This is a genomic window from Culturomica massiliensis (genome assembly GCF_900091655.1).
Lineage (GTDB): Bacteria > Bacteroidota > Bacteroidia > Bacteroidales > Marinifilaceae > Culturomica > Culturomica massiliensis.
In genome coordinates this window covers 2,500,532-2,558,202 of record NZ_LT594621.1, presented here as the reverse complement: position 1 = coordinate 2,558,202, position 57,671 = coordinate 2,500,532, and the positions used below count along the sequence as shown (strand labels likewise).

The 57,671-nt window shown below is 47.4% G+C and carries 26 protein-coding genes (1 of these 26 cut by a window edge); 15 read left to right on the top strand and 11 right to left on the bottom strand.

The genetic code is table 11. The features are described from left to right. The 11 genes from BN8908_RS11960 to BN8908_RS11910 form a co-directional block, all read right to left on the bottom strand. Nucleotides 1-347, bottom strand: partial view of a S41 family peptidase gene (locus BN8908_RS11960; protein WP_068690783.1) — the 5' end (the start) only. Its footprint begins 2,926 nt before the window's first position; the window shows 347 of its 3,273 coding nt (coding positions 1-347); it begins with the start codon at nucleotides 345-347; its stop codon lies beyond the left edge, outside the window. A 264-nt stretch (nucleotides 348-611) separates the two neighbouring features. Continuing rightward, entirely contained in the window at nucleotides 612-2,318 is a 1,707-nt protein-coding gene (locus BN8908_RS11955; protein WP_068690781.1) for an acyl-CoA dehydrogenase family protein, read from the bottom strand. An 89-nt stretch (nucleotides 2,319-2,407) separates the two neighbouring features. Beyond that, nucleotides 2,408-3,427 carry an electron transfer flavoprotein subunit alpha/FixB family protein gene (locus BN8908_RS11950; protein ID WP_021987136.1) on the bottom strand — a complete coding sequence of 340 codons (1,020 nt, stop codon included), beginning with the start codon at nucleotides 3,425-3,427 and terminating at the stop codon, nucleotides 2,408-2,410. Between the two features lie 81 nt (nucleotides 3,428-3,508). Beyond that, the gene (locus BN8908_RS11945) at nucleotides 3,509-4,381 is read right to left on the bottom strand and encodes an electron transfer flavoprotein subunit beta/FixA family protein (RefSeq protein ID WP_068690779.1); all 873 of its coding nucleotides are present in this window, start codon (nucleotides 4,379-4,381) and stop codon (nucleotides 3,509-3,511) included. 328 nt (nucleotides 4,382-4,709) lie between these two features. Continuing rightward, nucleotides 4,710-5,294, bottom strand: a complete 585-nt coding sequence (locus BN8908_RS11940) for an indolepyruvate oxidoreductase subunit beta (RefSeq protein ID WP_021987138.1) — start codon at nucleotides 5,292-5,294, stop codon at nucleotides 4,710-4,712. A 64-nt stretch (nucleotides 5,295-5,358) separates the two neighbouring features. Next, nucleotides 5,359-6,945 (bottom strand): thiamine pyrophosphate-dependent enzyme, encoded by a 1,587-nt coding sequence (locus BN8908_RS11935; RefSeq protein WP_021987139.1) that lies wholly within the window; start codon nucleotides 6,943-6,945, stop codon nucleotides 5,359-5,361. A 422-nt stretch (nucleotides 6,946-7,367) separates the two neighbouring features. Further along, the gene (locus tag BN8908_RS11930) at nucleotides 7,368-8,597 is read right to left on the bottom strand and encodes an IS4 family transposase (RefSeq protein ID WP_068688501.1); all 1,230 of its coding nucleotides are present in this window, start codon (nucleotides 8,595-8,597) and stop codon (nucleotides 7,368-7,370) included. A gap of 566 nt (nucleotides 8,598-9,163) precedes the next feature. Continuing rightward, entirely contained in the window at nucleotides 9,164-9,907 is a 744-nt protein-coding gene (locus tag BN8908_RS11925; RefSeq protein WP_021987140.1) for a shikimate dehydrogenase family protein, read from the bottom strand. Between the two features lie 56 nt (nucleotides 9,908-9,963). After that, a complete protein-coding gene (locus BN8908_RS11920) occupies nucleotides 9,964-10,842 on the bottom strand; it encodes a DUF368 domain-containing protein (protein WP_068690777.1) in 879 nt (292 codons plus the stop codon). Nucleotides 10,843-11,061: 219 nt separating this feature from the next. Next, the gene (locus BN8908_RS11915) at nucleotides 11,062-12,642 is read right to left on the bottom strand and encodes a DUF4301 family protein (RefSeq protein WP_021987142.1); all 1,581 of its coding nucleotides are present in this window, start codon (nucleotides 12,640-12,642) and stop codon (nucleotides 11,062-11,064) included. Nucleotides 12,643-12,669: 27 nt separating this feature from the next. Next, nucleotides 12,670-12,921, bottom strand: coding sequence for a hypothetical protein (locus BN8908_RS11910; protein ID WP_021987143.1), 252 nt, complete (start codon nucleotides 12,919-12,921; stop codon nucleotides 12,670-12,672). Nucleotides 12,922-13,510: 589 nt separating this feature from the next. Here BN8908_RS11910 and BN8908_RS11905 point away from each other — a divergent pair. From BN8908_RS11905 to BN8908_RS18720, 15 genes are all read left to right on the top strand, one after another. Further along, nucleotides 13,511-14,488 (top strand): PorP/SprF family type IX secretion system membrane protein, encoded by a 978-nt coding sequence (locus BN8908_RS11905; protein ID WP_161945870.1) that lies wholly within the window; start codon nucleotides 13,511-13,513, stop codon nucleotides 14,486-14,488. Nucleotides 14,489-14,520: 32 nt separating this feature from the next. Next, entirely contained in the window at nucleotides 14,521-15,762 is a 1,242-nt protein-coding gene (locus BN8908_RS11900; RefSeq protein ID WP_148453300.1) for a DUF1565 domain-containing protein, read from the top strand. A 2-nt stretch (nucleotides 15,763-15,764) separates the two neighbouring features. Further along, nucleotides 15,765-16,643: a hypothetical protein gene (locus tag BN8908_RS11895; RefSeq protein ID WP_148453297.1), complete on the top strand. Its 879-nt coding sequence runs from the start codon at nucleotides 15,765-15,767 to the stop codon at nucleotides 16,641-16,643. Between the two features lie 68 nt (nucleotides 16,644-16,711). Further along, a complete protein-coding gene (locus tag BN8908_RS11890; protein ID WP_068690771.1) occupies nucleotides 16,712-17,803 on the top strand; it encodes a hypothetical protein in 1,092 nt (363 codons plus the stop codon). A 28-nt stretch (nucleotides 17,804-17,831) separates the two neighbouring features. Beyond that, a complete protein-coding gene (locus BN8908_RS11885; RefSeq protein ID WP_068690769.1) occupies nucleotides 17,832-18,635 on the top strand; it encodes an Lcl C-terminal domain-containing protein in 804 nt (267 codons plus the stop codon). Between the two features lie 19 nt (nucleotides 18,636-18,654). Continuing rightward, entirely contained in the window at nucleotides 18,655-26,742 is an 8,088-nt protein-coding gene (locus tag BN8908_RS11880; protein WP_068690767.1) for a T9SS type B sorting domain-containing protein, read from the top strand. A gap of 2 nt (nucleotides 26,743-26,744) precedes the next feature. Further along, nucleotides 26,745-30,242: a fibrinogen-like YCDxxxxGGGW domain-containing protein gene (locus BN8908_RS18820; RefSeq protein ID WP_068690765.1), complete on the top strand. Its 3,498-nt coding sequence runs from the start codon at nucleotides 26,745-26,747 to the stop codon at nucleotides 30,240-30,242. A gap of 3 nt (nucleotides 30,243-30,245) precedes the next feature. Then, on the top strand, nucleotides 30,246-33,680 hold the full coding sequence (locus BN8908_RS18815) for a fibrinogen-like YCDxxxxGGGW domain-containing protein (RefSeq protein WP_202668894.1): 3,435 nt from the start codon (nucleotides 30,246-30,248) through the stop codon (nucleotides 33,678-33,680). Nucleotides 33,681-33,721: 41 nt separating this feature from the next. After that, a complete protein-coding gene (locus tag BN8908_RS19050) occupies nucleotides 33,722-37,303 on the top strand; it encodes a glycine-rich protein (RefSeq protein WP_068690761.1) in 3,582 nt (1,193 codons plus the stop codon). A 112-nt stretch (nucleotides 37,304-37,415) separates the two neighbouring features. Then, nucleotides 37,416-41,078 (top strand): glycine rich domain-containing protein, encoded by a 3,663-nt coding sequence (locus BN8908_RS11860; protein ID WP_068690759.1) that lies wholly within the window; start codon nucleotides 37,416-37,418, stop codon nucleotides 41,076-41,078. Between the two features lie 409 nt (nucleotides 41,079-41,487). Beyond that, nucleotides 41,488-45,081, top strand: coding sequence for a glycine rich domain-containing protein (locus BN8908_RS11855; RefSeq protein WP_068690757.1), 3,594 nt, complete (start codon nucleotides 41,488-41,490; stop codon nucleotides 45,079-45,081). A gap of 206 nt (nucleotides 45,082-45,287) precedes the next feature. Further along, nucleotides 45,288-48,794: an FISUMP domain-containing protein gene (locus tag BN8908_RS11850; RefSeq protein WP_068690755.1), complete on the top strand. Its 3,507-nt coding sequence runs from the start codon at nucleotides 45,288-45,290 to the stop codon at nucleotides 48,792-48,794. Between the two features lie 35 nt (nucleotides 48,795-48,829). After that, nucleotides 48,830-52,423, top strand: a complete 3,594-nt coding sequence (locus BN8908_RS11845; RefSeq protein WP_082989252.1) for an FISUMP domain-containing protein — start codon at nucleotides 48,830-48,832, stop codon at nucleotides 52,421-52,423. A 34-nt stretch (nucleotides 52,424-52,457) separates the two neighbouring features. Beyond that, nucleotides 52,458-56,087, top strand: a complete 3,630-nt coding sequence (locus BN8908_RS11840; RefSeq protein WP_068690751.1) for a fibrobacter succinogenes major paralogous domain-containing protein — start codon at nucleotides 52,458-52,460, stop codon at nucleotides 56,085-56,087. 34 nt (nucleotides 56,088-56,121) lie between these two features. Then, nucleotides 56,122-57,671 (top strand): hypothetical protein (locus tag BN8908_RS18720; protein WP_202668893.1); only part of this gene is annotated, 1,550 nt, incomplete at its 3' end.

Genomic DNA, 57,671 nt, shown 5'->3' with positions numbered 1-57,671 from the left:
ACCGGAGTTTCGGAAGCCGAGTTCCAGGTCAGGCGGGTTGGAGAACCTCCTGTTACGGGTACGGTATATACGTCCATACTGCCGGCCCTGTCGGAAGCGAACGCGATAGTTTTGCTGTCCGGAGACCATACGGGATAACCGTCATAAGCCGGGTTTGTTGTTAATTGAGTGGCACGTCCGCCTTCGCTGCCTACGAGGTAAACGTCTCCTTTGTAATTAAATGCGATTGTTTTTCCATCCGGAGAAATAGCCGGATAACGCATCCATAATGCATTTTCCTGAGCCATGGCAGTCCAGGATGCCAGACACACGACTGCAACTGTGATTAATGTTCGAAATAGGTTCATAATATTATATTTAAAATTATAATTGCTACACTTTGTAAAAATAATTTATTTTACACACAAATGATCTCCAAAAATTATTTTAACGTTTTTTTAAAAGCCATATTTTAATTGTAGATTTATGATTTATGATTCCTCTTTTTTGCAGGAGAAGATTGTGGGGATAATCTGAAATTTTAAACGAATGCTTTTGGGGAGGAAAAAATAAAAATTTTAGATGTTTGCTTTTGAATGTTTTATAAAAAAAACGCCCCGCAGGGCGTTTTTTTACTTTTTGTATATACCCAGTTTATCTGGATCGAAATTATGGATAAATCCTGCATGAGCAGCCACTTTAGCCTGTCCGTAATTGATAAAGATTTCGGCAGATTTCTGGAACTTCTCACAGCGTTGGGCGTCTTGTAATAACAAGTAGCCGATGATTGTATATCCGGCGATTTCGACCAATCGGCGTGCGTGGAAATCCGTATATTCCGTGTTTCCGGCTTCCGCTACCTTAGCTGTGCAGGTTTCCAATTGACCGGTCATGCATTTCAGGGTTTCACGCAAATATTCGTGTTCCGGTTTGATGGCCATTTTTTCATACACTTCATGAATGTATTTGGCATATTGTCCGGTAGTTACACCGCGAATCGCAGCTACAACCTGTAATTGCGAAGTCCCTTCGTAGATATTGGTAATACGGGCATCACGCACATACCGCTGAATGGGATAATCTTTCATAAATCCGGAACCACCGTGAATCTGTAATGCGTCATAGGTGATTTCATTGGCATATTCGCTGGCGAACAATTTCTGCAACGGGGTATAGATATCAGCCATTTTCTGATATTCTTTCATTTCGTTACGCTCGTCTTTTTCCAATGTTCTTTCTTTGGAAATGTGGTAGTAGGTTTTGTACATGTCGACAAAGCGTGCTGTTTCATAAAGTATGGAACGGATACCGTGTAGCTTGGCTTCCATATTGGACAGCATTTCATAGATGGCCGGGAATTCGATGATGGCTTTACCGAACTGCTTCCGTTCTTGCGCGTATTTCAGGCCTTCACGGTAAGCGGCTTCAGCAATACCGACAGACTGGCCGCCGATACCCAGACGTGCAGCATTCATCAATGCCATAACGTATTTGATCAATCCCATTTTCCGTTCACCGACTAATTCGGCCGGTGCATTTTTGAATACCAATTCACAGGTCGGAGAGCCTTTGATTCCCAATTTGTTTTCGATACGGCGCACGGTAACGGCATTGTTATTGCGGTCGTAGATAAACATGGACAGACCGCGTCCGTCGTTTGTGCCTTCTTCCGAGCGGGCCAGCACCAGTGAAATATGTCCGTCTCCGTTGGTAATAAAACGTTTTACTCCGTTCAAATACCACTGGCCGTCTTTTTCATTGTAGGTTGCTTTCAGTTGTACGGCTTGCAAATCGGAACCGGCATCCGGTTCTGTCAGGTCCATGGCACAGGTTTCACCTTCACAAACGCGGGGCAGGTATTTCGCTTTTTGCTCCTCGTTCGCAAATTCGTTGATTGTTTCGGCACAGTCCTGCAATCCCCATATATTTTGCAATCCGGCATCGGCGCGGGCTACAATTTCCGCTGCCATGATAAACGGAGTGATCGGGAAGTTTAATCCGTTGTATTTCCGCGGCAGTGAGATCCCGTTCAATCCGGCTTGGTTGATTACATCGATGTTTTGTTGTGTACCGGCAGCATACTGTACATGACCGTCTACCACCTGCGGACCTTCTGCGTCTACTGATTCTGCATTTACCGCTACGACATCTCCGCAAATTTCTCCGACAATTTCCAATACTTTGTCGTAGTTGTCAATAGCATCTTCGAAATCACGCGGAGCACTTTCAAATTCCTGTGCTTCCGTATAGTTACGCTCTTTTAATGCTACAATTTTTTCCATCAACGGGTGTCCGAGATGAAATTTTATATCTTCGTTATCTGTATAAAAATTAGCCATACTTACTTTATTTTAGATTTATGATTTTAGATTTTTGATTTCAACTCACTTCGTTAATCGTAAATCAAAAATCGTAAATCAAAAATTATTTACTTGCTGTTCTTCTTATAATACTGTATCATCTTCGGAATGATGACATTCAGGTCTCCGGTGATGACATAGTCGGCAAACTTATTGATCGGGGCGTTGTTATCGGTATTGATGGCGATAACCATAGCCGATTCTTCCATACCGGCAGTATGCTGGATTTGTCCGGAGATACCGCAGGCAATATACAATTTCGGACGAACGGTGGTACCCGTCTGACCGATCTGACGCTCGTGCTCACAGAAACCGGCATCGACAGCAGCCCGGGAAGCCCCTACTTCTCCGCCCAGCACACCGGCCAGTTCGTGTAATAACTGGAAGTTCTCTTTCGATCCTACACCGTATCCTCCGGCAACGATGATCGGAGCTGCTTTCAGGTTTACCTTCGATTTTTCCATGTGGCGTTCGATGACATGGATTACGAAGTCTTCCGGAGCGGTAAATTTATTGACATCGATTGTCTTTATCTCTCCTTTGTGATTGGCATCGAAAATTTCTTTTTTCATAACACCTTCCCGTACTGTCGCCATTTGCGGACGGCAATCCGGATTGACAATGGTGGCTACGATGTTACCTCCGAAAGCCGGCCGGATTTGGTACAGCAGGTTATGGTATATTTTATCATTTTTTTTGTCTTCGTAGTCTCCGATTTCCAGACTGGTACAATCGGCAGTAAGACCGCTGTGCAGTGCAGAAGAAACGCGGGGTCCGAGGTCACGTCCTATGCTTGAGGCTCCCATAAAAGCAATCTGGGGTTTTTCCTGCTTGAATAAATTAACCAGGATAGAGGTGTGGGGAAGAGTCGTGTACGGATATAAACGTTTGTCGTCTCCTACCCAAAGGGTATCTACTCCATAAGGAAATACTTGTTTTTCAACTCCTTTCAGGTCACTGCCTAATACGATGGCTTCAAGCTTTACCCCGAGCTCCGTGGCGAGGGTACGTCCTTTTGTCAGCAGCTCAAGACTTACGTCTGCTACAACACCCTCTTCTATTTCGCAATATACAAATACGCTGTTCATAATTTCATTTTTGATTTTTGATTGAAGATTTTTGATTCCGTTGCTTATAGCAATCGTAAATCGTAAATCATAAATCGTAAATTAGCCAATGGTGTGGTTTGTAATTAATTCTTTCATCATAGCATCGATGGCTTCGTCGCTGGGTTCCAATACTTTGGCTTCTTTAGCCTGGAATACGACACTCTCGATGTTTTTTACTTTTGTGGGAGAACCACTTAAGCCCAGTTCCTGGGATTCGCATTTGATGTCGTTTACACTCCATTCGGTAATTTTCAGATAAGGACGCTCGTGCAGTAAATTGATATAGTCTTCATCCGCGTCCTGCATTTCCTGTGTGGCACGGGCATATTTGTATTTCATGACGTAACGTGCATTACGGGGACGGCAAGGGGCAGCCGAGCCATTGACTGTAACGACACAGGGCATAGGACACTCAACGACTTCAATGCCTCTTTCGAGACGGCGTTTGATCGTTATTTTCTGATCATTACATTCAAGAATTTCTTCTGCATAGGTAACTTGCGGAATTCCTAATTTTTCTGCTACCTGGGGACCTACCTGTGCGGTATCGCCGTCGATAGCCTGACGGCCGCAAATCAGTAAATCGGTTTTTAAATTTTGTAAGGCGCAAGCCAGCGCATAGGAGGTTGCCAAAGTATCCGAACCGGCAAAAGCCCGGTCGGACAACAAAAAGCCTCCGTCTGCTCCGCGGAACATGGCTTCCCGGATAATTTCAGCGGCCCGGCCCGGACCCATCGTTAAAATGTGTACGGTTGTCCCTTCAATTTTATCTTTTAATCTTAATGCCTGCTCCAGAGCGTTCAGGTCTTCAGGGTTAAAAATAGCAGGTAAAGCTGCCCTGTTTACAGTTCCGTCGGCTTTCATTGCATCTTTTCCCACATTTCTCGTGTCGGGAACCTGCTTCGCAAGAACAACAATTTTCAGTCCTTTCATGTTAATTTATTTAAGTTATCATCTTCCTGGCCGGTACAACCGACCCGAAAGATTCTTTGGATTAATATTTTAACTAATTGTTCAAAATTAATTGTATATTTCAATATTTTAAGTGTCTGTACACAAAGAGTCTGCGAAAATAGTAAATAAGCCTACGGACTTATTTTACAAAAAATCAATAAAATATATTGATGTTTTTGACGGGTAAAGATAATACAATAAAGGTAAAAAATAAAAAGGAAAGGGGAAAAAGATTCTGAGAGAAGGGGATGAGGTGTATGAAAACAGCCGGCTGATATTTTTTTCAGCCGGCTGTTTTGTTTTTCTATTACCGGTAGTTTTGGGCAAATTCCCTTCCGGCCCGCAAGGCTTTTAAATTCATTTCGACGATATCTTCACCTTTACGTGCAAAAATGGCGCGAATGCCTTCTTCGAGGTATTCAAACGGAATTTCGATAAAAGGAGAGGCGGCGCCTAACATGACAAAATTGCCGGCCCGGACATTCCCGGCTGATTCTTTTGCAAGGGTATCGGCATCGATAATGACCTGATGAGGTAATGCCTTCAACGTCTCCATCAATAACCCGGTATCCGGGTAGTTCGGAATATTGATGAAGGGAGTGGAATTCGTTACCACATATCCTCCCCGGCGCAAATAGGGAAGATAGCGAAGAGCTTCCATGGGTTCTACCGATAGGATGATGTCAGCGGTTCCTTTAGCAATCAGATCGGAAAAAATGGGTTGGTCTGAAATGCGCATAAAGGATTGTACATCTCCTCCCCGCTGGCTCATGCCGTGGGTTTCGGCTTGCTTCATATATAGATTGTTTGTCAGGGCTGCCGATCCTAAGGCTGCGGCGATGGACAAGATGCCTTGCCCACCGACTCCTGCTAATATAATGTCTGTTTTCATGAGTTACGATTTATGTGTGGTTTGTTTCAATGCAGTATGATACAAACCGGTGATGAAACATTGATTATTTCTTTTTACTGTCTCTTGCAGCTTTCTGTATGCAAACCCTGCGGGGAATAATTACCGATACACCTTTGTATTCCAGTTCCTCACGGATAATTTTACACAACTCTTCGTGGTTTTTAGGAACTGGAAGAAGAACGCGGATATGCTCGGGTTCGACTCCGATGCCTTTACAGATCGACTCTATTCTGCCTAAAGCGGAAGATTCCTGTCCGCCGGTCATTGAAATCGATTCGTTATCGGAGATGATGACTGTAATCGGTGTTTTTTCATTGACGGCATCCAATAAGCCGGTCATGCCCGAATGAGTGAACGTGGAGTCGCCGATGACGGCTACCGTCGGAAACAGTCCCGCATCGCAAGCACCTTTTGCCATCGTAATGGAAGCGCCCATATCTACGCAACTGTTGATGGATTCGAAGGGAGGGAGTGCTCCCAGAGTATAGCAACCGATGTCTGAAAATACACGTCCTTCTCCGTATGTGGAGATGACTTCGTTCAATGCTTTATAGACATCCCGGTGGCTGCATCCGGTACAGAGGGCCGGAGGGCGTGGCGTTACAATTTCCGGTACCGGAGCACCTTCGGTTGTCGGGAAGCAAAGTGCTTTCGCTACTAAATCGGGATTCAGTTCTCCGTCGCGGGGAAGGGTTCCGTCCAGACGGCCCATAATATTTTCCAGGCCGGGATAGCCTTTCAGCATTTCCTCGACTATCGGATAACCTTCTTCCAACACCAATATCTGCTTGCATTCCCGGAGCAGACGTTTGATCATTTTGCGGGGTAGCGGATATTGACTGATTTTAACAACAGGGTATTTGCATTTACCGTTGAAATTTTCCATCAGGTAGTTGTATGCGATACCGCAGGCAATAATCCCCAGTGATTTATCTTCACCGTCCAGGTATTGGTTGAATGGTGATTGCTCGGAAGCTCTGACAAAATCGGCTTGTTTTTCCAATAACAGCTTGTATCTTTTTCTTGCAATGGCCGGTAATAATACAAATTGGCGTTTGTTTTCCGGGAGATGCAAATGGTTTTCCGGAAGCCCGTCAGATGGCGTAACACCGGCCCGGGAGTGTGCTAAGCGCGTTGTAATACGCAGCAATACCGGACTGCCGACGGTTTCCGAGAGAGCAAAGCCGTAGCGGGTCATTTCATAGGCTTCCTGCTGATTGGAGGGTTCCAGGGTCGGTATTAAGGCAAATTTTCCGTATGCCCGTGAATCCTGTTCGTTTTGGGAAGAGTGCATCGATGGGTCGTCTGCTGCTATTATAAGCAGACCGCCGTTTGCCCCTGTGACAGCTGCATTCATAAAACAATCGGCTGCCACATTCATCCCTACGTGTTTCATGCATACCAAGGCACGTTTTCCGGCATACGACATTCCTAATGCCGATTCCATGGCCGTTTTTTCATTTGCAGCCCAAGCTCTGTGGATGTTACGGGCAATGGCTTCTTTGGAAGTTTGAATATATTCGGTAATTTCAGTCGAAGGGGTGCCGGGGTAAGCATAAACGCCCGATATCCCGCTGTCTATTGCACCTTGGGCAATAGCTTCAACACCTAATAGTAGCTGTCTTTGCATAATTGTTTGGGTTTTATAATCGTCAATAATTGAATTCTGTTATGGAAAGCCGGATATACGAAAGAACATGACGGTTGATGCCGGCTTTGTATCCGGTAAAATTGTAGCAAAAAAAATTATAGCCCCCAGTGGAATTTCAGGGTGCCCATGATGTAAGCTAAAACAAAATAATATTCAGACGGTCGGTACATAGATTTTTTTATCCGATAACGTTTGCGAAGATAAAAAGAAAAGATGAGATTTAAAAATCTGGAAATTTAGAAATTCGAAGTTTCAGATAAATTTCAGTCTGACCGGAACTGTTCAAGCTAAAATTTACACACTGGGACGGACTCAGTCATGTTCGGAAGAAAAAATATTGTCCATGGTTGTCTTTTTCCATATATTCTTTTTTTCTGGTCTTCTCAAGTGCTCCTAAATTTTCAGACAGGAGGTCTGAGTTGCGTTTTATTCAGATCTCCCCCGCTTTCAATAACGATAATGGCCATAATCAGATTTTCGAGTTCAATGCCCATTCTTCTGACAGCCGTGGTATATCCGATATTATTTTCCCGTTTATAAATCATCACCAGCATAGCCGTAATCAGGGTCATATACATCACAATCTGTATTCCGTTTTCATTCATGGAGAGAAAATGGCTGAAATTCAGTTCCTGTTTGATAAAACGAAAAAAGACTTCAATATCCCACCGTCGACGGTATATCTGAGTAATAGTCTGAGCTGTAAGTTCCAGACAGTTAGTTATGAGTAAAATTTCGCCTTTACCCTGAGGTTTAAAACGCACTACCCGGAAAGTTTCATCAACGAGTCTGGTTGTTACTACTTTTCTTCCTTCTTTATTGAGTTTTTCTTCCCGTTTATAAAGTTTAACCAATTTGTCTTCAAGAAGGTCTCCGTCTGTGAAAACATCATTTCCCTTTTTCAGGTCCTCCACCACCAGCATTTTCCGTTTATCGGTCAGTCTGCCTACAAAAAGGAGTCCATCCTGACTTTTCATTGTCCTGAATGCTTCGGCAGAATTCTGACCGCGGTCAAGGATATAAACAGAAGAGTGATCCTTTATCTTTTGAAAATGGCTGAGCACATTCTCAGGAAGTACATGGGATTCGCTGGCTTCACTATCACCCGAATGAGTCGTTGCAAAAGAAGCAAACATTCCGTCAAAATTGATGGTATATTTCATCATTTTCTTTTTCCCGTAAAGATTGCCGCACGGCATTCCCTGTTTGAGGTGATTGCAGGCTTCACTTACAAGAGTACTGTCCACACGCTGAAGACATAAGTTTTCGATCTCTTTCGTACTGTATAAAGAACTGAAAATATGATAGATCGTTTCGTAGCACTCCCGGAAGAAATCAGTATTCATGGTGGACAGACGATCGGATATGGAACTATGGGATATCGTTGGTTTACCTTTAAAATTAAATAAAGTACGAAAAAGAGGAGAGGAAAAGGAATCAGCCAGACCACGCTGGCTCAATTTATCTGTACGAAGGATTCCTGATAAAAGCAAATAAAACATCAAACGGCCATTCAATACTTTGGCATAATGATCAACTTTACTTTTAGTGGCTATTTTTAGGATATGTTCATCAGGAATCTGACGCAATAGCTGAATCAAATCAATTTTCTGATTAAAGATGGTTGACATATATCTATTGTTTATGAAAACAAATATAGATATTTAAATACAAGTCAATACATTATAAAACAATTAGTTACTAACAAAATAATACATGATTGTTAATAACTGGTATGTTTTTTTTGATTTCCAAAATTGGAGGGACTGTTCTTCCGAACATGACTGGGACGGACTTGTTGTGTAATTTTAGATTTTGGATTTTAGATTTTAAATTGAAAAACAGAGGTTGAGAGGAGGGAGAGCGTATTTATGATTTTTGATTTACGATTTACGATTTACGATTTTTCTCACGGGTTTTGCGGATAAGTTTTGGGTTTATGGTTGGAGGATAAAGTGATGTATAGGGATTATGGGAAAAGAGTGAAAAGGGATTTTAGATTTTAAATTGAAAAATGAGGTTTGAAAGGAGGGAGAGCGTATTTATGATTTTTGATTTATGATTTACGATTTACGATTTATGATTTACGATTTTTGATTTGTCTCATGGATTTTGCGGATAAGTTTTGGATTTATTGCGGTTATACCGGTCTGTGGATTTGGCGAAAATGGTGTATGGAATCCGGTGGATAATGTATTTATCGATTGTTCCAAATTTTCCAGGCGGCTTCGGCTTGTCCGATCAACATGCCGAGTCCGTTGCGGACATGAGCTCCAGCCTGGAGTCCCTGTTGCATGAAAAGGGTAATATCCGGATTATAAACCAGGTCGAACAGATAATGGGCAGGTGTCAATTGCTCATAGGGGATGGAAGGACAGGTCGCTGTGTCGGGCCAGGTGCCGAGCGGAGTTGTATTTACAATCAGAAAATGTGTCGGTAAATACCGGTGTACGTCTGCATATCCGATCTCATTTTCTCCCTGTGGGTTGCGGGATACGGTTAAAGAAGATATGCCCAGCTTTTTTAATGTGTAGCGGACGGCTTGGGCAGCTCCGCCATTGCCGAGTATTAAAGCCCGGGTAACTGTTGGCGGGATAAAATCAGACAGAGATAAGCGGAATCCTTCCGTATCAGTATTGTAACCGGTTAAGCGGATACAGTTGTCCTCCCGTACGATTTTCACGCAATTGACGGCTCCGATTTCCCGGGCAGCCCCATTCAGTTCGTCTATGTATGGGAGGATGGTTTGTTTGTGGGGGATGGTGACATTGAAGCCTTGCAATTCCGGGTTTTGAAGAATGATGTCGTTCAGCGCAGCGATATTTTCCAGTTCGAAATTCCGATAAAAAGCTTTTATTTTTTCTTTTTCGAATTTCTCTGTGAAATATTTTTGAGAGAAAGAATGTCCCAGAGGGAAACCGACCAGACCGTAAAGATACATGAATGTATGTGTTTTGTTTGTTCGTTTTCAGATTTCGCTATTCTGTAAATTCCATTTTAGTTTTTCCGGCTCATTTTTTTCCCGATTTTCTCAACGCCCCAGATTAAAAAGAATCCGGCCAGACACATTATTATCGCTTGTGCTACCAACGGATCACCTTCTATGCTTCGGGGCAGTACATTTTGTTCTGTCAGAGCTTGTCTTACGCCGTGTTGGTCGACATAGGTCTCCAAGGTGATTTTCCAGGGCCACACTTTGTTCAGCGAGCCGACCATAAATCCGGTAAGCATCGCAACAGTCAAGCTGTGGTAGTTTTTCAGTAACCAGGATAAAATATGAGAGAACGAAATAATACCGATAATGGCTCCAATGGCAAATACAGATATAATGCCGAGATTCAGGCTACTGACGGCTGCCATGATGTAGGCATATTGCCCCATCAGCAACAGTATAAAAGCACCTGAAATTCCGGGTAAAATCATAGCACATATGGCAATTGCGCCGGAGAGCATGATAAACCACCAGGTTTGTGGTGTGGATGCCGGGCTAAGTACTGTGATCGTATATGCAGCAATTCCTCCGGCGATCAGGGATATTACCGTAAAGATATCCCATTTCCGGATTTCCTTTGCAACCAAAAAAGAGGAGGCGATAATCAAACCGAAAAAGAAAGACCAGATTTCAATGGGGTGGTACTTTAGCAAATAGGTCATCAGACGGGCCAGAGAGAAAATAGAAATACCAATGCCACAGAGTACAGAGAATAAAAAACTGCCGTTTATTTTTCGCCAAAAAGCATTGATTTTCAGACTGAACAACAGTTTTATGGCTGTCCAATCGATGCTTTTGATTGAGTTGATCAGTTCTTCGTAAATACCGGTAATGAATGCGATGGTTCCTCCGGACACTCCGGGAACGACATCTGCCGCCCCCATACAACACCCTTTTAATACGAGTAAAAGGTAATTTCTTTTTTTCTCCACGTTTGATTACGATTTTTGATTTTAGATTTACGATTTTTGACCGGTGATTTTATAATTTCAGTAGTAAATTGTAAAATATAAAACCTCAGAATCCAGGTTCATCATGATAAAATAACTTCGGCTGCTATCATTCTTTTCCTAATAAAAACCGTAAATCGATAATATTGATGTTCAGCATTTGAAAAATACATTCCGGTGTTCCGTCCGGCGCAAATCGAATACGGTTTTTACCGGAGTAAAGGTACTCAACGGTACTTCCACGAAAATAGATATCCAATTTCCCATGGCACCGTTCCACAGTCCGGGTAATTCCTGTACACGGATGTCTTTTCCTTTGTAGGATTTGGTCGTAATAAACCCTTGATTGTAGTCGATAAAATCTGTGAGATCGAATTGCTTGCCTTTGTGATTGCGGGTTCCGCAAACCAAATCTACGGGATTAAAATGTGTGGCATGTTCGAAGATTTTTTTCTGCTCTTTGTCTTTCAGGTCAATTTGAGCGGATTCGATGATCATTAACCGTTGGCTGCCGTCTTCGGCTTTTACCCAGAACGGACCGCCTCCCGGTTCGCCTTCATTTTTCACCATACCGCATACCCGGATCGGGCGATCCAATAAGCTTTTTAAAAAACGAATCCGTTTTTTACGATCCGGAAAGGTAAGATCGGCCGGTTTTTTATATCCGGTATTTTCTTCAATGAATTTTTCAATCTCATCGAGTTTTTCGTCGGTAAGGCCGCGTTTATCCAATAAGTCCAGTTGTTCAAAGATTTTACTTTGTATTTCGAACAACATACCGGCCAATAACTTTTTGTATTTGACCGTATCGGCTTTGCTTCGGTCGGGAATAACGTTGTCGATGTTTTTAATAAAAATAATATCGCCTTTGATATCGTCTAAATTGTGAATTAAAGCACCGTGACCGCCCGGACGGAAAAGGATTTGTCCGTTTTCATCCCTGACAAGTTCTCCCTTTTCGTCGACACTAACAGTATCTGTAGACGGTTTTTGAATTGAAAAAGTAACCTTATATTTTACATCGAACATTTTTTCAAATACTTTCGTTACTTTTCTCAAACGCTCTTTGAACCGGGGAAGATACTCTTCTGATACCGTAAAATGCAGATTGGCATCTTTTCCGTTTTTGCAATATAAAGCTGCCTCTACCAGATGTTCGTCAAAAGGAGTGCGGACGAAGTCGCGGTATACATGAAAGTCAACCAGTCCTTTCGGGGTGTTGCCGTAGTTCAGTCCTTTATCTGTAAGGATATATTCCAGAATTTCCTTGTATTCCCTTTTTTCCAGCATTTTTTCGAGATCTCTGCTGTCTTTCCACATGATACTTTTTAAATGTTCATAAAATGGAAATTCATTCAGATGCAGGAAAAATTCATGCATGCTGTTGGGGGCTTTATCTTGTACGAATTTCAGAAATTCTTCCGTATCGCCTTTGTATGTTTCCATAAAGGAAAATAATGTTTTGAACATTCGGGAAGCGGAACCGGAAGCTGGAACCATTTTTATAACATCTGCTTTCTGGCTCCCTTTTTCATAGAGATCGATCAGGTAATTTTCTTCTTCGGCCGGAATGATTTTGATGCCATTCCCGATTACAGCCGGTTCGGACAGCCGGACATAACCGAAACCTTTCTTGAAATTTTCAAGTTGTTGGTTTACCTGTTCCTGCTTGATACCCCGATGCTTAAAATCTTTGAGGTCTTCTTTCGTGTAGATAACTTTATTTTCCTTCATTTTAAATCAAATTTTCAAATGTTAACCCTACTCCTCTTCTTCATCGTAAACTTCTTCCTGGTTATCGAGTTCTTTCTCGTAAAAATTTTCAGCTTCTTCCATTAACGAATCGATATCGTCTTGTGAAAGCGGCTCTTCGTCAATCCAATAAATACGCTGATTGCTGTAAAAACCGTCTAAGTCACATTGAATAATACACCGTGGACTCTCCGTATGTACAACATATACCAGATCGAGAGCTTCCTGGGAATTGTCAGCAATAAGAAATTTAGGTAACATGTTTTTGTAATATTAAGTTAGTTACTTGTTTTAGGTCAGCAGGCTACATGTCATTTTTACCTTTGACTTTGAACTATAATTTGGATACAAATGTACATATAAATTGTAAATTTTAGATTTTAAATTTTAAATTGTTTGTCGGGCTGTTTCTTCGTTAGATTTTTTTTAATCTCAAAATCGTAAGTCTACAGTTAGAATCTATATTTTTCAGCTTGTAAATTTTTCTTTTCAAACGAAAGAAACGGTAATAATGTTTGCGAAATTCTTTTTCCGGATTGGCTTATGTGGCCTTCCCGGATCGTAAATCAATGACCGTTTCCGGGGCCTTGCTTAAATGTATTTCGCTTTCGGCTGAAAGTCTGAAATTTTCGGTCGGTGCAGTTGTAAAAAGGAATGGTTAAAAAAGTGTGTTAAAATTATCAAAAATGCCTGTTTTTATTATAAAATTAGGATTCGTTTAATAGATTTATTATTACTTTTGCCTAATTAAAGTAGATGTATAATATATATGTTAAGTAGGGCGTTGTGTGCTGTTTTGTCGGGAGGCAAAGGCGATAAAACGTTGTTTGTGCTTCTAATCGTGAGTCTGATGAAAAAAAAGTGGTATATAAGCCTATTGTTTTTACTTATGGCGTCCTATGCGGATGCTCAGAATGAGTTATTTTCCCGTCAGTATTTCCTGAACAATTATTTAATGAATCCGGCGGTTGCGGGGGTGAATGATTATATGGACGTCCGGCTATCTTACAGCCGTCAGTGGACGAATATCAAAAACTCTCCGACCTCTATCCTGTTTACTTTCAATACGAATTTGGCGAAAGATAAGGATCAGGTGTTGCGTTATTCTGATTTTGATAAAAGATACCGGGTAGAAAAAGGTCATTTGGATTACAATTACCGGCGGATCAAGCATGGGGTGGGGGCAAAAGTGACTTATGACAAGCTTAATATCTTTACTTATACGGATGTTACGCTCAGTTATGCCTGCCATGTGCCTTTGAGTCCTTATTGGACATTGTCTGCCGGTGTGGGAGCCGGAGTATCGATGTCGACGATGAAGATCGGGGATGAATATGTGGGAGATGTTGATGATCCTTTGTTAAAAGTCGGCAAGCGGAATGAAGCGACGCCTTTGGTTGAAGCCGGAATATGGCTCTATTCTACAGGGCCTTTTGTAGGTGGATCCCTTTCCCGGTATATGAAGGATCCTTATGATGAGGACAATAAGGAAAGATACAATAACATATATGCGACAGCCGGGTGGCAGCTATATTTCAGCCGTTTTGCTTTTGTTCCTTCGGTAATGTATAAAAATGACGGCTATTCGGGAACGGGTGTGGATATCAATGCCGTGTTATGGTATGAGGATATGGTGTGGATCGGCGGATCACTCCGTAAGTTGGAGAACCCGTCTGTTCATATGGGAATATTGCTTCGGAATACGATAGAGCTGAATTACACTTACGATATCAATAAGCGTGACTGGGGTGCTTCCCATGAGATCGGTGTGGCTTATCGTATATGGAAGCGTGCTGATGCTTGTAAAAATAAGTGGTATTTTAGGTAAGCAGGAGGGGGAATTCCCAAGGAGGTATTGAGATGAAACGTATATTAAATGTGTTGATGTTGGTGTTGTTTGCCGGGATTCTGCCGGCACAAAAAGTTGTGTATGTGTCGGAAAGAGGGGATGATAGCTGGTCGGGGGCACAGACACTACCGTATGAATCCGTATATAAAGCTTTGGAGTCGGTAAAGGATGTAGCCGGACCGGTAGAGATCCGGGTGGCTGTCGGTAAGTATTTGATATCGGCCCAAAAGGGAAAAAAGAAAGGAGAACTGCTTGTTCCGGCGAATGTGACGATAAGGGGAGGTTATATCCGTGAGGGAACGGGTGTGAAGGATATGTTGTCGGATAACCGCGGAAATCCGGACGGACAAACTATTTTTCAAGGGGATTCTACTTGCCGGATTGCGACTGTAAAAGGGGTTTTGGAGCAGGTTGTAGTTGCCGGAGGACGTGCAGAGGGTGCTAATGGCGGAGGGATTCTTGTAGAGAGTGGTGGAAAGGTGGTGAATTGTATCATTCGGAGTAATCAGGCTTCGGGGAGTACGCCGAAGGTCGGTGATCTTCTGTTGAAAAGCGGTGATTTTATGGATGTTTCCCAATATGTGTACGGACAGGCCGACGAGGTGGTGGGAATTGTTTTTTGGGTAAATCCGAAGCGGGACGCTCCGGTAGGTGAGAGGGCCCGGGCGATGTCGATAAAAGAGTTCAATGAGCCGTGGGTTGCTGTCAAAAATAAATGTAAGTATAACGAGGAGTTTCTTGTGAATTTGGTGGAGGGTACTTATTGCCCGGAAGTCGAATCGGCATTATCGGATACGGATGGTGCTGCGAACACGGAATTGCTTTTATCGAACACGAATGCTTATGTGACAGATTTTCCTTTGGCCAGGGCCTGCCGGAATTATGGAGAAGGCTGGTATTTGCCGGCTATCGGTGAAATCATGTGGATATTGACGGAGTGGAATACGGTGGATAATTCTTTTAGAATGGTATGGGATAAAATACAGATCGGGTCCGGATCCGATATGGCAGTGATGAATAAATATTTTGGTATTGTGAATCCGAGTATTGCTTATGCTTCCTGGTATGAGGCCGATTTGTTATGGTTTAAAAGCTGGCCGACTTCTTCTTCCCGTCCGGATGCGGTGAATTGCTGGCAGTTGAGCGGTTTTTACAATGAGGCGGCATTACGGACTTATGTAATCGTCGAGGATCGTAAAGGTGTGGCAACAGTTACTCGGCCGCAAATGGCGTATGCCGTAAAATGTTTTTGATTATGAAGAAGGTGTTTTGGTGTATATGGTTGCTGTGGTTTTGCATTGATACTTGTGCTCAAGGAAAGGGGGGTGGTATATATTTGCACGATGGCGGCAGTTGTGTCGGTTCGGTTGTATATCAAAATCAGGCCCAGGACGGTTTCGGAATTGCCGGTGGCAATGCCCGGGTAATCAATACGACGGTGATTGCCAACGAGAAGCTGAAGGTAGATACGACCCGTGTCGCTCCGGGATATATTTATTGTTTGAACGGGGAGATCGTGGATACCGTGACTTATGAGAGTGACGGGCGGCAGGATGCCATCGGTATTGTGTATTGGGTGCGTGGGGATATCAATGCCGTTTATCCGAAAGGGGCCGCGATTGCTTTGCAGGAATTCCAGGGGTCCTGGGGAGCTGTCAATGTTTTGAATATATCCGGGCAGTATGAACTGGAAGATTGGGGAGGTGTTGCTTTTTTGAAAGATACGGCTTGTTACGGCAATACGTTGAAGATGGAGCAGGAATATACTGACAGAGGGTATAGGGAATTCGAAGCCGGACATATCTGTTACGGTTACCGGGCTGAAAAACAGGTTGAGGGTACACCCCGCTGGTGTTTGCCGACTTATCTGTATTTGCGGCGTATTTTTAATCAGATTTCGGCTTTGGATGCTTCGTTGCGTTTTTTGAAACGTGTACATCCGGGGTTGGATATTGATATGTTAGGGGGCAAGTCCAGGACGGCTGCTTGGTATTGGAGTTCAAACGACGGACTTGCCGGAGAGCACAACAGCGGATGTGTCGTCAATTTTGTGACGGGGGCGTACGGTCGCTTCGGTAGCACGGAGGCAGAGAAAACGACCCGTAACAATGTGCGTCCGATTTTTGTTTATTGAGATATAGCGTATCCGTAAAGACAGGATGAAAGGTGGAAGGCAAAACTATTAAAATAATAAAGTAAGCTATGATAAAGAAAATAGGCTTGGTGTTTATCGGCTTGCTGATTATGGTAACAGTGGGGGAAGCACAGTTGCGTTATGTGGTGCCCGGAGGTTCCGGCACCCGGGACGGTAGTAGCTGGGAGAATGCGATGGCGGGGATAAAGGAAGCGATAAACGGCGGAGGGAAGAAGGTTTTGGTGCGTTGGGGGACTTATGCCTTGACGGAGGAATTGGTTGTTCCGTCCGGTGTGGAGGTGTCAGGGGGATATGGTTCTGACGGTGAAAGGCAGAGCGGAGGTACGGAGATGACTGTTTTACAGGCAACCGCAAAGTTTCGGGTTGCCCGGGTGGAAGGGATTTTGGATGGATTTACGATTTGTGGAGGTATTGCTGCCGGTGAAAATGGCGGAGGTGTATATGTTGTAAGCGGTGGAACGGTAAGAAACTGTATCGTCCGGAATAATTATGCGGGACGTTATTATCCCCGGGTCGGTGATGTGCAGTTGAGAGACGGTTCTTTTTTACGTATGGAGGAGCTTACGGCAGCAGATGAGTCCCGGGTAAGAGGGATTGTGTTTTGGATCAATCCCGATCCGGATGCCGTGGAGGGAAACAGAGGATGGCTGGTTAGCAAATATCCGATTGTAAATATGGGCAAATGGGCCGGAACCGACGGAGCAGATATTCAGGTGACGGATGCTACGTTTGAAACCTGGAAGGAGGCTGTGGAAGATACGATGGGGTGGAGCCATTGTCAAAAAGTGAAAGCGAGCGGCCGGTTGGGGTACGTACCGGCTATACAGGCGTGTTTAGAATATGATGGCGGAGGCTGGGCCGAGGAAAAAGGGAAATGGTATCTGCCGGCTTTGGGGCAATTGAGGTGTCTCGTAGCGGAATATGCCTTACTCGAGCGAACCTGGAAGAAAATATTTCCGGCATATCCTTCGTTTATCAATATTCTTTGTTGCAGTTCTTCAGAGGTAATGAGTACGGGAACGACGGATACGCGGTATGTGTGGGCGGTTGAATATGCAAATCCGCTTAAATGGGGTACTTTGTCAAAAATAAATAAGGGGTCGTCAGTGTCGGGATATATACCGGTAACTTCATTTTGAAGCGATGAGTAAAAGATATTATTATATAATGTGCTTTTTAGTTTTGCTGCCTTGCCTGGGGGCTGTCGCTCAAAGTGTTGGCAAGGGGAAGGGGGGAGGTTTATACCTGGAAGATCATGCCCGGGTGATCGGAACTGTGGTACACAGTAACCGGGCTGAAGACGGATTCGGTATTTATGGCGGAGATGTTGACGTGATCAATTGTACGGTTGCCGGCAATGCAATGGCTGACCGGATGCTGACCGGAATAAGGCCGGGGTATATCTATTGTGCCGACGGGAGTATCATCGACCGGGATACCTATCGGGCAAATCCTGGAGGAAAAGAGGCTGTCGGAATTGTTTTTTGGATAAACAGTGATTTGTATACTCCTTTGAAGGGGTATGTCGTGGCTTTGAGTCAGGAGGTGAAAGTGTGGGGAGACGGACCGTCACAAACGGAAGATTTCGAATATGCCGTTTTCGATACGGCGGCTTATGAGAATACCCGCTTGTGGGCAACCGTTAGTGAAGCCGCCCGGTATTGTAAGGAGTATACAGCCGGGACTTTTGCCGGTAACTGGGCGTTACCGGCCGGTTATCAGTTGGCGGCATTGTTTACGGCGTTGCCGGAAGTTGAAGCGACATTACAGGTACTTGAAGAGCAAGGGGTGGCTGTATCGCATTTTACGGAAGATTTTTATTGGAGCTCTTCGGAGACATCCGATATCGGAAATATGTGGGTATTGAATTTTGGGAAAGAAGGGGATGGTTCGGTTGGAGATATTATCGGTGCTTTTTCCCCACAGGCAGGTACTGCTCCGGCTATGGTACGGCCTGTATTTGCGTATTGATTTATAAGTGTATGTAACTATGATAAAGAGATTTGGTCTGGTAGCCCTTTGGGGAATATTGATCTTTTGCGGATTGACGGCTTGGGGGCAGGATGCCTCTGAAGCTGCTGTCAAATTGGGAAGTGGTGCGACTTTAAAAAATACGATCATCTGGGGGAATAAGGGTAAGCAGGTAGGGGACGGTGTTAACGGGGTCAATTGTTATATTCAGCTACCCGGTAAAGCGAGTCCTTTGTTTGTCGATTCATTGAATAACGATTTCCGTTTGATGAAAGATTCGCCTTGTATCGGAGCCGGAATAAACGATGTTTTGGGCACTATTTTTGGAAGTGATGCTTTGGATCTGTGGGGAAATAAGCGCTTTGTCGATATTATCGATATCGGAGCAAATGAATATACTTTTTATAAGGTTTATTTTGATATACCTTCCGATGTGGTCATCGAGTCTGTCCGGGATGCCGATAATTGTGATTCGACACATGTCGAGCCCGGGCATACCTATCAGTTTAAGGTCGATTTTAGTAAGATTGCCGGGATTACGGCAGATATGGTTACCGTGAAGATGCTTACCGGAGATAAAGAATTGAAGCCGGATATCAATAAGGTATATACCGTGTCGAATATCAACAATGATATCTATGTGGTGATTACTTTGAATCCGCCTATCGTCGTGACGGTCGAAATACCGGAACACGGACAACTTACGGCACAAGGCGATAAGATGACGATCCCGGATAAGTCGGTTTCACCTGCGACGTCTTCTATGGTGGTGGAGGAAAATGAAGTAATCCTGCTGGATACGGTTTCTGATCCGGGCTATTATTGTACCGATGTCTGGATGAAAAAGACCAAATCTGCGGAAGCAAAGGTATCGGTAAAGGATAAGGTCGGGGCCGGAAAAGGGGTGAAGATCGGAACTGAAGACATTACATTCAGTGCTGCTTTTAGTCCGCGTTCTTATCCGGTGAAGTTGAAAGTCAATGACAGGACGATGGGAGGATTGACTGTGGTGAATAAAAAGACTGCCGCGAGTTATTCTTTGGCAGCCGGAGTGAGTGAATTTAGCCAGGCTGTTGAATATGCTTCCGATTTGACATTCGACATCCAGGCTGTAAAAAATACAGGATATAGTGTAAAGTCGATAAAAGTATACGATATCGACGGTAGCAGTAACCCGGAAGACTTGACGAATGCGACGGATAAAGTGACAGATATGCGTATCGGCGGAATGGTCGTGGAAGTGATTTATGAACCGGAGCAATGTATCGTATCCTGGTATTGTACAAACGGGAATCTGACATTGGATAAAGGAGGTGTTCCGGAAAGTATTACGGGTGGAGGTTACAAAGTGAACTTACCTTATAATACCCTGATAACGATTACTCCGGTCGGGAATACCGGCTATCAGTATAAAACAGGCACATTGACGGCTCAACCGACGGGTGAGACGGAACAGACGGTTACCGGTTCCCAATGGATGGTCACAAAGAATACGGTATTGTCGGCCGAGTTTGAGCCGAAGAAATATCTGGTGACGATAACGGCACAAGGATTACCCGCAGACATAACCGATTTTTATACAACCGATCCGGGATTGGGGGTTGATCATTTGGTAACACATGGTTCCGGAGTTGTTATTCATGCTAAAAATCCGGAAGGTTATATCTGTAAGAAGATAACGGTAAATGGTGTGGAACGGGGCGTAGAAAATGTTACTTTATCGGATATTGTGGTAGATAAAAATGTCGAGTTGTTTTTTGAGCGAAAAGGCTATGCTATTACATATGTGAATGTAACTCCGGAATACGGGGATTTGACTGTTGCCTTGAAAGATAAGGACGCGGCCGTATGGACACCTTTTGTTGTAAGTCCGGGAAAGGCTTATTATGGGGATGCAATAAAGATTTCGACGACTGCCCAAACGCATTATAAGCTGAAATCATTGAAAGTGAAGGTGGGGGCTGATGCCGAAATGGAATTAAAAGATGCTGGTGCTTACACTCTGAATAAAGTTGAGTCGGATGTGAGGATTACCGCCGAGTTTGAGCCTGAGTTGTATACTGTTACTTTGCGTAAAAAGAGCGGAGTCGGTTTGTATCCGGATAAGGGTGCTGTCCGGTTGGTCGATCAAACAGGTGCAGATCGCTTGACGGTAGCGGAAACCGTTACGACGGATGTTACGGCACAGGTGCCGTATGGTACGCGCTTGACGATGATTCCGGCTTGTGTGCATGGGTATTCCGTTACCCAGCTGGATACACTTGTCGCACCGCATCCGGAAGGAAGTATTTTGGATGAAGGGGGATTTGTTGTTACAAGTGACGTTACCGTTTTGGTCGGTATCGGGAATACGACACCCCAATATACGATCAGTTGGGGTATCGATGAAATAAGCGGTAGCGGGAACGCGTTGAAGGTGTATAAAACTACAGAGGGAGATATTGTGAAAGGGGCGGCGTATGATGTAAATACCGAGTTGCAAATTGAGCCTGTGCAGGCAGCAACAGATACTTTATTGTATATTCGTGATCAGAGTGGGAATAATGTGACGTCTCCGTATACGCTGATCCGGAATACCGTGTTGACAGCTAAATTTGTCCGGAAATGTACGGTTAGAATCAATGCTCTGACAGGAGCTACTATCACTGTAAGTAAAGACGGGACGGTATTGGCCGATGGTGCAGTCGTGCCTGCGGGTGCCGTATTGCAAGCTGTAATAACGGCTGCAGACGGGTCTGTGGGATGTGAAACGCTTACGGTAGACGGAAATAACTTGTGGGTCGGAACAATCAGTACAGTCGCTGCACCGCCCTCAACTTCCGGAAATGTAAATTACACTATCCCCGAAACGCATACTGGCGGAGAAATCTGGTTTGGGGGGAGTGCCGAAACGTATTATAAGGTGAAATACACTCAATCTGTATACGGTAGCTTGAGTGTAGTAGCGAAAACGAATGTCCTGACTGCCGGAACACAATACTGGTATCGGAAGGGTGCTCAGGTGAAGATTGTGGCTACAGAGACAGAGGTCGGTTATCAGTTGAATGCTGCGCATAAGGTGGTTAACAACGGAGTTACTCCTGCCGAAGATATTTCATTGTCGGCCGTGGGTACTCCGGCTACAGTTTATCAATATACATACGCTGGTCTCGACCGGAATCTGGATTTGTCGACGACGTTTGAGAGGAAAGCGTATGAAGTTCAGTTGTTATTGGAAGGTGTGGTAACTGTACCGGCGGGCGGTAGTGTACAATGGACGGGAGGAGATGTTACCGTCACTACCCAGGGAACTACGAACGTGAAGCATGGCGACCGCCTGACTTGTCAGGTTGTTGCTCCTGACGGTTTTTCGGTGGAGATTATACACAAGCCTTCGGAGATATGTAAAACAGGAACCGGAACGTTTAGTTATGAGACGTCTGCGGTTGTACAACCGGAGGTTTATGCCGTGAAATTTGTCAAGCGTTATCAGGTATATTACGGAGCTACAGTGACGAAGGTCACCCGGGAAAACGGGACGGTTGTCAATAACGGGGATTTTGTCGATGCGGGAGAAATATTGAAAGCTTATTCGGCAACACCGACGACAGGGCAGGTATGTACTAAAATAACGGTACAAAAATATGCCGTTCCGAATACTGATTATGGGAATAGCCTGGAGACGGATAAGAAACCGGACGGGACGGTCGAGTTTACGTTTACAATGCCCGCGGATGATGTCCGGGTAGAGGCTGAGTTTGAAAAACTGAAATATGATTTGACCTTAAGTTTGAATGCTCCGGCCGGGGCTGCGACGCCGAAAGTCGTAAAAATCGAAGGAGGACTTGATATATCGGTATCAGCCGGAACACAGGTATTGTCGTACGGCGATATGTTAAAGGTGACCATTACATTGTCACCTGTGAGTGTCGGTAGTCTGGATACCTGGTTTGAAGTGAAATCGTTAACCGCTAGGATGGGCGGAAGGAATGTCGACCTTGGCTTTTCCTCTTCTGATTTGGATTTTGTATATAGCTTTACGATTCCGGTAACGAATCATGTCGATATAGCAGCGGAAGTGGTGCGGCGGACCAAGACATTGACGGTACAGGTTACCCCTCCGGATTCGGATTTTAAAGTGAAGGTTCAGATAGACGGAGGTGTTCCCCAATATTATCAGGCCAGCTATACGAGGGTACAGGTGCCTGTCGGGGCTACAGTGGAGGCTTGGGTAGAGGCGGGCATTGGAGCTCCGGAAGGATACGAGTTGCATCTTTTTCCCGGTACGGGCCGGAAAGAGACCCATATTTTGACGACAATGCCTTTGAACAGTGAATTGTCTCTGTATGCGGAATTCACATTAAAGCAATATCCGCTGAATATTGTTGCTATTCCTCAGGATGGAGGCTCGGTCAAGGTGACGGATACGAAGGGGAATAATTATACACAAGGAAAATATTCGGTAGAACACGGTACGGATCTGAATCAGATAACGGTGGCGGAGGCGGATCTATATTATCATTTTGACAAGATTACCGGTTATATGGGAGGTGTAGACCGCTTGTTGGGACAAACTTCTCCTTATCATGTGGATCATATTACCGATTCTGTCGGAATCGAGGCTCATTTTTCACGGAGATACCGGATTGTAAGAGGTAGCGTAACGGCCGGAACGTTGACGATACATGAAGCGGGTACGGTTAAGGATGCTGTCGGTCAATATTATGCTGCCGGTCAATCTTTTGCTGTAAAGATGACTCCGGTCAGTGACGCTTATGTCTGTACAAATGCCGTTGTTTATTTTCCGGGCTCAGCTATTGCTTCTCAGGCGTTGACCTGGGATGCGGAAGGGAATGCCGCGTATACCATACCGGCGGGATTGACTGCCAAAGATGTTGCTTTCTCCGTGACTTTTGAGAAAAAAGAATATCGGGTTACTTTGAAAAAGCTTCCGGCTGAAGGGGGAGAGGCTGAAATTTGGAACGGTGTGAATAGCGGTGGAGGAACTCTTTTATTGCATTTGGGACAAGCCGATGTCGATACCGAAGTATCGGTAGCAGGCGTTGCCCATGGTTCGGTGCTTCATTTCTATACGACTCCGAATGCACCGGACTGGGAGGAGGCTGCTAAGTTTACCGGATCCAATACACCTTATACCGGAGCTGTAACCGTTATGAGCGATACGTTGTTTACGGTACATTTCGGCCGGTTATATACGTTGACTTTCGGTCCGAATATAACAGTGCAGGCGGCAGATGGCAGTAAAGTGTATCATACCGGAGAAAAGATTCCGGAAGGGAAAGTACTGGTTGCGAGAGCTGAATTGACGGGACATGACTGTACGAGTTTGACGGCGACGAAGGATGGGGGAGCATATCTGGCCTGGACGGATACGGACGGTGACGGTAGTATTGAGGAGACTTTCAGTATGCCGGCCGGGGATGTGGATATACAGGGAACGTTCCAACCGAAGAAATTTAAGGTAAAGATAGAGCATCAACCCGATATACAGGCGTTTAATATATTAGACGTTTATGTTATGCCGGGTGGAGCGGCACCGGATTTCAAGGTAGACCGGGCAAACGGTTCATTGGCGGAATATTTGTCTACTCTGCGTTTGGACTTGTCTACTTTACAATTGCATCCCTGGTACGAGGGACCGGTAACGGTGACGGCTGTTATGCATGGAGATCCGACGGTTTATGATTTGCAGGTAAATAATGTCGTGGTAAAAGACAGTGTAACCATTACGGCAAGGGCTCACCGGAAAAGTAAACAATTGAATATTGTTTTGCAGCAGGAAAGCGGGGCAAACGGTAATCAGGTGGTTGTACAATTGGAAGACGGTACACAGCATACTTTTACGGCTGACGGTAGTATTACCGTTGATGTCGGCGCTCCTGTTGAGATATGGACGATGGATGCAGAAGGTTGTAAAACCGTTTTGCTTTCCGCTAATGACGGGATAACGACACCGGTTACGAATGCTCCTTTTACGTTAAGTCTGGTCAATATGCCGGACTTCAATGTGACGGTGACAGCTCGCTTTGAATTCAAGCGTTATCCGGTTTACTATACGACGAATCCGGGCGGACGCCTTGTAGTCGACAAAATTTTTAACGGTGTTGCGGAAGGTACTGTGGTTCATTCGGGAGATGAGGTAAAACATTTTACAGAACTGACGGTTCGGGTTGAACCGGAAAGTCAAAGCTGGCAGTTGGTACCCGGAAGTTTTATTACCAGAATGGGAGGAGTTGCGATGACCGATCCGGCTTATGTAGCTTCTGTCAGTGCTGCCGTAAATATAGACGCGAGCTTTGAGCGGATTTATGAAGTACGGAAAGAAACTACCGATCCGACAGAAGGAATATTGGAGGTTTCCCGTGCGGATACCAATGCCGTTGGTCATCGCTATCCGGCGGGTACAACTCTTAAAGTGAAAGCGGAGCCTCAAACCGGTTATGAAGTTGTGGGACTGACGATGAATGGGGAAGCGCAAACGGTATTGCCGGAGGGAGGTGAAGTTATTTGTACGATACCGGGAGGTAATTTATCTGTGGACAGTGTTGTTTTCCATGTTGAATACGCATTGAAAAAGTATGATGTCACCTTTGTTGTCAAGGGAGAAGGGACGATGGAGGTCAACGGATTAGCCGGCGGAGTGCTGCAACTTGCGTCTAATTCGAATAAGAGTCGCAGAACCGAGCATTTTACTTTATTGGATGTGGTTGTAAATCCCCTGTCAGCGGCTTATCTGATTGAATCTTTTACAATAAACCGGGCGGACGGAACTTCGGTTTCGATAAGCGGGAATCAGACAACTGTGGAGATCACCGGAAAAACCGACATTGTCGTTGAATTCCGGAAATATTATTGGATTACCTATGAACAGCCGCAACACGGTGTATTGAATGTGATGGAGAGCGGTAAGGCGGTAGGACAATATGCGCGTTATCCCGGATTGACGGCTTTTGACGTTTGGGTCGAACCGGAGGAAGGTTATGAAGTGGAGGATTTGACATGGAATGAAGGAAATGTTGTCAATAATACGGTTATGTTGCCGAAAGAGGATGCTTTGTATGATACTGTACGGATCAAGGCCCGTATGAGGATCATACCGTGTAAGCTGGTGGTTGTGCAACCGGATAGCGGGTTTATCAAAGTGGAACGTATGGATGAATATGGAAACTGGGTAAGCCTGGATGTCAGTTCACCTGTAACTTTGGATTATTGGACACAGATTCGGGTAAAGTCGGATGTTTATAATCCTGCCGGTTATGAAGTGAAAGACGTTCTGGTTAACGGACAACCCCACCCACAGGGAGAGATTTGGACAATGCGTGGAGAAACCCGTGTGGAAGCCGTCGTAGCACCGCGTCTTTATACAATTGATTATGCCGATCCGCAGTTCGGGCATTTACAGATCGAGACGCCGGACGGCACTGTCAAGCCCGGAGACAAGGTACCTTATCGTACGCCTTTGACTATAGCTGCTGTGCCGGATGATCCGGAAGGATATGAGGTTATTGAGGTGAAAGTAAACGGACAGGAAATAGAGAATGAAGATTTCTGGATCGTATTGGAAAATACGACGATCTCAGCGGTTATCAAAATTCGTCAATGGACGGTATCGTCTTTTGTAACCGGTAAAGGAACGCTGGATTTGCTTTTGCCTGATGGAACAGCGGTACAATCTCCTTCGGATATTATCGATCATTATACGGTATTACGGATAAAACCGGTGGCCGATCCGGGCTGGAAGTTGTATTCCCTGGAAATAGACGGGGCAGAGATGTTGCCGGACAGTACCATTACGATTACCCGGGATGCTCAGGTTACTGCTGTATTCCGGGAACGGGAAACTTATTTATTCCCGGTAGCCTTTACGCCGAATGGAGACGGATACAACGATAATTGGGAAATTTCCGGTTTGTGGCAGGCACCGGAGAATACGTTGGAAATTTTTAACCGGGATCAGCAAAGTTTATATAAGGCGGCTCCTTATATGAACGAGTGGAACGGTACGACAGATAATGGGAAGATATTACCGGCAGGGACCTATGTCTATAAATTTACAGATGGACAGGGGGGTGTTTATATGGGCTTGGTTTCTATTGTAAGAAATTAATTATGAGATATATCGTTTCCATTTGCTTGTGTTTTTTTGCCTTGCTGAGTGAGGGCAATAACGTACGTATTGTGGGAACGGTCAAGACTCCGCAAAGCGGTATAGAGGGGGACATCGTGAGCGTATATTTTACGCTGGAGTGGGAAAATTCATGGCGTGACAGTTATAACCATGATGCCGTTTATGTTACGCTGCGGTATAAGTTTATGAACGCTAGTCCGGAGATCTGGTATCCGCTTTGCATTTCGGACGAGGGCAACAGTGCAGACAACGGTTTTGTCTGCGACGTAGCTCCGGGCCAGACGGCGGGCCGTAATGTGGGTGTATTCATATACCGGAGTAAGGCCGGAACGGGAATTTCCCGCACGAACGTTGTTCTGAAGTGGGATCTTTCGACCACCGGTGGTAAGGTACAGCCTGGAACGGTAGGAATGGGTCAGATCATCCTGGCCTGTACGGGCATCGAGATGGTTTATATTCCGCGTGGTGCTTTCCGTTTGGGAGACAAGGCGTATACTGACGGTACGCAGTCTTCACGTACTTTTTACCGTCCTGAAGTTTTTATTCCCCGGTCCTGGGACCTTGTAGATACGTGCTATTACATAGAGACGAACCCTAACAGTCCGGTATCGCCTTACCTTGCGGCTAACCGTGTGAACGACCTTACGAACAGTGAGACGAACGCTTGGGTGGGTCATCCGAGCGAGAGCACACTAACCTGGACGATCGATTTCCGTAAGCGTCCGGACGGAACGGAGACGGGCTGGCCCGGTGATCCTTACGGTAAGGGTCCGACGGTCCGTTACCTGAGCATCGAGTCTATTCCCGGCCGGGTTCCAGCTAAATGGAAGCTCTGGGCTGCTAACGACGATGTTCCCGGTAGCTGGGGTACGGAACCCATTTATACGGGTACGGGCAGTGACTGGGTGACGAGCCTGGAACGAGTTTATCCGGGCACGAAAGCAGTCAAAGTGACGAATCCGGGCAATTACCGTATGTACCGTATCGAGGTATCGCGCAGCGATATGCCTGGGGGTAAATCTCCTGTGATCAAGTCAGTCTCGATGACGGAGCACGACCTTTCCCGTGACTATGACAATACCTTTCTGATCGATACGAGCACGACACTCCTTGGAGGATTGCGTGGTCTGAACGGTCTGGATGACGGGGAGACGTGGCCTTCCTCGGAGACGGTTCTGGGCAGTGACTACCCGAACGGTTATAGTGCGTTTTATGTGATGAAATACGAGATGTCGCAGGATCAGTACTGCGGCTTTCTGAATATGATAGGGGCCCGTGAACGGGAAAACCGTACGGTCGGCGAACGTCTCCGTAGTTTTTCAGCCCGTGATTATGTTTTCGGCGGTGACCGTAAACATGCTTCCAACCGCAACGGAATCGTAATCAGTACGCGTAATGTAACGGGCGATACGGTAAGTTTTGCCTGTGATCTCGATCCGGAAACACCTGTTTCCCTGGATGGGGACGGCTTGCCTCTGGCTTGCAATTACCTGACGGTAAGCGATATGCTTGCCTATGCATCCTGGGTTGGTTTGCGTCCCCTTACAGAGTTGGAGTACGAGCGTCTTTGCCGCGCCCCCTATCCTTATGTACCGGAGCCTTTCGAGTGTTCTTGGGGTACGACGGTAGCACAGGCCCCCGGGAGTTTGTCTGAGGGTGGTAAGACGAATGAGAGTGTGAGCAGCGGTAATGTGAATTACGGTAACCGAATCGGTGGTCCTTTGCGGGTGGGTATTTTTGCGCGTACCGGTGGTAGTCAGGAGTCTTCGGGTAGCAGTTTCTGGGGTGTTCAGGACCTGAGCGGTAATCTGAATGAGATTTATTATAATGCGAATGCAGCCGGGCGTAAGTTTAAGGGGACGAAGCACGGTAACGGCGATTTGGCAGGTTTATCGACGGTAAACGGCTGGGGTTGGGTAACGGATGCGGCCTGTTTCGGATTGCGCGGAGGGAGTTTCCGTTCTGGTTCTCCTACGGATTTGTCCGGTTCCAACCGTCAGTATGCCAGCCGTTATATTACGGATATCGATGCGCGTGATTCGACAGTGAGCTTCCGTCTGGGTCGTAGTTGTTCTGCCGGACCGGTATTGGAGAGCGAGCTGGTTTTGGAGGACGGTCGTATTCTCGGGACGGGTAGTATGAGCGATACGGTTTGCAGCGGTAGCGACTATAAGATTTTGGGTAATGAGCCTTCTGGGGATTACAGTGTCAGTTACCTTTGGTACAAGAGTGAGAACCGTGGGCGCAGCTGGGATTTACTTGACGGGGAGTGTGGCCGTGACCTTCAGGTTTACGGATTGGAGAACCGCGGTATGTCTGCGGGGGAGGTTCGTGATTACTGGTACCGCCGTCGTGTCATCCGTGATAACAGTGACGGGTTAAGCGGAATCGTCAAGCTTGTTGTAGTGGACCCTGATTACCGTATCAGCCGTTTGCGTGATACGATTGACGGTTACGGCAAGGGTGGTGGTATAACGGTGACGACCCAGTATACGAGTCGTTTTACGTGGCGTTACCTGGCAACTGGTCAGGAGCTTAGAGCAACGGAGGAGAGTGCTCTCCGGAGTTATTTTCTGCCTCGTTACAAGGATTTTACGGAGGATACGACGCATGCGGTTTACGGCACGAAGACGATCATGGTGACGATTAATGTGGGGGGAGCGTGTGAGCGGAGCGAGGTGATAGCGCTGGATGTGGTGAATACGATGGATAAGGATTTGATGAAGGTGAAGGATTTCGGTAGTTACCGTGGTTGGGCTGACGGTACGTATGCTCCTTCGGCGGAGGGTTACCGTCGTCCGGGTGGAGGTTATGAGTACCGCGGGGATATCGGGAGCGGTGTTTACCGTATTGATCCGGACGGTCGTGACGGTCCGATCGAGCCTTTCGATGTGTATTGCGATATGGTGACGGATAACGGTGGGTGGATGTTGGTGATGATGGGGGCTCCGGGAAGTACGACATTCAGATATAGTAGTGGATATTGGACAAATAATACTTTATTGAATGAGCGGGTGTTCGATATAAATGCGAATGTGGATGTAAAAAACAAGGCATTTTTATACTGTCCCGTAAAGCAGACTTTTGCGCGTATGACAATGGATGCCAACCAGAAAAGTATGGATTTTTTTGAGACGATAAGCCGGGCAAATTGTATTGCTTTGTTTTCTAATTTGACTTATTTGAATAAGCAGGATATTTATAGTGTTATTGCAAATTATAATTTGGATGTTTTACTGGGAGGCTCCTGGCAGCGGGGAAATCCGCAGTCGGGTTTTGCTATTACAGGAGGGGGTGGGGTCAGATACGGTATTATTGCCAACCAAACCAGTGAAACGGGGACGAGTAATGCCTGGACTCATGATAGTTCTGTTGGTATCGGGCTGGTGAGTTACGGAGGTGGAGCTTATGCATCTCATGGAAATACGGCGGCTTTATCGACGAATCGCAGCGGACGTTTTTGGTTTTATATCAGATAGTTTATGAAAAGATATATCGTTTCCATTTGTTTGTGTTTTTTTGCCTTGCTGAGTGAGGGCAATAACGTACGTATTGTGGGAACGGTCAAGACTCCGCAGAGTGGTATTGAGGGGGACATCGTGAGTGTATATTTTACGCTGGAGTGGGAAAATTCATGGCGTGACAGCTATAACCATGACGCCGTTTATGTTACGCTGCGGTATAAGTTTATGAACGCGAGTCCGGAGATCTGGTATCCGCTTTGCATCTCGGACGAGGGCAACAGTGCAGACAACGGTTTTGTCTGCGACGTAGCTCCGGGCCAGACGGCGGGCCGTAATGTGGGTGTATTCATATACCGGAGTAAGGCCGGAACGGGAATTTCCCGCACGAACGTCGTTCTGAAGTGGGATCTTTCGACAACCGGTGGTAAGGTACAGCCTGGAACGGTAGGAATGGGTCAGATCATCCTGGCCTGTACGGGCATCGAGATGGTTTATATTCCGCGTGGTGCTTTCCGTTTGGGAGACAAGGCGTATACTGACGGTACGCAGTCTTCGCGTACTTTTTACCGTCCTGAAGTTTTTATTCCCCGGTCCTGGGACCTTGTAGATACGTGCTATTACATAGAGACGAACCCTAACAGTCCGGTATCGCCTTACCTTGCGGCTAACCGTGTGAACGACCTTACGAACAGCGAGACGAACGCTTGGGTGGGTCATCCGAGCGAGAGCACACTAACCTGGACGATCGATTTCCGTAAGCGTCCGGACGGAACGGAGACGGGCTGGCCCGGTGATCCTTACGGTAAGGGTCCGACGGTCCGTTACCTGAGCATCGAGTCTATTCCCGGCCGGGTTCCAGCTAAATGGAAGCTCTGGGCTGCTAACGACGATGTTCCCGGTAGCTGGGGTACGGAACCCATTTATACGGGTACGGGCAGTGACTGGGTGACGAGCCTGGAACGAGTTTATCCGGGCACGAAGGCAGTCAAAGTGACGAATCCGGGCAATTACCGTATGTATCGTATCGAGGTATCGCGCAGCGATATGCCTGGGGGTAAATCTCCTGTGATCAAGTCAGTCTCGATGACGGAGCACGACCTTTCCCGTGACTATGACAATACCTTTCTGATCGATACGAGCACGACGCTCCTTGGGGGATTGCGTGGTCTGAACGGTCTGGATGACGGGGAGACGTGGCCTTCCTCGGAGACGGTTCTGGGCAGTGACTACCCGAACGGTTATAGTGCGTTTTATGTGATGAAATACGAGATGTCGCAGGATCAGTACTGCGGCTTTCTGAATATGATAGGGGCCCGTGAACGGGAAAACCGTACGGTCGGCGAACGTCTCCGTAGTTTTTCAGCCCGTGATTATGTTTTCGGCGGTGACCGTAAACATGCTTCCAACCGCAACGGAATCGTAATCAGTACGCGTAATGTAACGGGCGATACGGTAAGTTTTGCCTGTGATCTCGATCCGGAAACACCTGTTTCCCTGGATGGAGACGGCTTGCCTCTGGCTTGCAATTACCTGACGGTAAGCGATATGCTTGCCTATGCATCCTGGGTTGGTTTGCGTCCCCTTACAGAGTTGGAGTACGAGCGTCTTTGCCGCGCCCCCTATCCTTATGTACCGGAGCCTTTCGAGTGTTCGTGGGGTACGACGGTAGCACAGGCCCCCGGGAGTTTGTCTGAGGGTGGTAAGACGAATGAGAGTGTGAGCAGCGGTAATGTGAATTACGGTAACCGAATCGGTGGTCCTTTGCGGGTGGGTATTTTTGCGCGTACCGGTGGTAGCCAGGAGTCTTCGGGTAGCAGTTTCTGGGGTGTTCAGGACCTGAGCGGTAATCTGAATGAGATTTATTATAATGCGAATGCAGCCGGGCGTAAGTTTAAGGGGACGAAGCACGGTAACGGCGATTTGGCAGGTTTATCGACGGTAAACGGCTGGGGTTGGGTAACGGATGCGGCCTGTTTCGGATTGCGCGGAGGGAGTTTCCGTTCAGGTTCCCCTACGGATTTGTCCGGTTCCAACCGTCAGTATGCCAGCCGTTATATTACGGATATCGATGCGCGTGATTCGACAGTGAGCTTCCGTCTGGGTCGTAGTTGTTCTGCCGGACCGGTATTGGAGAGCGAGCTGGTTTTGGAGGACGGTCGTATTCTCGGGACGGGTAGTATGAGCGATACGGTTTGCAGTGGTAGCGACTATAAGATTTTGGGTAATGAGCCTCCTGGGGATTATAGTGTCAGTTACCTTTGGTACAAGAGTGAGAACCGTGGCCGCAGCTGGGATTTACTTGACGGGGAGTGTGGCCGTGACCTTCAGGTTTACGGATTGGAGAACCGTGGGATGTCTGCGGGGGAGGTTCGTGATTACTGGTACCGCCGTCGTGTCATCCGTGATAACAGTGACGGGTTAAGCGGAATCGTCAAGCTTGTTGTAGTGGACCCTGATTACCGTATCAGCCGTTTGCGTGATACGATCGACGGTTACGGCAAGGGTGGTGGTATAACGGTGACGACCCAGTATACGAGTCGTTTTACGTGGCGTTACCTGGCAACTGGTCAGGAGCTTAGAGCAACGGAGGAGAGTGCTCTCCGGAGTTATTTTCTGCCTCGTTACAAGGATTTTACGGAGGATACGACGCATGCGGTTTACGGCACGAAGACGATCATGGTGACGATTAATGTGGGGGGAGCGTGTGAGCGGAGCGAGGTGATAGCGCTGGATGTGGTGAATACGATGGATAAGGATTTGATGAAGGTGAAGGATTTCGGTAGTTACCGTGGTTGGGCCGACGGTACGTATGCTCCTTCGGCGGAGGGTTACCGTCGTCCGGGTGGAGGTTATGAGTACCGCGGGGATATCGGGAGCGGTGTTTACCGTATTGATCCGGACGGTCGTGACGGTCCGATCGAGCCTTTCGATGTGTATTGCGATATGGTGACGGAAGGCGGGGGATGGACGCTTGTTGTCGCCCAATATGAAAATAATCCGATTTTGGATTGGAATCAGGGAATCCGGGCAGATTACGATCCGACTTTAGCTTCGAAAATAAGTTTTGTACTGAATACCTCTCAGATACCGTCTCATACTTATACGGCATTCGGAAAAGATTTGGATCCGACATTTGTCGGGTACAGTAAAATGAAATATACTACCGGTAATCTGAATTACAGGAGTCCGACTTTATTGAATTTGAAAACAGGAAATACATATTTCCAAGTGTATAGGAATACAGCAAATTATTACAATGGGCACGACCCGGAATCGAGCCTTTATAATACTTCTGGCTGGAATAACACTCTTACTTACGATCAGACCGGGGGAATAAAATATAGTTGGGCATTTGCTCCGAGGAATAGTGATCCGGCTCAGCGTGGGTATGCGATGAATGGGTATGTTGGAGGGGCTGTTCAGGGGAATGCCTGGACCGTATGGGTGAAATGATATGTGAATACCCTGATAAGTAATTAAAAATGTAATGGATCATGAAAACAAGCAAGTTGGTTTGTATCTTTTTTTGTTTGCTTTCTTTTTCGGTGTTTGGCGATAACCTCCGGTTGGATCACGTGAAATTATTGTCCGTGTCCGAAGGTTCGGCGGATATTGAAGTAACGTTGAAATGGTCCAATTCGTGGCGTAATCTGTACAATAACGATGCCGTTTATCTTTTCGGGAAGTTCCTTACGAAGCCCATCGAGGGCTGGCATCATATCTTCTGGTCGGAGGATGCTTCTGCACATACGGCGGAAGAGGGGTATGCCTGTGAGGTTCTGAACGGGGGCCGGGGTCTTGTGATTTACCGGACGACGGAGGGCTCGGGTCCTTCGGAGGTGCGTCTGCGTTTGCGGTGGTTGCTTTCGGGTAATTCCCAATATCCTGTTGCAGCCTCTTCTTTGCAGTCGGGTGATATACCATACAGCCTGCAAGGTCTGGAGATGGTTTATGTTCCGACCTCCCCCTTTTATGCCGGAGACGGTGTTTCTTCGGGTAGTTTTTCTTCGCCTGCCTTCGGGGTATTTCCTTCAGAATACGATATAATCGGAACGAACAGTAATTTCAGTTATTCGGGTAATGGCAGCGAGAGTGCAGCGAGTCATGCAAACCGTGCTGCAGACCGTTACAATCAGGGTGTTTATACTTCTTCTTCTCGTCACGATTGGTGCGGTACCGTTTTTCCGTCTTACTGGACTGTCGACTTCAAGAGTTCGCGTCGCATACTTTATTTCGGTGTTTCTGGCATATTCGGCAGCATGTATAATGCGGGTCCTTCCGGGACGTGGTATCTGGAAGGTTCGGCGGACAATAAGACCTGGGATGATTTGTGGCACGGAGGGCCAGAGTACTGGAGCGAATCGTCGGAGTCTTATCCTGTTCAGCAGGTGTTGCGTGTGGCTCGTCCCGGTGATTACCGTTACTACCGGATCCGTGTGGATGCGGCCCGTAATGCTGGGGTATGGAACAATATCCGTATCTCGAATGTTTCGATGACGGATACGGATTTGTCGGCTGTTTACACTTCGGGTCCTGTTTTGGTTGACGGTCTTTCCCTTCCTTTGCCTTCTTCCTATCCGAGTGGTGTTCGTGGTTTTTATGCAATGAAATACGAGCTGACACAGGAGCAGTATGTTAGCTTTCTGAACCAGCTTCCCCGTCCGGCGCAGTATGAGCGTACGATCGGTGGTTATCTGGATAAGCTTTCGGAGGGAGATTATGTTTTCGGCACCGACCGCAGCCGTGCTTCCCACCGTAACGGAATCGTTCTTCACGAGCGTAATATCAATAATGGTTTACCGTATGTATTTGCTTGCGATCTGAACCGTTCGGATCTGGCGAACGGTCTTTCTGACGGTCAGTCGTTATCCTGTAATTATCTGAGTGTCGGTGATTTGCTTAGTTATGCGGAGTGGAGCGGTCTTCGTCCGTTGAGCGAGTTGGAATACGAGAAGATGTGCCGTGGGTATTATCCTGGTTTGCCTTTGGGTGGCGAGTATGCCTGGGAGGGAACTTCTTCCGTAAAGTTGAGCGGCATATCGGGGGGAGGTACAGAGCGTGAATCCGTGAATGGCAGCGGAGATAATGTGAATGTGGACAATGCTTTGGACGGTCCTGTCCGTGCAGGTTTGTTTGTGCGTGGAGATGACCGTCATACGACGGGTATTTCTTTTTGGGGTATTTCGGATTTAAGCGGTAATGTGAGCGAGATTTATTGCAATGCGGAGGTTTACGGCCGTCAGTTGAAGCGTGGAGTTCACGGTAGCGGAGAGGTGGAAGAGAACGGAGATGCGAGGGTCGTAGAGACGGACTGGCCCCGTGTCGTATCGGCTTACGGCGTCCGTGGCGGCGATTTTCAGTCACCCTTGTCTTGTCTTTCGGTCTCGGATCGTAGTATGGCAGTGGATTACTTTTCTGATTTTTCGGATCGTAAGGCAACGGTGGGTTTACGGTTGGGGATTACGCAGGAACCGGTTTCTTTTCCTTCTGTGTTAACCCTGGAGAGTGGGCGTCAGTCGGGTAGTGCAATTGTGTATGATACTTTATGTAACGACCGGATTTATCGGATCGAAGGGAATAGTGGGGGTGTTGAAGGAGAAGAATGTCAATACTTATGGTACCATAAACGGGATGATGAAAACGTTTGGCTTCAGATTGAAGGTGCATCTCAGTCCGGTTTGGAATTGAGCCATCTGACGGAAGGTTTGGAAGCGAACCGGGTATATCGTTTTTATTACAAGCGTATTGCATATACTCCCAACGGGATCAGTGAAAGCGGAGTTGTCGGTTTGTTGGTCAGTTACGGTTATCGTTTTGACCGTTTGAGGGATACTCTGATACCCTGTATGTCTTCACCCGGTTTTGAGGTAACGACTCCTTTACCGGCTGTATTCGATTGGTATTGCACGGATAACGACAGGAAGCTACAACCTGCTTCCTCTTCCGAAACCCGGAGTCATTATGCTCTTTCGACGGATGATTTGAGAGTTGCAGAGGAACAACCCAGTGGAGTATACGCTATAGATGTAAGTATACGGATGGCGGAATGTAGTTACCGGGAAAGGCTTGAGGTGTTGGCTATTCCGGGAACTTCCGATCCTTTTCCCAAGGGGGCTGAGTCGTTTAGTTATAATACGGGTAATCAATATACGGTAAGTCATGCATGGGGAGGACGGGATACGTGGAGTTGGAAGCTATACAGTGGTCTCCGTGCGAACCAGATAGACCCAAAGACGGGTGTGATAAGCGGGAAAGTAGATACGATGTGTCGTATCACAGTAGGGTTGGTCTGTGAAGATTGTCCGGATGTGGAGTGGAAAAAGGAAATGAAGGAAATTCGCATATACGGTTATACCGGAAATTACCAGACCGTAAATTTGTTGCCTGCGGAATATATTATGGAATGTTGGGGGGCCAGAGGATCGCAGTCTAGGGCTGATAATAATTTGACAGGTACGCCAGGATACGGTGGTTATGCTTATGGTGAATTGCCCTTGCCGGATGGAGAAAAATTTTTTTTGTATGTAGGTGGGGCTGCCGGGACGCCATCTGCTAAGGTTGGGGGGGCCGGAGGATGGAATGGCGGAGCAACCGGCGGTGGTGATTATGATGATGATGCTGGAGGCGGTGGTGGTGGTGCCACAGATATTCGTTTAATAGCAGGTAATTTATATTCCCGGATTATGGTTGCCGGTGGTGGTGGCGGATGTGGTTGGGGAGTTACCGGAGGCGGTGGTGGTGGAGTCAACGGGAGTTCGGGTAGTGTTGGTGGAGGAAGTCAGACGTCTGGAGCTTCTTTGGGAAGCGGTAGTGCCGGCGGTTACGGCGGTAACGGTTATTATGGTGGCGGTGGCGGCGGCGGCGGCTACTACGGCGGTTATGGTGGGGGAAGAAGTGGCGGTAGCGGTGGTGGAGGTTCAGGGTTCGTTTCCGGATATTCCGGTTGTAATGCCGTTAATGCTGCAGGAAGCCATATGGGGAAACCGGAACATTACAGCGGATATGTTTTTAAAAATACCCGTATGCAGAATAGTCAGAGGAATGGAAACGGACAGATACGCATCTCCGTGAAATAATGGTCTGTATAGGTTTGGAAGACCGTATTTTAAAGAGCATTCAGGGCAGATTTCGTTTGGGATCATACTGTTTTAGTATTATTTGGGTTTATTACCTGGTAACCTTATAAAAATGAAGAAATTAATCTGTTTTTGCTTTTGCTTGTTTTCTCTGACAGCGTGGGGGGATAATCTCCGGTTGGATCACGTGAAATTATTGTCCGTGTCCGAAGGTTCGGCGGATATTGAAGTAACGTTGAAATGGTCTAATTCGTGGCGTAATCTGTACAATAACGATGCCGTTTATCTTTTCGGGAAGTTCCTTACGAAGCCCATCGAGGGCTGGCATCATATCTTCTGGTCTGAGGATGCTTCTGCACATACGGCGGAAGAAGGGTATGCCTGTGAGGTTCTGAACGGGGGCCGGGGTCTCATGATTTACCGGACGACGGAGGGCTCGGGTCCTTCGGAAGTGCGTCTGCGTTTGCGGTGGTTGCTTTCGGGTAATTCCCAATATCCTGTCGCAGCCTCTTCTTTGCAGTCGGGTGATATACCATACAGCCTGCAAGGTCTGGAGATGGTTTATGTTCCGACCTCTCCCTTTTATGCCGGAGACGGTGTTTCTTCGGGTAGTTTTTCTTCGCCTGCCTTCGGGGTATTTCCTTCAGAATACGATATAATCGGAACGAACAGTAATTTCAGTTATTCGGGTAACGGCAGCGAGAGTGCAGCGAGTCATGCAAACCGTGCTGCAGACCGTTACAATCAGGGTGTTTATACTTCTTCTTCTCGTCACGATTGGTGCGGTACCGTTTTCCCGTCTTACTGGACTGTCGACTTCAAGAGTTCGCGCCGCATACTTTATTTCGGTGTTTCTGGCATATTCGGCAGCATGTATAATGCGGGTCCTTCCGGGACGTGGTATCTGGAAGGTTCGGCGGACAATAAGACCTGGGATGATTTGTGGCACGGAGGGCCAGAGTACTGGAGCGAATCGTCGGAGTCTTATCCTGTTCAGCAGGTTTTGCGTGTGGCTCGTCCCGGTGATTACCGTTACTACCGGATCCGTGTGGATGCGGCCCGTAATGCTGGGGTATGGAACAATATCCGTATCTCGAATGTTTCGATGACGGATACGGATTTGTCGGCTGTTTACACTTCGGGTCCTGTTTTGGTTGACGGTCTTTCCCTTCCTTTGCCTTCTTCCTATCCGAGCGGTGTTCGTGGTTTTTATGCAATGAAATACGAGCTGACACAGGAGCAGTATGTTAGCTTTCTGAACCAGCTTCCCCGTCCGGCGCAGTATGAGCGTACGATCGGTGGTTATCTGGATAAGCTTTCGGAGGGAGATTATGTTTTCGGCGCCGACCGCAGCCGTGCTTCCCACCGTAACGGAATCGTTCTTCACGAGCGTACTGTCAATAATGGTTTACCGTATGTATTTGCTTGCGATCTGAACCGTTCGGATCTGGCGAACGGTCTTTCTGACGGTCAGTCGTTATCCTGTAATTATCTGAGTGTCGGTGATTTGCTTAGTTATGCGGAGTGGAGCGGTCTTCGTCCGTTGAGCGAGTTGGAATACGAGAAGATGTGCCGTGGGTATTATCCTGGTTTGCCTTTGGGTGGCGAGTATGCCTGGGAGGGAACTTCTTCCGTAAAGTTGAGCGGCATATCGGGGGGAGGTACAGAGCGTGAATCCGTGAATGGCAGCGGAGATAATGTGAATGTGGATAATGCTTTGGACGGTCCTGTCCGTGCAGGTTTGTTTGTGCGTGGAGATGACCGTCATACGACGGGTATTTCTTTTTGGGGTATTTCGGATTTAAGCGGTAATGTGAGCGAGATTTATTGCAATGCGGAGGTTTACGGCCGTCAGTTGAAGCGTGGAGTTCACGGTAGCGGAGAGGTGGAAGAGAACGGAGATGCGAGGGTAGTAGAGACGGACTGGCCCCGTGTCGTATCGGCTTACGGCGTCCGTGGCGGCGATTTTCAGTCACCCTTGTCTTGTCTTTCGGTTTCGGATCGTAGTATGGCAGTGGATTACTTTTCTGATTTTTCGGATCGTAAGGCAACGGTGGGTTTACGGTTGGGGATTACGCAGGAACCGGTTTCTTTTCCTTCCGTGTTAACCCTGGAGAGCGGGCGTCAGTCGGGGACGATTATTCCTTACGATACGGTGTGCGGCGGAGCGGTATATACGATCCGGGGGGATTTGCCTTTGGGGGAAGGTGTGGTTTATCAGTATGCGTGGATGATGAGCCGGGATGACGGAGTGACATGGAGGAATGTAAAAAACGGCAGTGGCCGGGATCTTAAAATAACAGGTTTGCAGGAGGAGACACCTGCGATGGTGGTGGGAAAATATTTGTACAAGCGTTTTTTCTATTCTTCTTCGGCCATGGGAGAGAGTGGAGTTGTCGGTTTGGTTGTGGGACATGGATACCGGGTAAGTCGGTTGAGGGATACGCTGATTCCCTGTAAAGCGTCGGTCGGTTTTGAGGTGGCGACTCCTTTAGCGTCGGTATTTGATTGGTACGAAGCGGATAACGGGAAAAAGCTACAGCCTTTTTCGTCTTCCGCGACCCGGAGTCATTATGAGCTATCTACTGATGATTTCCGGACAGGCCGCGAGCTTCCCAGCGGAAAATACAATATAGAATTGCGTATACGGGTAGCCGGAGCATGTGAATACCGGCAAAAGCTGGAAGTGTTGGCTGTTCCGCGTACCGTTGATCCTTTTCCTGAAGGAACGGAGGTGTTTGCTTATAATACGGGGGATCAATATGCGGTGACTCACGCCTGGGGAGGGCGGGATGTATGGAGGTGGAAGATATACAGCGATGTCGGAGGGAATCGGATTGACCGGGAAACGGGGATCATGAGCGGAAAAACGGATACAATATGCCGTATCACAGTGGGGCTTGTATGTGAAGATTGTCCAGATGTGGAATGGAAAAAGGAGATGAAAGAGGAACGTATTTTTAATTATACGGGGAATTATCAGACCGTTTGCCTTTTGACAGGGGATTATAAAATGGAATGTTGGGGAGCCAACGGCGGTGCAGGTAGTGGAGGGTCCAATCCGGTAGGATTCGGTGGTTATACGAGTGGGGAAATGGGATTTTCCGGTATGCAGAATTTTTATTTGTATGTGGGGGAATATGGAAACGGAATGTCTACTGTAACAGGTTTTAACGGGGGAGGCAGAGCCTTTTCCGGGAGCGGGCATAATGGAGGACGTGGAGGAAGTGCTTCGGATATTCGTTTACAGGCAGGAGCCTGGAATAATACAGTGGGATTGCGTAGTCGTATCATGATTGCCGGAGGAGGTGGCGGAGCGATGCCCAATTGTGGCGGAACGGCAGCGACAGCCGGGCATGCCGGTGGTCTGACGGGAGGAACATCGTTGAATCGGAGTGGAAGCTATGTAAATAATACTTCCTATGGGGGAAGTCAGATTGCCGGGGGGCAATACAAGGTAGGAAGCAACGGTGTGAATAACGGCGTTTACGGTTCTTTCGGTACCGGAGCTTATGCCAATACCTGTGCTGCAGGAGGCGGAAGCGGTTATTACGGAGGCGGATCGCAATATACTTCCGGAGGAGGTGGCGGTTCTTCCTTTATCAGCGGGTACGACGGTTGTGATGCTATCGATGTCAACGGAAACCATACGGGACAAAGTGTGCATTTCAGCGGGTTGAAATTTGTCAATACGGTGATGAAAGGTGGCGGAGAAGCGATTGATGGACGCCTTTCGACAGGATACGGTAAGATTAAGATAACATTAAAAAATTGATGCCGTGCGGACTGCGTGTATAGATTTTAAATTTTAGATTTACGATTTTAGATTAAATGAATCTGATAACGAATCGGTTTATAGAATAATCTACAATTTAAAATTAAAACGTAGTTATCATAAGTAGAAGATTTCCGGTGTTGCCGGTCGGTTTTTGAGAAATCTGGCATATAAAATAGAAATGTACGGATAATGTTGGGGGATTTAAGTCTATTGACTTCTTTATTATTTTGTAGGCTATTTGTATACAGATATTTAACGTATTGAAATGGAGAATTGATTTTGAACGATTACTTATCTGTGTGAATTTAATTTTTGAAAATTATTAAAAAATAGTATAATTTTGAAATCCCAATCATGGGTAAGTAGAGGTTGTATTTGTCGTTTATGGTGTAGTAATCGGATAAGGATGAAGAAATTAATCTGTTTTTGCTTTTGCTTGTTTTTTCTGACAGCGTGGGGGGATAATCTCCGGTTGGATCACGTGAAATTATTGTCCGTGTCCGAAGGCTCGGCGGATATTGAAGTAACGTTGAAATGGTCTAATTCGTGGCGTAATCTGTACAATAACGATGCCGTTTATCTTTTCGGGAAGTTCCTTACGAAGCCCATCGAGGGCTGGCATCATATCTTCTGGTCTGAGGATGCTTCTGCACATACGGCGGAAGAAGGGTATGCCTGTGAGGTTCTGAACGGGGGCCGGGGTCTCATGATTTACCGGACGACGGAGGGCTCGGGTCCTTCGGAAGTGCGTCTGCGTTTGCGGTGGTTGCTTTCGGGTAATTCCCAATATCCTGTCGCAGCCTCTTCTTTGCAGTCGGGTGATATACCATACAGCCTGCAAGGTCTGGAGATGGTTTATGTTCCGACCTCCCCCTTTTATGCCGGAGACGGTGTTTCTTCGGGTAGTTTTTCTTCGCCTGCCTTCGGGGTATTTCCTTCAGAATACGATATAATCGGAACGAACAGTAATTTCAGTTATTCGGGTAACGGCAGCGAGAGTGCAGCGAGTCATGCAAACCGTGCTGCAGACCGTTACAATCAGGGTGTTTATACTTCTTCTTCTCGTCACGATTGGTGCGGTACCGTTTTTCCGTCTTACTGGACTGTCGACTTCAAGAGTTCGCGCCGCATACTTTATTTCGGTGTTTCTGGCATATTCGGCAGCATGTATAATGCGGGTCCTTCCGGGACGTGGTATCTGGAAGGTTCGGCGGACAATAAGACCTGGGATGATTTGTGGCACGGAGGGCCAGAGTACTGGAGCGAATCGTCGGAGTCTTATCCTGTTCAGCAGGTTTTGCGTGTGGCTCGTCCCGGTGATTACCGTTACTACCGGATCCGTGTGGATGCGGCCCGTAATGCTGGGGTATGGAACAATATCCGTATCTCGAATGTTTCGATGACGGATACGGATTTGTCGGCTGTTTACACTTCGGGTCCTGTTTTGGTTGACGGTCTTTCCCTTCCTTTGCCTTCTTCCTATCCGAGCGGTGTTCGTGGTTTTTATGCAATGAAATACGAGCTGACACAGGAGCAGTATGTTAGCTTTCTGAACCAGCTTCCCCGTCCGGCGCAGTATGAGCGTACGATCGGTGGTTATCTGGATAAGCTTTCGGAGGGAGATTATGTTTTCGGCGCCGACCGCAGCCGTGCTTCCCACCGTAACGGAATCGTTCTTCACGAGCGTACTGTCAATAATGGTTTACCGTATGTATTTGCTTGCGATCTGAACCGTTCGGATCTGGCGAACGGTCTTTCTGACGGTCAGTCGTTATCCTGTAATTATCTGAGTGTCGGTGATTTGCTTAGTTATGCGGAGTGGAGCGGTCTTCGTCCGTTGAGCGAGTTGGAATACGAGAAGATGTGCCGTGGGTATTATCCTGGTTTGCCTTTGGGTGGCGAGTATGCCTGGGAGGGAACTTCTTCCGTAAAGTTGAGCGGCATATCGGGGGGAGGTACAGAGCGTGAATCCGTGAATGGCAGCGGAGATAATGTGAATGTGGACAATGCTTTGGACGGTCCTGTCCGTGCAGGTTTGTTTGTGCGTGGAGATGACCGTCATACGACGGGTATTTCTTTTTGGGGTATTTCGGATTTAAGCGGTAATGTGAGCGAGATTTATTGCAATGCGGAGGTTTACGGCCGTCAGTTGAAGCGTGGAGTTCACGGTAGCGGAGAGGTGGAAGAGAACGGAGATGCGAGGGTAGTAGAGACGGACTGGCCCCGTGTCGTATCGGCTTACGGTGTCCGTGGCGGCGATTTTCAGTCACCCTTGTCTTGTCTTTCGGTTTCGGATCGTAGTATGGCAGTGGATTACTTTTCTGATTTTTCGGATCGTAAGGCAACGGTGGGTTTACGGTTGGGGATTACGCAGGAACCGGTTTCTTTTCCTTCTGTGTTAACCCTGGAGAGCGGGCGTCAGTCGGGGACGATTATTCCTTACGATACGGTGTGCGGCGGAGCGGTATATACGATCCGGGGGGATTTACCTCAGGGAGAGCGTGTTGCCTATCAGTATGCATGGATGGTGAGTAAGGACGGCGGAATGACCTGGAGCAGTATAGGAAACAGTAACAGCCGGGATCTTAAAATAACAGGTTTGCAGGAGGAGACACCTGCGATGGTGGTGGGAAAATATTTGTACAAGCGTTTTTTCTATTCTTCTTCGGCCATGGGAGAAAGCGGAGTTGTCGGTTTGGTTGTGGGGCATGGATACCGGGTAAGCCGGTTGAGGGATACGATGCAGCCCTGTTTGGCGGCTAAAGGTTTTGAGGTGAAGACTCCTTTACCGGCTAAGTTCAGTTGGTATTGTATGGATACCCACCGGCATTTGAAGGCAACAAAGGAAACGGCTGCCAGCAGTTTTTATCAGGAATCGACCGCAGATTTGCGGATTAACGGCCGGCTGGACGGAGGAGAATATCGGATCGAGCTGGTCGTATCGCAATCGGGAGGATGTGAGCAGCGTCAGGAGTTGCAAATATTGGTGAATCCCTGGACATCTGCACCCTGGAGTGGAAATGAGGTATTTCATGTGGATTCCGAGGACAGCGATTTGGATATCCGGGATATTGCCAATACATGGGGAGGACCGGATAAGCAAAATTGGAGCATTACGAGCGGTATGCCCGGTGCATTGACAATTGATTCGCTTACCGGAGAGATTCACGGGATGTCGCAGACGATGTGTAATATTATGGTGACATTGACGTGTGCCGATTTTCCGGATCGTGTTTATACAAAGGCCATCAAGGAAGATTTCCGGGATTGGTATTTTCTGGAACCGGGTGCTCCGCGTACCTTGACCCTTTTGCCGGGAAGATATAAAATGGAGTGTATGGGGTCGCAGGGAGGTTCACATTCGGAAGGAGGTGTAGGAGGTCTGGGCGGTCATGTATGGGGTGAATTGGAATTGAATTATGTACAGCAGTTTCATATTTATGTCGGACGTACGCCGTATAGTCCGACAACCGGAGGGTATAACGGGGGGGCTGGTTCTCAGGAAGCTACTTTGTCGTCGGCGGGAGGTGGTGCTACCGATATCCGTCTGGTAGGAGGAAATTGGGATAACCAGACCAGTTTATTGTCCCGGATTATGGTGGCCGGTGGGGGTGGATCCGGCGGACATACCGGGAGTGGTGGTGCCGGTGGCGGATTGACCGGAGGAAACGGTTCGAATACCAGTGGTACCTTCGGTCGCGGCGGTTCACAGACGGCTGCCGGATACAGCGCAAATGCGAGTTTGCCTGCCGGTTTAGGCCGTGGCGGGGTCGGTTATCTGCATGGCGGTGGTGGTGGCGGCGGTTACTATGGCGGTGGCGGCGGCGGAACGAATGGTTCGGCTAACCGCTGTGCTCATGGCGGTGGCGGCGGTTCCGGCTATGTTTCCGGTTATCCCGGTTGTGTTACACATTCCAGCGGCTTGTATTTTAAAAATGCGGGGATGAGTTCAGGAGTGCATACCGGAAAGGGATATGTCCGGATCACTCAATTGGATTAAAAAACGTAAAAAAATGTATATTTATCGTTCTTTTTTAATTTCTAAAAAAAGAATGTGGTAAAATTATAAAATAATAACCTTTTTTTGTAATATTAATAAAAACATGTTACTTTTGTAGATTGACAAGGGTTATGTGTATGTGGTATTTACAAAGAAGAAGTCATGGGCTGTTGGTCGTGTTGTTATTTTTTTTAACGGCACCAACTATGGCGAATAATGTCCGGATAAAGGGAGATGTCCGGGTTTTGGCGAATAATATTACGAATGAAGTCGGTAAGCCGAATGTTGCAACATTCTCTTTTACAGTGGAATGGGATAACTCTTGGCGGGATAAATTCAATTATGATGCGGTGTATGTTTCCCTGCGGCATAAGTACCGGGGAGAGGGGGAATTGTGGTATCCGGTGTATCTGCAGGATGCCGGGAATGCCGTTAGCTCCGACAACTATACCCTGGAATTGAAGAACAATACAGGGACTGTTAATCACAACGAAGGTTTTTTTCTTTATCGTAAGTATGACGGCACAGGTACATCTACCGTCGAAGTCACGCTGAAATGGGATATTCAATCTACGGATCGTCCGAATAGTTTGCGTATCGGAGACTTTCGGGACGGAAATGTGCTGATGTCTGCTATGGCTGTCGAGATGGTGTATATACCGCGGGGTGCTTACCGGATAGGAGACAACCGGGCGGTTAAGCATTTCCGGAATAATTACCTGCCTTTATTGGAAAAATTCGATATAGTGCCTTACGCCGATGCTTATTTTACATCTTCGGTAAAAGGAGGGCCTCTGTATGTCGATCCGAAAATGGCTGCCAATCAGGTGAATGATATTTCTACCGACTTGAATCCCGAGACGGGGATGCCGACAAATGCCTGGTACGGAGATAAAGTCGGAGAGGACGAGCGGGATGAGAGAGGGTATCAATATTGGTCTTGTTCTTTTGCCAGAGAGCGCCGGATCAAATACATTGCTATTTCCAGTGTACCCGGTTATGTACCCTCAAAATGGAAGTTGCAGGGACAGACGACAAAAGATGCCCGGGATTGGGTCGATATCGACATCAACGGGAAGCCTGCGGGGACTGCTGCGGATTGGGATACCTCTTTGATCCGTACTTATCCTCCGATTAAGGCTTTGCGGGTAAATACGAATAATACGGCTTATTTCAATATCCGGATTTATGTGGAACAGGTGGATATGCCGGGGGGAAAAGACGGTAATCCGCCTTTGATCAAGAATGTGGCGATTGCCGAAGAAGATTTAAAGGCTTTGGTCGACAACAGTGTTTTAATACACGAGCCTCAGACGGTGATGGGAACTTTTGCCGGTTTGGCTGCCGATGACGGAGACAATTGGATGGGGACGACGGATGTCAATTATCCGAACGGTTATCCGGCTTTTTATGTGATGAAATACGAGGTGAGTCAGGAACAGTATGTCGCTTTCCTGAATAAGCTGACCCTTCAGCAGCAGCGTGCCCGTACGATCGGGGCGGCCATGGATGCTTTGAATGAAGGGGAATATGTTTTCGGAAATCACCGGGATAAGCCTTCTTACCGGAACGGCATTATTTTATTGAAAAAGTCTTTCAGTAACGAACCGATGGTGTTCGATGTAAAACGGGAAGCGGGGAAGACCGATCCCACGCTGGCTTGTAATTACCTGACGGCAGCGGATATGTTGGCTTATGCAGACTGGAGCGGCTTGCGTCCGATGACGGAGATGGAGTATGAGAAACTTTGTCGTCCGTTTTATCCCACGGAAACCGGTAGAGGTGATTTTCCCTGGAACTCTACGGATAAGACCGAAGCGACGACATTGCTACAGTCGGCAACACGTTATGAGCGGCCGGCTGATGGGGCGGCCAATGTCAATTTCGGTAAAAATATAATGGGACCGATGCGTGTGGGTGCTTTCCTGTCCGGAGCTACGAGCCGGGAAACAGCCGGAATGAGTTTCTGGGGAGTGATGGAAAGCGGCGGTAATTTATCTGAACTTTATTATAGTGCCGGAAGTGAAGGCCGGCTTTTCCGTGGATTGAGTTCCAATTTGCACGGAGATTGTTACCTGGCTCCCAATGGTGAGACCAATATCGGAGAGGCTTACTGGCCGCGTCATCACAATGCCTTTATCCTGAAAGGCGGGAGTTGGGCGGATACGGATGAAAATTTACTGATGGTATCCAACCGGACTTATTGCCGGGATTATTACAAGAGTATGGATATTTCGACCCGGGATAGTTGTGTTACTTTCCGATTGGGGCAGACGGCCCGGCAAAATACATTGAAGTTGGATCTCGTACTGCAAAACGGGATATCTACGGCTTTGGTAGCCGACGGAACGATGGCTATCGATACGATTTGTCACGGGGATGTGTATACGATATCGGGTGTTTTGCCGGAAGAAATGAGGGGAAAACTTTATTCGGTCGTGTGGTATAAAAGCGAAAATAAAGGACGTACCTGGGAACCGATAGAGGGGAAGGGCGATCAGAATCTGACTTATTCCAAGTTTGTCAATATCAATACGAACGAGGATGTTATTATGGAATATTGGTTTAAAAAGGAGATATACGGAGAGTTGGCGGATGCTAAGTCCGATCCGGTGGTACTAAGGGTACTCAATACCAATATTTACCTTAACCGTTATACGGACACGCTGGATGTGTACGATCATTCCCTGGGCGTACGTGTAAATGTGTCGATGAAAGCGGAATTTTCCTGGTTATTCCAGGGGAAGGCGCAGCATGTGGGATACGATGTATTGCCGGATAAGTTGCAAAAATCGGAAGTCGGAGCACCTTTATACGCTTATCTGACGCCGGGGAAATCAACGTATGTGGTCGCAGCGGAGTTTATGAGGCATTGCCGGGCCTACGATACGGTACAGGTGTACCGGGAAGCGGAGCCGGCAGCCCAATTGTCGGATGCTGCCGATTGGAAATGCGGGAATATTATGATTGATACCCGGGACGGGAAGCGTTATCGGACGGTTTCCGACGGAAGGTCCTGCTGGATGGCCGACAATTTGAATTATATGATCGTAGGAAGCCGTTGTTACGACGGGGAGGTTGCTAATTGCGATATCTACGGCCGCCTTTACAATTGGAAGCAGGCTGTAGGTACTTGGGGAACCGGAACGAATCTGCGGATTCAGGGAGCTTGTCCTGCCGGATGGCATGTGCCGAACGAAAACGAATGGCTGAATTTGGGGCAGGCATCTACCGATGGTAAATCCTGGCGTAGTCAGCGCAATCTGTGGGTAGATGCGTCACAGGCAGATCCGCATATTTATCCGTATACCAAGCTGGCGAATAATGCCAGTCGTTTTTCAGCATTGCCGGCCGGAGGGTATTTCTTTTCTTACAATGCTACACCCGCTAACGGCAGTACCCAGTTGAAACGGGTAACCGGTTATTACGATTTGGGAGAAAAAGCCTGGTGGTGGTGTTCTTCCTGGAAAGAAGCCTCTTATATCAACAACAATACATCGGCAAATGCCTTGACTTATATACCTTATTATACGGCTGTCGATTACAACAATACGGTCAGTCTGGTACAAACGGCGGGCAATGCAAATTCTATTTTTTACGGTCCCGTGCAATATCTCGGAAACAGTACGTCGATTTCGGCTGAAAGTAAATATGCGGCTATGGTGGCTATTGAAAATAATTTTTATTTCGGTGTCCGTTGTGTCAAGGATTAGTTAATAGTGGTGAAGTAATTAAGCAATAAAGGAAAATGATGAATCGGTTAGTTAGTCTATTGTTTTTCGTATTTACGGTCATCGGATCGGTTTTTGCAAACAATGTCCGTATCGAGGGGGAAGTGAAAGTTTTGGATACGGATATCGACCGGGCGACAAATATCGCGACGGTGAAGCTGCAACTCAAATGGAACAATTCCTGGCGGGATGCTTTCAATTACGATGCGGTGTACCTTTTTTTGAAATACAAGGTGGACGGACTGGACGAGGTGTGGCACCATGCTTACCTGGAGCCCGACGGTCATGAGATCGATAAGGGATATACCTATCTGATGTCTAACTCACAGAAAGAGGTGTCCGGCAAAGCCAATCACAACGAAGGTATTTTTATTTACCGTTCCGGTAAAAGTTACGGAGATCCTGTGGTAAACCTGAAACTGAAATGGAATATCCAGTCCAATCCGGATAAAAAACTGGAGCGGGATATGTTTACTTCGGGGAGCGTTTTCTTGTCGGCCATGGGGATCGAGATGGTCTATATTCCGCGCGGTGCTTTTCGGGCCGGCGATACGAAATCTTCCCGGACGTTCCGGAACGGCGATATTACTTTGCCTGCGGATAAGAATTTTTTGGTGCCCTCCAATATTGAGGAATGTTTATCGGCTGATCCCCGTGTAAGCAATCCTCCTGATTTTGCCGTCAATCTGATGAACGATGTAGCGCGGGATGCAAGCAATGCCTGGGTAGGGCGTGCCGGGGCTGCGGCTGAGGGAGCTGATTTTGTCGATTATTGGCAGGTACAATTGAAGGAGCCGATGACGGTGCGCAGCTTTGCGATAGAGAGTATTGAAGGCGGTACACCGGAACAGTGGCAGTTGCAGGTATGGGCGTCTACGATCGGGCAATGGCGGACGATTTATCCCAAATATGCCGATGCGAATGTTTTTGCCGACGGTAGTGAGTGGGCCGTCAATTCCCGTCAGACCTACCCTTGTACGCGGACTTTGCGTATTGATCCGGGTTTTTCCGACAAAAGCAGTAAATACCGTATCCGTATTTATAAGGCGACGAATGCGCCTGTGATCAAAAATATAGCAATGTCTACCTCGGATATTCTGTCGGATGTTGATAATTCGGTTTTGGTGTACGACAGTATAACGACTTTGAATAACCGTTTCGGTCTTTATTCCCAGGACGGAGATACGTGGTCGGGTCAGACCGGTATAGAATATCCGAACGGCTATAAGGCTTTTTTTGTGATGAAATACGAGATCAGCCAGGAGCAATATGTAGCGTTTTTGAATAAACTGACGGCAGCGCAGCAGCGTACCCGTACGATCGGTTCTGCCTTGGGAGCTTTGAAGGAAGGCATGTATGTTTTCGGCGGGGTAGGAACCCGGGCAGTAGGGCGTAACGGTATCAAGCTGGCTTCGATCGGTGTAAATGATGCCCCTTATGTTTTTGCCAATGACCTTGAACCGGGCAATGATTATTCACAGGACGGCGACGGTCAGGCAATCGCCTGTAATTTTCTGAATGCGGGGGATATGATGGCTTATGCTGACTGGTGCGGCCTTCGTCCGTTGACGGAGCTTGAGTTTGAGAAGATGGCGCGGCGGCCGTTTCCGGAATCTTCATTGCGGGGGGAATATGCGTGGAATACAAATGCCAATTTTACGGTAGCTACAGGTTTTCAGGGGATAACTGCCGGAACGAAGAATGAGAAACTGAACGGCGGGAATGTGAATGCAGACAATCAATTGAAGGGGCCTGTCCGCTGCGGAGCTTTTGCCTCTACAGCCGGGAATAGCCAGATTAATGCGGGAGCCAGTTTCTGGGGTGTTCTGGAGTTGAGCGGCAACCTTTCGGAGCTTTATTACAATGTCAATTCGGAGGGACGTCTTTTCCGGGGGCTTCTGGATAAGCATCACGGAGACGGAAAATTATCGGCTTCGGGAGCAAGCGATGTAGATAACAGTTATTGGCCCGAAGTTCCGGGGGCTTTTGCACTTCGCGGAGGAAGTTATGCAGACGGTCAGGAGCGGATGTGTATTTCAGACCGGGAACGGAACATGGGCGCTTATGGAACGACAACGGAATTGAATAGTTTGAAAGACAGTACGGTTACCTTCCGTTTGGGGCGTACGGCTCCGGTGGAACACCGGATTGCCGAGGTTGTTTTGGAAGACGGCCGCAGTTCGGCTGCGGCGGTTCAGGATTCGGTATGTTCGGGTTCGGACTATACGATCAGCGGTACTATACCTTCGGACATAGCAGGTTCATACCGGATTGCCTGGTTTATGAGCAGCGACGGAGGAACGAACTGGGATTTACTGGAAGGGGAGGAATCGGCTTCTTTGAAGTTATATAATCTTCGGAATGTGAATTCCAAAGAGGATGTGTTTAAGGATTACTGGTACAAACGCTATATTTATACGAGTAAGTCGGACTTTGTGCAGAGTCATCCGGTCTGTCTGCGGGTGATCAACCGTACATTGCATTTGAGTACGACGCGTGATACGGTGGATGTTTACGACCGTTCGAAAGGCATCCGTATCGAATCGCCGCAGGAGGCTACTTTTGCATGGAGCTGGTTGCGGGATAATGTGGTCACGCCTATCGATGTGGAATATGTGTTGAAGGAGGGCAAGATCGAGAAGCATTATTTCAGGTATACCGATTTTGACATCGGTTCACAGGCCGAGGGAGAACAGAAAATTTGTCTGGAGATAGAGGTGATGAACAAGTGCCGCCAGTCGGATACGATATATGTATATGTAGAGAAGAAACCGGATGAGTTGCCGAATTTTGACAACGAGACCGGGGGACATAACGCGAAGTTTAAGTGCGGGGATATCCTGATCGATAACGAGGAGGGTATTTCGAACAGCAAGCGTTACCGTACGATAGAGATCGGGGGTAAGTGCTGGTTTGCCGACAATCTGAACCGTACCCTGGCATCGAAAGTCGGTCAGGTGAAATGTTACGGTGATTCGGAAGCGAACTGTGAAACGTACGGACGTTTGTACAACTGGGTGGCAGCAACACAGAATAATGCTGGGGCCGGTGTGCAGGGTATTTGTCCCACAGGCTGGCATTTGCCGACAAACGACGAGTGGGTGGCGATGTTGCAGGCAACGGGCGGCCAGGTAAATGTGAGCGGGAACGGCCGGGGTTTAAAGAGTACGTTGAACTACTGGCGTCCGGTGACCGCAGAAAGTCAGATCGGCACGAATAAGGACGGATTTGCGGGATTACCCGGTGGGGGATATTTTTATGCATATTCTGCAAATACAGCTACTTACGGTGGTTTTAACGCCAGAAACGGGTATAACGATATCGGAGATCAGGCTTGGTGGTGGACGTCAACAGGGGAAACTCGGTATTATTCGACTTCTAATGCGAGTTATAATGCGACGACAGTACCGCTTTACGTTCGTTTTGACAGGGGAAGCAACACGTTGTTTACAAATGTTGCAACAACGTGGGGAACATATGGTTATTTGAACTCTATTTTTTGTGGGCAAAGTACTTATGTACATTTAGTGTCGGGTAATAATAATCCTAACGGGGCTTATAATGTTATGACTAATAATTTTTATTTCAGTGTTCGTTGTGTTAAGGATTAATAAAACGGTAGTAGCGTAAAATGATAAAGGGGAGATGATGAATCGGTTAGTAAAGATATTGTTTTTTATGTTTGCGGTTGTGGGCACGGTTTCGGGTAACAATGTCCGCATCGAAGGCGACGTTCGTGTATTGGATACGGATATCGACCTTTCGACGAACATCGCGACGGTCAGCCTTCAGCTGAAGTGGGACAATTCGTGGCGGGATGATTTCAACTACGATGCTGTATATCTTTTCCTGAAATACAAGGTGGACGGTCAGCGTGAGGTTTGGCACCATGCTTATCTGGAGGGCGTTGGGCATGAAATCGATAACGGTTACAGCTACCTGATGTCGAATTCACAGAAAGAGGTGTCCGGCAAGGCCAATCATAACGAAGGTATTTTTATTTACCGTTCGGTTAAAGGCTACGGGGCTGCCGTTGTCAACCTGAAACTGAAATGGAACATCAAGTCGAATCCGGACAAGGAACTGGAACGTGAAATGTTTACGGCCGGCAATGTATTTCTTTCGGCCATGGGTATCGAGATGGTTTATGTTCCTCGTGGAGGCTTCCGTGCCGGCGATACGAAATCTTCCCGTACTTTTCAGAACGGTGATGTGACTTTCCCTTCAGACCAGAACCTTTTGGTTCCCTCGAATATCGACGAGTGTTCTTCCGCTCTTCCGAGTACGGATAATCCACCTGCTTTTGCCGTTAACCTGATGAACGATGTTTCCCGTGATGCGAGCAACGCGTGGGTGGGGCGTGCCGGAGCCGCGGCCGAAGGCGTAGACTTTGTCGACTACTGGCAGGTGAAGCTGAAGAAGCCTGCGACGATCCGCAGCTTTGCTATAGAGAGCATCGAGGGCGGTACGCCCGAGCAATGGCAGTTGCAGGTGTTTGTCTCCAGCCAGTGGAAAGCGGTTTACCCGAAGTACGGAGATCCGACGGCTTTTGCCGACGGGAGTGAGTGGGCGGTGAATTCGCGTCAGACTTATCCCTGTACGCGGACTTTGCGTATCGATCCGGGTTTTTCGGAGAGCAGCAGCAACTACCGCATCCGTATCTATAAGACGACGAATGCGCCTGTGATTAAAAATATAGCGATGTCTACCTCGGATATTCTGTCGGATGTTGATAATTCGGTTTTGGTGTACGACAGCATAACGACACTTGACACCCGTTTCGGTCTTTATTCCCGGGACGGGGATACGTGGTCGGGTCAGACTTCCGTTGATTATCCGAACGGCTACAAGGCCTTTTTTGTGATGAAATACGAGATCAGCCAGGAACAGTATGTGGCGTTTTTGAATAAACTGACGGCAGCGCAGCAGCGTACCCGTACGATCGGAGCCTCTCTGGGTTCTCTTGAGGAAGGGATGTATGTATTCGGGGGAGTGGGGACGCGTGCCGTCGGTCGTAACGGTATCAAGCTTGCTTCTATCGGAGCGGACGATGCCCCCTATGTTTTTGCCAATGACCTTGAGCCGGGGAATGATTATTCTCAGGACGGCGACGGTCAGACGATAGCGTGTAATTTTCTGAATGCGGGGGATATGATGGCTTATGCGGACTGGTGCGGCCTTCGTCCGTTGACGGAGCTCGAGTTTGAGAAGATGGCGCGTCGTCCTTATCCTGAGGTTTCTTTGCGCGGGGAGTATGCGTGGAATACGAACGGTAATTTCACCCCTGCGACGGGTTTTCAGGGAGTGACTGCTGGAACGAAGGGTGAGAAGGTGAACGGGGGTAATGTGAATGCCGGCGATCAGTTGAAAGGTCCTGTGCGTTGCGGTGTATTTGCGTTGCCTTCGGGCAGCCAGGTGGATGCGGGAGCCAGTTTCTGGGGCGTTATGGAGTTGAGCGGCAACCTTTCGGAGCTTTATTACAATGTCAATTCTGAGGGTCGTCTTTTCCGGGGTATCTTGGACAAGCACCACGGCAGCGGTAAGCTTGACGGTTCGGGTAAGAGCAATGTTGATAACAATTACTGGCCTGAGGTACCTGATGCTTTTGCCCTTCGCGGAGGCAGTTATAGGGATGTGAAGGAGCGTACCTGTATTTCAGACCGAGAGCGTAATGCGCGGGTATACAGTACGACGACGGAAGTAAACAGTCTGCGTGACAGTACGGTCACTTTCCGATTGGGTCGTACGGCTCCGGTGGAGCACGGTATTGCAGAGGTTACACTGGAGAACGGGCAGAGTTCGTTTTCGTCTGTTCAGGATTCCGTCTGTTCGGGTTCGGACTATACGATCGGGGGTACGGTTCCTTCTGGAATCGACGGGGCTTACCACATCGCCTGGTTTATGAGCAGCGACGGCGGAGCGAACTGGGATTTGCTGGAAGGGGAGGAGTCTCCTTCTTTGAAGCTATATAATCTTCGGAATGTGAACTCCAAAGAGGATGTGTTTAAGGATTACTGGTACAAGCGTTATATTTATACGAATAAGTCGGATTTTGTACAGAGTCATCCGGTCTGTCTGCGGGTGATCAACCGTACATTGCATTTGAGTACGACGCGTGATACGGTGGATGTTTACGACCGTTCGAAAGGCATCCGTATCGAATCTCCCCAGGCGGCTACTTTTGCCTGGAGCTGGCTGCGGGATAATGTGGTCACGCCTATCGATGTGGAATATGTATTGAAAGAGGGGAAGATCGAGAAGCATTATTTCAGGTATACGGACTTTTACGACGGTTCTCAGTTTGAGGGAGAGCAGAAGATCCGTCTTGAGATAGAGGTGATGAACAAGTGCCGCCAGTCGGATACGATATATGTGTATGTGGTGAAGAAGCCTGACGAGCGTAATAATTACGATAATCAGACGGGGCGTCACAATTCGGAGTTTAAGTGCGGTGAGATACTGATCGACAATGAGGAGGGTATCGCGAGCAAGAAGCGTTACCGTACGGTGGAGATCGGGGGTAAGTGCTGGTTTGCCGATAACCTGAACCGTACGCTGGCGTCGGGTCAGTCGGGGGCGGTGAAGTGTTACGGTGATGCGGAATCGAATTGTGACACTTACGGACGTTTGTATAACTGGCTGGCAGCGACACAGAACGATGCTACGGCCGGTGTGCAGGGTATTTGTCCTACGGGCTGGCATTTGCCGACGAATGACGAGTGGGTGGCAATGTTGCAGTCTACGGGAGGAGAGGTGAATGTAGAGGGTAACGGCCGGGGATTGAAGAGTACGCTGAATTACTGGCGTCCGGTGACGGCAGAGGGTCAGATCGGGACGAATGAGGACGGATTTGCGGGATTGCCGGGAGGAGGATTTTTTTGGACGTATAATTTAAATGCCAGTTACGATGGCACTTATGGTGGTTTTAATGCCAGAAACGGATATAACGATATAGAGGATCAGGCTTGGTGGTGGACGTCAACAAATAAGCCGCAGGTGTGGATCACGGCTCATGGGGGAAGCGGGGATTACGGTACTTTGACGATGCCTTATTACGTGCGTTTCGACAGGGTGAGCAATACCTTATTCACGAATGTGGTCACGGCATGGAGCGGGCATAATTACGGATATTTGAATTCCATATTTTGCGGAAGTGAGTATCATTATTTTTTGGCGGGAAGTGTCGATTGGACACTGGATGCCGGATATAATCTAAATGCCCGGACAGCTATCCGGACTAATTTTTATTTCAGTGTTCGTTGTGTTAAGGATTAATAAAACGGTAGTAGCGTAAAATGATAAAGGGGAGATGATGAATCGGTTAGTAAAGATATTGTTTTTTATGTTTGCGGTTGTGGGCACGGTTTCGGGTAACAATGTCCGCATCGAAGGCGACGTTCGTGTATTGGATACGGATATCGACCTTTCGACGAACATCGCGACGGTCAGCCTTCAGCTGAAGTGGGACAATTCGTGGCGGGATGATTTCAACTACGATGCTGTATATCTTTTCCTGAAATACAAGGTGGACGGTCAGCGTGAGGTTTGGCACCATGCTTATCTGGAGGGCGTTGGGCATGAAATCGATAACGGTTACAGCTACCTGATGTCGAATTCACAGAAAGAGGTGTCCGGCAAGGCCAATCATAACGAAGGTATTTTTATTTACCGTTCGGTTAAAGGCTACGGGGCTGCCGTTGTCAACCTGAAACTGAAATGGAACATCAAGTCGAATCCGGACAAGGAACTGGAACGTGAAATGTTTACGGCCGGCAATGTATTTCTTTCGGCCATGGGTATCGAGATGGTTTATGTTCCTCGTGGAGGCTTCCGTGCCGGCGATACGAAATCTTCCCGTACTTTTCAGAACGGTGATGTGACTTTCCCTTCAGACCAGAACCTTTTGGTTCCCTCGAATATCGACGAGTGTTCTTCCGCTCTTCCGAGTACGGATAATCCACCTGCTTTTGCCGTTAACCTGATGAACGATGTTTCCCGTGATGCGAGCAACGCGTGGGTGGGGCGTGCCGGAGCCGCGGCCGAAGGCGTAGACTTTGTCGACTACTGGCAGGTGAAGCTGAAGAAGCCTGCGACGATCCGCAGCTTTGCTATAGAGAGCATCGAGGGCGGTACGCCCGAGCAATGGCAGTTGCAGGTGTTTGTCTCCAGCCAGTGGAAAGCGGTTTACCCGAAGTACGGAGATCCGACGGCTTTTGCCGACGGGAGTGAGTGGGCGGTGAATTCGCGTCAGACTTATCCCTGTACGCGGACTTTGCGTATCGATCCGGGTTTTTCGGAGAGCAGCAGCAACTACCGCATCCGTATCTATAAGACGACGAATGCGCCTGTGATTAAAAATATAGCGATGTCTACCTCGGATATTCTGTCGGATGTTGATAATTCGGTTTTGGTGTACGACAGCATAACGACACTTGACACCCGTTTCGGTCTTTATTCCCGGGACGGGGATACGTGGTCGGGTCAGACTTCCGTTGATTATCCGAACGGCTACAAGGCCTTTTTTGTGATGAAATACGAGATCAGCCAGGAACAGTATGTGGCGTTTTTGAATAAACTGACGGCAGCGCAGCAGCGTACCCGTACGATCGGAGCCTCTCTGGGTTCTCTTGAGGAAGGGATGTATGTATTCGGGGGAGTGGGGACGCGTGCCGTCGGTCGTAACGGTATCAAGCTTGCTTCTATCGGAGCGGACGATGCCCCCTATGTTTTTGCCAATGACCTTGAGCCGGGGAATGATTATTCTCAGGACGGCGACGGTCAGACGATAGCGTGTAATTTTCTGAATGCGGGGGATATGATGGCTTATGCGGACTGGTGCGGCCTTCGTCCGTTGACGGA

Coding starts and splice junctions, on each gene's coding strand:
- BN8908_RS11910 (WP_021987143.1), bottom strand. CDS start 12,921: ATGTTACCTAAATTTCTTATTGCTGACAATTCCCAGGAAGCTCTCGAT.
- BN8908_RS11840 (WP_068690751.1), top strand. CDS start 52,458: ATGATGAATCGGTTAGTAAAGATATTGTTTTTTATGTTTGCGGTTGTG.
- BN8908_RS11955 (WP_068690781.1), bottom strand. CDS start 2,318: ATGGCTAATTTTTATACAGATAACGAAGATATAAAATTTCATCTCGGA.
- BN8908_RS18820 (WP_068690765.1), top strand. CDS start 26,745: ATGAGATATATCGTTTCCATTTGCTTGTGTTTTTTTGCCTTGCTGAGT.
- BN8908_RS18815 (WP_202668894.1), top strand. CDS start 30,246: ATGAAAAGATATATCGTTTCCATTTGTTTGTGTTTTTTTGCCTTGCTG.
- BN8908_RS11895 (WP_148453297.1), top strand. CDS start 15,765: ATGAAGAAGGTGTTTTGGTGTATATGGTTGCTGTGGTTTTGCATTGAT.
- BN8908_RS11925 (WP_021987140.1), bottom strand. CDS start 9,907: ATGTATCTTTACGGTCTGGTCGGTTTCCCTCTGGGACATTCTTTCTCT.
- BN8908_RS11890 (WP_068690771.1), top strand. CDS start 16,712: ATGATAAAGAAAATAGGCTTGGTGTTTATCGGCTTGCTGATTATGGTA.
- BN8908_RS11930 (WP_068688501.1), bottom strand. CDS start 8,597: ATGTCAACCATCTTTAATCAGAAAATTGATTTGATTCAGCTATTGCGT.
- BN8908_RS11905 (WP_161945870.1), top strand. CDS start 13,511: ATGAAAAAAAAGTGGTATATAAGCCTATTGTTTTTACTTATGGCGTCC.
- BN8908_RS19050 (WP_068690761.1), top strand. CDS start 33,722: ATGAAAACAAGCAAGTTGGTTTGTATCTTTTTTTGTTTGCTTTCTTTT.
- BN8908_RS11850 (WP_068690755.1), top strand. CDS start 45,288: ATGGCGAATAATGTCCGGATAAAGGGAGATGTCCGGGTTTTGGCGAAT.
- BN8908_RS11920 (WP_068690777.1), bottom strand. CDS start 10,842: ATGGGGGCGGCAGATGTCGTTCCCGGAGTGTCCGGAGGAACCATCGCA.
- BN8908_RS11880 (WP_068690767.1), top strand. CDS start 18,655: ATGATAAAGAGATTTGGTCTGGTAGCCCTTTGGGGAATATTGATCTTT.
- BN8908_RS11855 (WP_068690757.1), top strand. CDS start 41,488: ATGAAGAAATTAATCTGTTTTTGCTTTTGCTTGTTTTTTCTGACAGCG.
- BN8908_RS11845 (WP_082989252.1), top strand. CDS start 48,830: ATGATGAATCGGTTAGTTAGTCTATTGTTTTTCGTATTTACGGTCATC.
- BN8908_RS11900 (WP_148453300.1), top strand. CDS start 14,521: ATGAAACGTATATTAAATGTGTTGATGTTGGTGTTGTTTGCCGGGATT.
- BN8908_RS11935 (WP_021987139.1), bottom strand. CDS start 6,945: ATGCAAAGACAGCTACTATTAGGTGTTGAAGCTATTGCCCAAGGTGCA.
- BN8908_RS11860 (WP_068690759.1), top strand. CDS start 37,416: ATGAAGAAATTAATCTGTTTTTGCTTTTGCTTGTTTTCTCTGACAGCG.
- BN8908_RS11950 (WP_021987136.1), bottom strand. CDS start 3,427: ATGAACAGCGTATTTGTATATTGCGAAATAGAAGAGGGTGTTGTAGCA.
- BN8908_RS11915 (WP_021987142.1), bottom strand. CDS start 12,642: ATGAAGGAAAATAAAGTTATCTACACGAAAGAAGACCTCAAAGATTTT.
- BN8908_RS11945 (WP_068690779.1), bottom strand. CDS start 4,381: ATGAAAGGACTGAAAATTGTTGTTCTTGCGAAGCAGGTTCCCGACACG.
- BN8908_RS11940 (WP_021987138.1), bottom strand. CDS start 5,294: ATGAAAACAGACATTATATTAGCAGGAGTCGGTGGGCAAGGCATCTTG.
- BN8908_RS11885 (WP_068690769.1), top strand. CDS start 17,832: ATGTGCTTTTTAGTTTTGCTGCCTTGCCTGGGGGCTGTCGCTCAAAGT.